General features: G+C 46.8%; 48 protein-coding genes. 27 read left to right on the top strand and 21 right to left on the bottom strand.

Annotated elements, in window-relative coordinates; all coding sequences use genetic code 11:
• Nucleotides 1-311 precede the first annotated feature (311 nt).
• Nucleotides 312-884 (bottom strand): peptidylprolyl isomerase, encoded by a 573-nt coding sequence (locus FTU86_RS11030; protein WP_016659793.1) that lies wholly within the window; start codon nt 882-884, stop codon nt 312-314.
• A gap of 97 nt (nt 885-981) precedes the next feature.
• Here FTU86_RS11030 and FTU86_RS11035 point away from each other — a divergent pair, with 97 nt between their 5' ends.
• Nucleotides 982-1,692: an acetoacetate decarboxylase family protein gene (locus FTU86_RS11035; RefSeq protein ID WP_168400221.1), complete on the top strand. Its 711-nt coding sequence runs from the start codon at nt 982-984 to the stop codon at nt 1,690-1,692.
• 10 nt (nt 1,693-1,702) lie between these two features.
• Here FTU86_RS11035 and FTU86_RS11040 read toward each other — a convergent pair whose 3' ends face one another.
• Complete coding sequence (locus tag FTU86_RS11040) at nt 1,703-2,779, bottom strand: alpha/beta hydrolase (protein WP_168395950.1); 1,077 nt, start codon at nt 2,777-2,779, stop codon at nt 1,703-1,705.
• 202 nt (nt 2,780-2,981) lie between these two features.
• Here FTU86_RS11040 and FTU86_RS11045 point away from each other — a divergent pair, with 202 nt between their 5' ends.
• Entirely contained in the window at nt 2,982-3,407 is a 426-nt protein-coding gene (locus tag FTU86_RS11045; RefSeq protein ID WP_180048510.1) for a hypothetical protein, read from the top strand.
• A 243-nt stretch (nt 3,408-3,650) separates the two neighbouring features.
• On the opposite strand, the gene FTU86_RS11050 is transcribed toward FTU86_RS11045, so the two are convergent.
• A complete protein-coding gene (locus FTU86_RS11050; RefSeq protein WP_087662369.1) occupies nt 3,651-3,902 on the bottom strand; it encodes a hypothetical protein in 252 nt (83 codons plus the stop codon).
• A gap of 830 nt (nt 3,903-4,732) precedes the next feature.
• Here FTU86_RS11050 and grpE point away from each other — a divergent pair.
• From grpE to FTU86_RS11070, 4 genes are all read left to right on the top strand, one after another.
• Entirely contained in the window at nt 4,733-5,281 is a 549-nt protein-coding gene (gene grpE / locus FTU86_RS11055; RefSeq protein ID WP_005181051.1) for a nucleotide exchange factor GrpE, read from the top strand.
• Nucleotides 5,282-5,400: 119 nt separating this feature from the next.
• Complete coding sequence (gene dnaK, locus FTU86_RS11060) at nt 5,401-7,341, top strand: molecular chaperone DnaK (RefSeq protein ID WP_005181052.1); 1,941 nt, start codon at nt 5,401-5,403, stop codon at nt 7,339-7,341.
• Between the two features lie 231 nt (nt 7,342-7,572).
• Complete coding sequence (locus FTU86_RS11065) at nt 7,573-8,484, top strand: matrixin family metalloprotease (RefSeq protein WP_180048513.1); 912 nt, start codon at nt 7,573-7,575, stop codon at nt 8,482-8,484.
• Nucleotides 8,485-8,604: 120 nt separating this feature from the next.
• Nucleotides 8,605-8,994, top strand: coding sequence for a hypothetical protein (locus tag FTU86_RS11070; protein ID WP_162182855.1), 390 nt, complete (start codon nt 8,605-8,607; stop codon nt 8,992-8,994).
• Between the two features lie 42 nt (nt 8,995-9,036).
• On the opposite strand, the gene FTU86_RS11075 is transcribed toward FTU86_RS11070, so the two are convergent.
• The 4 genes from FTU86_RS11075 to purE form a co-directional block, all read right to left on the bottom strand.
• Nucleotides 9,037-10,320 (bottom strand): lytic murein transglycosylase, encoded by a 1,284-nt coding sequence (locus tag FTU86_RS11075; RefSeq protein ID WP_168395948.1) that lies wholly within the window; start codon nt 10,318-10,320, stop codon nt 9,037-9,039.
• Nucleotides 10,321-10,778: 458 nt separating this feature from the next.
• Nucleotides 10,779-11,045 (bottom strand): hypothetical protein, encoded by a 267-nt coding sequence (locus FTU86_RS11080; RefSeq protein ID WP_168384701.1) that lies wholly within the window; start codon nt 11,043-11,045, stop codon nt 10,779-10,781.
• 14 nt (nt 11,046-11,059) lie between these two features.
• Entirely contained in the window at nt 11,060-12,181 is a 1,122-nt protein-coding gene (locus FTU86_RS11085) for a 5-(carboxyamino)imidazole ribonucleotide synthase (RefSeq protein WP_104484542.1), read from the bottom strand.
• Nucleotides 12,182-12,196: 15 nt separating this feature from the next.
• Complete coding sequence (gene purE, locus FTU86_RS11090; protein WP_005181065.1) at nt 12,197-12,709, bottom strand: 5-(carboxyamino)imidazole ribonucleotide mutase; 513 nt, start codon at nt 12,707-12,709, stop codon at nt 12,197-12,199.
• 288 nt (nt 12,710-12,997) lie between these two features.
• On the opposite strand from purE, the gene FTU86_RS11095 reads away from it, so the two are divergent.
• Nucleotides 12,998-14,278, top strand: coding sequence for a DUF2254 domain-containing protein (locus tag FTU86_RS11095; RefSeq protein WP_168395947.1), 1,281 nt, complete (start codon nt 12,998-13,000; stop codon nt 14,276-14,278).
• Nucleotides 14,279-14,280: 2 nt separating this feature from the next.
• On the opposite strand, the gene FTU86_RS11100 is transcribed toward FTU86_RS11095, so the two are convergent.
• Nucleotides 14,281-14,619, bottom strand: coding sequence for a DMT family protein (locus FTU86_RS11100; protein ID WP_005181069.1), 339 nt, complete (start codon nt 14,617-14,619; stop codon nt 14,281-14,283).
• A 254-nt stretch (nt 14,620-14,873) separates the two neighbouring features.
• Between FTU86_RS11100 and mpl the strand changes: the two genes are divergently transcribed.
• Nucleotides 14,874-16,241 (top strand): UDP-N-acetylmuramate:L-alanyl-gamma-D-glutamyl-meso-diaminopimelate ligase, encoded by a 1,368-nt coding sequence (mpl, locus tag FTU86_RS11105; RefSeq protein WP_168395946.1) that lies wholly within the window; start codon nt 14,874-14,876, stop codon nt 16,239-16,241.
• A gap of 249 nt (nt 16,242-16,490) precedes the next feature.
• Complete coding sequence (locus tag FTU86_RS11110; protein ID WP_005181074.1) at nt 16,491-17,576, top strand: zinc-dependent alcohol dehydrogenase family protein; 1,086 nt, start codon at nt 16,491-16,493, stop codon at nt 17,574-17,576.
• Between the two features lie 95 nt (nt 17,577-17,671).
• On the opposite strand, the gene FTU86_RS11115 is transcribed toward FTU86_RS11110, so the two are convergent.
• Both FTU86_RS11115 and FTU86_RS11120 read right to left on the bottom strand, forming a co-directional pair.
• Nucleotides 17,672-17,953 (bottom strand): GNAT family N-acetyltransferase, encoded by a 282-nt coding sequence (locus FTU86_RS11115; protein WP_016659776.1) that lies wholly within the window; start codon nt 17,951-17,953, stop codon nt 17,672-17,674.
• 38 nt (nt 17,954-17,991) lie between these two features.
• Nucleotides 17,992-18,324, bottom strand: coding sequence for a GNAT family N-acetyltransferase (locus tag FTU86_RS11120; protein ID WP_373684802.1), 333 nt, complete (start codon nt 18,322-18,324; stop codon nt 17,992-17,994).
• A 525-nt stretch (nt 18,325-18,849) separates the two neighbouring features.
• Between FTU86_RS11120 and FTU86_RS11125 the strand changes: the two genes are divergently transcribed.
• From FTU86_RS11125 to FTU86_RS11145, 5 genes are all read left to right on the top strand, one after another.
• A complete protein-coding gene (locus tag FTU86_RS11125) occupies nt 18,850-19,815 on the top strand; it encodes a TerC family protein (protein ID WP_180048509.1) in 966 nt (321 codons plus the stop codon).
• A 263-nt stretch (nt 19,816-20,078) separates the two neighbouring features.
• Nucleotides 20,079-21,395 carry a guanine deaminase gene (gene guaD / locus FTU86_RS11130; protein ID WP_180048508.1) on the top strand — a complete coding sequence of 439 codons (1,317 nt, stop codon included), beginning with the start codon at nt 20,079-20,081 and terminating at the stop codon, nt 21,393-21,395.
• Nucleotides 21,382-21,537, top strand: a complete 156-nt coding sequence (locus tag FTU86_RS11135) for a hypothetical protein (RefSeq protein ID WP_005181085.1) — start codon at nt 21,382-21,384, stop codon at nt 21,535-21,537. Before guaD ends, FTU86_RS11135 begins: the two co-directional genes overlap by 14 nt.
• 70 nt (nt 21,538-21,607) lie before the next feature.
• The gene (hpt, locus tag FTU86_RS11140) at nt 21,608-22,135 is read left to right on the top strand and encodes a hypoxanthine phosphoribosyltransferase (RefSeq protein ID WP_005181088.1); all 528 of its coding nucleotides are present in this window, start codon (nt 21,608-21,610) and stop codon (nt 22,133-22,135) included.
• 166 nt (nt 22,136-22,301) lie between these two features.
• Nucleotides 22,302-22,562, top strand: coding sequence for a GlsB/YeaQ/YmgE family stress response membrane protein (locus tag FTU86_RS11145; RefSeq protein ID WP_005181091.1), 261 nt, complete (start codon nt 22,302-22,304; stop codon nt 22,560-22,562).
• 72 nt (nt 22,563-22,634) lie between these two features.
• On the opposite strand, the gene FTU86_RS11150 is transcribed toward FTU86_RS11145, so the two are convergent.
• Both FTU86_RS11150 and dmeF read right to left on the bottom strand, forming a co-directional pair.
• Nucleotides 22,635-23,336, bottom strand: a complete 702-nt coding sequence (locus FTU86_RS11150; protein WP_177155158.1) for a DsbC family protein — start codon at nt 23,334-23,336, stop codon at nt 22,635-22,637.
• A gap of 90 nt (nt 23,337-23,426) precedes the next feature.
• A complete protein-coding gene (dmeF, locus tag FTU86_RS11155) occupies nt 23,427-24,446 on the bottom strand; it encodes a CDF family Co(II)/Ni(II) efflux transporter DmeF (protein ID WP_180048507.1) in 1,020 nt (339 codons plus the stop codon).
• Between the two features lie 54 nt (nt 24,447-24,500).
• Between dmeF and FTU86_RS11160 the strand changes: the two genes are divergently transcribed.
• Nucleotides 24,501-24,767 carry a metal/formaldehyde-sensitive transcriptional repressor gene (locus FTU86_RS11160; protein WP_005181098.1) on the top strand — a complete coding sequence of 89 codons (267 nt, stop codon included), beginning with the start codon at nt 24,501-24,503 and terminating at the stop codon, nt 24,765-24,767.
• Nucleotides 24,768-24,906: 139 nt separating this feature from the next.
• A complete protein-coding gene (locus tag FTU86_RS11165) occupies nt 24,907-26,049 on the top strand; it encodes an MFS transporter (RefSeq protein WP_005181100.1) in 1,143 nt (380 codons plus the stop codon).
• Nucleotides 26,050-26,166: 117 nt separating this feature from the next.
• Here the strand turns inward: FTU86_RS11165 and FTU86_RS11170 are convergent, their stop codons facing one another.
• The 6 genes from FTU86_RS11170 to rpmH form a co-directional block, all read right to left on the bottom strand.
• On the bottom strand, nt 26,167-26,502 hold the full coding sequence (locus FTU86_RS11170) for a DUF1622 domain-containing protein (RefSeq protein WP_005181102.1): 336 nt from the start codon (nt 26,500-26,502) through the stop codon (nt 26,167-26,169).
• A gap of 275 nt (nt 26,503-26,777) precedes the next feature.
• Nucleotides 26,778-28,133: a tRNA uridine-5-carboxymethylaminomethyl(34) synthesis GTPase MnmE gene (gene mnmE / locus FTU86_RS11175; RefSeq protein ID WP_180048511.1), complete on the bottom strand. Its 1,356-nt coding sequence runs from the start codon at nt 28,131-28,133 to the stop codon at nt 26,778-26,780.
• Nucleotides 28,134-28,228: 95 nt separating this feature from the next.
• Entirely contained in the window at nt 28,229-29,998 is a 1,770-nt protein-coding gene (gene yidC, locus FTU86_RS11180; protein WP_075168111.1) for a membrane protein insertase YidC, read from the bottom strand.
• A 5-nt stretch (nt 29,999-30,003) separates the two neighbouring features.
• A complete protein-coding gene (yidD, locus tag FTU86_RS11185) occupies nt 30,004-30,324 on the bottom strand; it encodes a membrane protein insertion efficiency factor YidD (RefSeq protein ID WP_045795963.1) in 321 nt (106 codons plus the stop codon).
• Between the two features lie 9 nt (nt 30,325-30,333).
• Complete coding sequence (gene rnpA, locus FTU86_RS11190; protein ID WP_005181120.1) at nt 30,334-30,726, bottom strand: ribonuclease P protein component; 393 nt, start codon at nt 30,724-30,726, stop codon at nt 30,334-30,336.
• A 28-nt stretch (nt 30,727-30,754) separates the two neighbouring features.
• Nucleotides 30,755-30,889, bottom strand: a complete 135-nt coding sequence (gene rpmH, locus FTU86_RS11195; RefSeq protein ID WP_000831329.1) for a 50S ribosomal protein L34 — start codon at nt 30,887-30,889, stop codon at nt 30,755-30,757.
• 661 nt (nt 30,890-31,550) lie between these two features.
• Between rpmH and dnaA the strand changes: the two genes are divergently transcribed.
• From dnaA to gyrB, 4 genes are all read left to right on the top strand, one after another.
• Nucleotides 31,551-32,930, top strand: a complete 1,380-nt coding sequence (gene dnaA / locus FTU86_RS11200) for a chromosomal replication initiator protein DnaA (RefSeq protein WP_104470782.1) — start codon at nt 31,551-31,553, stop codon at nt 32,928-32,930.
• Between the two features lie 110 nt (nt 32,931-33,040).
• On the top strand, nt 33,041-34,189 hold the full coding sequence (gene dnaN / locus FTU86_RS11205) for a DNA polymerase III subunit beta (RefSeq protein WP_016659767.1): 1,149 nt from the start codon (nt 33,041-33,043) through the stop codon (nt 34,187-34,189).
• 24 nt (nt 34,190-34,213) lie between these two features.
• A complete protein-coding gene (gene recF / locus FTU86_RS11210) occupies nt 34,214-35,296 on the top strand; it encodes a DNA replication/repair protein RecF (RefSeq protein WP_168397923.1) in 1,083 nt (360 codons plus the stop codon).
• A 42-nt stretch (nt 35,297-35,338) separates the two neighbouring features.
• Nucleotides 35,339-37,807, top strand: a complete 2,469-nt coding sequence (gyrB, locus tag FTU86_RS11215; protein WP_160242676.1) for a DNA topoisomerase (ATP-hydrolyzing) subunit B — start codon at nt 35,339-35,341, stop codon at nt 37,805-37,807.
• A gap of 52 nt (nt 37,808-37,859) precedes the next feature.
• Here gyrB and FTU86_RS11220 read toward each other — a convergent pair whose 3' ends face one another.
• Together FTU86_RS11220 and FTU86_RS11225 are read right to left on the bottom strand one after the other, a co-directional pair.
• On the bottom strand, nt 37,860-39,023 hold the full coding sequence (locus tag FTU86_RS11220; RefSeq protein WP_005181133.1) for a zinc-dependent alcohol dehydrogenase: 1,164 nt from the start codon (nt 39,021-39,023) through the stop codon (nt 37,860-37,862).
• A 310-nt stretch (nt 39,024-39,333) separates the two neighbouring features.
• Nucleotides 39,334-41,271, bottom strand: a complete 1,938-nt coding sequence (locus FTU86_RS11225; protein ID WP_180048506.1) for an ATP-binding cassette domain-containing protein — start codon at nt 41,269-41,271, stop codon at nt 39,334-39,336.
• Between the two features lie 232 nt (nt 41,272-41,503).
• On the opposite strand from FTU86_RS11225, the gene FTU86_RS11230 reads away from it, so the two are divergent.
• The 4 genes from FTU86_RS11230 to erpA all read left to right on the top strand — a co-directional run bounded on the left by FTU86_RS11230 (nt 41,504) and on the right by erpA (nt 45,550).
• Complete coding sequence (locus FTU86_RS11230) at nt 41,504-42,511, top strand: putative solute-binding protein (protein WP_034598267.1); 1,008 nt, start codon at nt 41,504-41,506, stop codon at nt 42,509-42,511.
• Between the two features lie 257 nt (nt 42,512-42,768).
• The gene (locus tag FTU86_RS11235) at nt 42,769-43,779 is read left to right on the top strand and encodes a putative solute-binding protein (RefSeq protein WP_016659761.1); all 1,011 of its coding nucleotides are present in this window, start codon (nt 42,769-42,771) and stop codon (nt 43,777-43,779) included.
• A 344-nt stretch (nt 43,780-44,123) separates the two neighbouring features.
• Entirely contained in the window at nt 44,124-45,092 is a 969-nt protein-coding gene (locus tag FTU86_RS11240; RefSeq protein ID WP_171065126.1) for a putative solute-binding protein, read from the top strand.
• Between the two features lie 122 nt (nt 45,093-45,214).
• Nucleotides 45,215-45,550, top strand: coding sequence for an iron-sulfur cluster insertion protein ErpA (gene erpA / locus FTU86_RS11245; protein WP_005181144.1), 336 nt, complete (start codon nt 45,215-45,217; stop codon nt 45,548-45,550).
• A 73-nt stretch (nt 45,551-45,623) separates the two neighbouring features.
• Here erpA and FTU86_RS11250 read toward each other — a convergent pair whose 3' ends face one another.
• Nucleotides 45,624-46,751 carry an anhydro-N-acetylmuramic acid kinase gene (locus FTU86_RS11250; RefSeq protein ID WP_005181147.1) on the bottom strand — a complete coding sequence of 376 codons (1,128 nt, stop codon included), beginning with the start codon at nt 46,749-46,751 and terminating at the stop codon, nt 45,624-45,626.
• A 63-nt stretch (nt 46,752-46,814) separates the two neighbouring features.
• Between FTU86_RS11250 and tyrS the strand changes: the two genes are divergently transcribed.
• The 3 genes from tyrS (at nt 46,815) to FTU86_RS11265 (ending at nt 50,819) form a co-directional block, all read left to right on the top strand.
• The gene (gene tyrS / locus FTU86_RS11255) at nt 46,815-48,047 is read left to right on the top strand and encodes a tyrosine--tRNA ligase (protein ID WP_005181149.1); all 1,233 of its coding nucleotides are present in this window, start codon (nt 46,815-46,817) and stop codon (nt 48,045-48,047) included.
• A gap of 487 nt (nt 48,048-48,534) precedes the next feature.
• A complete protein-coding gene (locus tag FTU86_RS11260) occupies nt 48,535-48,807 on the top strand; it encodes a hypothetical protein (protein ID WP_005181154.1) in 273 nt (90 codons plus the stop codon).
• Between the two features lie 107 nt (nt 48,808-48,914).
• Nucleotides 48,915-50,819, top strand: a complete 1,905-nt coding sequence (locus FTU86_RS11265; protein WP_180048505.1) for a bifunctional UDP-sugar hydrolase/5'-nucleotidase — start codon at nt 48,915-48,917, stop codon at nt 50,817-50,819.
• The last annotated feature ends 358 nt before the right edge of the window (nt 50,820-51,177 follow it).

The following is a 51,177-nucleotide window of genomic DNA, read 5'->3' on the forward strand; positions in this document are numbered from 1 at the left end:
AACCAGTAAAAATCCACACAAGTTGTTCTTCATAATCTCTTAATGATCTTTCCAACACCTCGTCAGTGCCAGAAGCTGGACTTAATAAACTTAACAACTCAGCACTTCGTGCTTCGTTCGTTTCCGTGTATCTCGTCGGTATGGGGTGCATTATAGGACAATTTCTTACACACGCAAGTGCTTTTAGCATCTTGTTTTATCGAGTGTTTCTTTTTTACGCACCAATATGGAGCATTTTTACCCTATCTTTGAAATAAACTTCTAATTTTAAAGCAGAAATATTTAATTTATATTTCTGCTTTTTATTTTCGTTAATTTTTTGCCGTTGCCGGTTTTATCTTCACACTCAGGATTTTCACCGGTTGAGCCGGAACATTCTGGTGCACACCAACATTGCGGGTCGGTACTTTGGCAATTTTATCGACCACATCCATCCCCTTGGTAACACGGCCAAACACAGCATAGCCAGCATTACGTGGACTTTTATTCAGGAAGTCGTTATCGACCAGATTAATAAAAAACTGGCTTTTGGCTGAATCAGGATGATTGGTTCGTGCCATCGCCAAAGTACCACGCTGATTGCTCAGGCCATTATAGGATTCATTTCTGACCGGTGGACGGGTATTTGGACGTTCCACCATGGCTGCATCCATACCGCCGCCCTGAATCATAAAGCCCGGAATGACGCGATGGAAAATGGTACCGGTATAAAAACTGCTACTGACATATTTTTCAAAATTGGCTGCTGACAACGGCGCTTTGTCGTTAAACAGTTCAATTTCAATATTGCCCATGGAAGTTTTCATTTCAATCATTGAATTGGCAGCCCATGCAGAGGCACTAAGGGCAAGGCTGGCGGCCATAAGAACGCTACGTTTTAACATTTCTTTACGAATCCGTGGTTTGATGTTTTGCTTCACTTATATTAATTGTTCAGTATGAAGAAAACATTAGCTGTTCCTTTCAAATCCTGAGAATAAGATGAATAACAATATCCAGAACCAGATTTTTGCGCATCCGCCTTGGCGCTTACACGGCGATGCTTTTATTTTGAATTATTGGCTGAATCCTTTTTTCCTGAAAACAGCCAAACGTTTTCGGCTGGCTCCGTCTCCTTTAGGACGCATGGTCAATGTAATGCTGATCCGTTATCAGGATTCGCCAGTGGGTCCGTATGATGAACTGTTAATTATGGATCATCCTTTATTGTATAAGCATCGCTTGTCGACCATTCCCAAGATTTATGTCTCGACCCAGGCTTCTTTAGTGCATGGCCAGCAGTTATGGGGCATTCCGAAAGAGCTGGCCGAATTTGAATGGCTGGAAAAAGAAGGTCGCACCTATTGTATTGTGCGCCATCAGCAGCAAGAGATGTCAATTTGTCTGGAGCGGCCGAAAAACAGCACCTCGTTTTATATCAATAGTCACCATATTCCGGCTTCATTTTTATCCATTCAGCAGGTCTGGCAAGGCCAGCGCTACCAGTTTAGTCCGAAATTTCGCGGCCGTTTATCTAAACTCAAAACGGTGGAATGGCAAAATACCCAGGATATTTTTCCTGATTTTTCCCAGGCCCGACTATTACAAAGTTTTTATGTGCCGGAGTTTGATCTGTTATTCCCCGAAGCGCAGATTAAAACCAAAACCGCTGTTCCACGTGAAACCAGAAAAAATCTGAGTCGGCCTTTTTAAGTCACTCCTTTTAAAAGAAGCGTGGTCGATCCCAGAATTTTCTGAAATTCTTGCCCAGCTCGAGCGTGAGTTTTTTGGCACGCCGCGAAACCGGGGTTAAATTAATAAAGCCATGGGTCTGGTCAGTATATTCCTTATATTGAACTTTGACCCCTTGCTGACGCAGCTTGTGCGCATAAATTTCCGCTTCATCGTGCAGCACGTCATGCCCGGCCGTCACAATAAAGGTCGGCGGTAGTTTTCTTAAATTGCCGTAAGTCGGTGAAATCAGGGCATCATCCAGTGCCATATTGTGCTGTAAGGCATAATACTCGGTGACGAAATCAATATCCTGCTCAGTCAGCACCAGACCGTCTTTATAGGCAAAGAACGACGGATGACGGCTTTTAAAATCCACCACTGGATAAATCAGTAACTGGGCATGCGGTGCATAGGCGGTATTTTTACTACGCTGTGACACCACGGTAGCAATATTGGCACCAGCACTGTCACCCGCCACGGCAATACGGTTTTTCAGAATATTAAATTGACGGCGATGCTGATACACCCAAGCCAAAGCATCTTCACAGCACTGAATCAGCTGTGTCGGTGAAACCTCGGGGGTCAGTGGATAATCGACACTGACCACCTGCGCCTGAGCGGCATGCGCTAATAGCCGGCAAACTTCATCATGGGTATCGAGATTGCCCACCACAAAACCACCACCATGATAAAACACAATCAACGGCAGTTTTTTATGCGGTGCAGGATGATAATAACGGGCTGAAATGATGCCACTTTGCAGGCTTAAACGTAAATCTTCGACCCGTTTGACATAGGTCGGCTGTTTACGGATCGCCTTCATCTGAGTATCAAAAGCCTGACGCGATTGCGCCGGATTTTCGCCAATAAAACCGATACGCCCCTGCTTGATTTGGGCCGCCATCATGCATTTAATGAGGGGATCAAGTTGCGGATACTGATAAGGATAGCCCAAGGCGCGCGCCAGTGATTCCTGCGCCACACACGGTAAATGATCGAGTGTTCGCACCACCGTACCCTGACTGTTATCAATGATTTTTTGCAGTTTCTGTTGATACGCACTCATCTATCATCTTCCTTTTTTATTCATTCTTCACATTTTCTACATGATCAGTAGTTTAGTGACTATTTCGTTATAGAAGTCCAGTCATCGACCTACATATTCAGAATTTATATACGCTAATCTTATTTCTATAAGGTGTCATTGACAATTTTGATGATACAGAGGGATTGATTTTGCTAATCCGGATAGAAAAAGGACGCTCACCATGTCTAGAAAACTCGTCTTGGTTTCCTGTGCGACCGTATTTTTAGCGGTCGGTTGTGTCGCGTTCCCTGAAGATGGCCACTACAATGGCCGCTATGATCACCGTTATGACCGGGATTACGACCGTAACTATGATTATCGCCGCATGACAGAACGTCAGCGTTGGGAATATGAACAACGTCAAAAACGCTTACAGCAACAACGCCAACGCGAAGCGCAGTGGGATCGACAAAAACGTGAACTGGAACGTAAACGTGCCGAACAAAGCCGTCAGCAGTTACAACGGGAACGCGAACGACGCGCCGAACTGAACCGTAAACGCCAGCAAGTCGAACGCAAACAGCAAGAGCAGCGTAAAAAACGGGTCGAAGAACAGCGTAAACGGATGGAAGAATATCGCAAACGGCAACGTGACCGTCGTGATTAATCCTGTATTTGACAGCGTACGATGCACAGTTTAAAAACCCGAAAACTGGCTTTCGGGTTTTTATTTTTGCCAGGTGCTTTGATTGAAAGCGCTGTAACAGAAAAATAACGACCTTCAATAATAATAGTGAAAATAGCATGACCTTCCCTGGCCTATTAGTTTGATCTCCCTGTTGAGAAGTTAAATTTTCCTCCCTGATTTAAATTGATAGTCCTGTTTCATTTGAAATAGACAGCGTTGAATTTAGGGCTGTGGCTGTGCCTCAACCGCCGGTGCTTCCGGCCCTGCTGGTGCAGCAGCGGCCGGGGCAGTGACTTCTGCGGCTACGCCCACTTCAGCCCCCGCTTCTACCGGCATGGTAGTCACCTGTACCGTTTCAGGTTGCTCCGGATTTTGTGCCACTTCTGGTGCCTGTGCCGTTTCATGACTGCTACAACCTACCACCGCCAGTCCAGCAAACAAGGCCACAGCCAATACACCCATTTTTTTCATCATTCGATCCTCATTCATTGAAAAATACAAAGTCCAACTTTGCGCTGGCTATACTTTCAAAATTTCAGCACTGGCTGGGCAGATAAAAAGTTAAATTTTTATATCCACCGGTACGAGTTATGCAGTTTTTTATAAACATGAAGATGCAGCTATTTTTACAGCCAATGGAAGGAATCAGCAGGATTAATCTGCTGTTTTTGTTATAGATTACAGCAATAAAAAAGAACGAAAGTGCAGAATTATTTTAGAGGAAGAAAACAGCGTGCTCTACACAACATACGGCTAGTTTTGCGAAAAGATAACAGTGTAAATGCGGCACTTTTAAATCTTGAGGGCAAAAAAAAGGCTTATCCAGAGGGCGGATAAGCCAGAAAACACATTTCAAGAAAATATCAAAAGAAACTACAGCGATAGAATCTGGGTGCAATCATACAAAGTTGACCTTGCCCTGTAAAATAGTATTTTTCACTCATTCTGATCGTTTTTATGTATAAATAATAATCAACTTAAAAATTTTGTATAGAAAACTCAACAGCATCTACAGAATTTATCCGGACTTAAAATTAAAATCATTTTCCCATAAATTGGGGTTTCAGCCTCGTAGTATCTTCCTGCACCCTCCCTGCTAAAAAGATCAAAAATTAAAAGAATGTATGTTTTTTCAGCAAATTTCTGCAGATTTAATGACTGGCACCGCTTGAATTTTTATCCCCTGCCCCGACTTCTTTAATAATTACGAAATTCATCACTCATGGCAGTTCAGAATGAACCAGTCAATACTGATGCCAGAAGGACTGTACATGTTTAAGAACCCATTTAAACGGAGTAAATCAATGGCAACCGAGCACAACCAAGACGCTCAAGATCTGCAACAAGAGCAAGTAGAACAAGATACTACCCAAACTCAAGCTGAAACCGAGCAGGCAGACGTTTCCGTTGAGTCTTTACAAGAACAGATTGCGCAGCTCGAAGGCGATTTAAAACTTGAAAAAGCGCGTACCGCCAATGCAGTGTATGAAGCGCAAAAGAGTGTCGAGCGTATTCAGCGTGAATCTGAAAAGCATAAAGAAGCAGTGCTGGAGAAATTTGCCAAAGAACTGCTCGATAGCGTAGATAACCTGGAACGTGCTATTGCCGCAGCTGGCGAAGAAAAAACCCCGCTGTCTGAAGGGGTGGAACTGACGCTGAAATCACTGCTGACGACTTTAGAGAAATTCGGCATTGTGGCGGTAGATACCGCGAACGGTTTCAATGCAGATTTACATCAGGCGGTGGGCATTGATCCAACAGCCAAAGCCAACGAAATTGGCAACGTACTGCAAAAAGGTTATAGCTTAAATGGCCGTTTATTGCGTCCTGCAATGGTTATGGTCGGCGCTTAAGCCTCATAAATTCGGGAGTTGGTGAAATTTTTTCATATTTTTAACTTGAAAAAAATTGAACGGCTCTCATATCGGATAACAAGTGTAAAGCACAATAAAATTTTTGAGGAAACATCCAAATGGCTAAAATCATTGGTATTGACTTAGGTACAACCAACTCATGTGTTGCAGTACTTGAAGGCGATAAAGTTAAAGTAATTGAAAACGCTGAAGGCGCGCGTACAACTCCATCTATTATTGCGTATAAAGATGGCGAAATCCTGGTCGGTCAGTCTGCGAAACGTCAAGCAGTAACTAACCCGAAAAACACATTGTTCGCAATCAAACGTCTGATCGGTCGTCGTTATGAAGACCAAGCGGTACAAAAAGATATCGGTCTGGTGCCATACAAAATCATCAAAGCAGACAATGGTGATGCTTGGGTTGAAGTTAACGACAAAAAATTAGCACCACAGCAAATCTCTGCAGAAGTTCTGAAAAAAATGAAGAAAACTGCGGAAGATTACCTCGGTGAAACTGTTACTGAAGCAGTTGTAACCGTTCCTGCATACTTCAACGATGCACAGCGTCAAGCGACTAAAGATGCCGGTAAAATTGCTGGTTTAGACGTTAAACGTATCATCAACGAACCTACTGCTGCGGCGTTAGCGTTCGGTATGGACAAGAAAGAAGGCGACCGTAAAGTTGCAGTCTATGACTTGGGTGGTGGTACTTTCGACGTATCCATCATTGAAATTGCGGATCTTGATGGCGACCAGCAAATCGAAGTATTGTCGACTAACGGTGATACCTTCTTAGGTGGTGAAGACTTCGATAACGCATTGATCGATTACCTGGTTGAAGAGTTCAAGAAAGAACAAAATGTCAACCTGAAAAATGATCCACTGGCGTTACAACGTTTGAAAGAAGCGGCTGAAAAAGCAAAAATCGAGCTTTCTTCTTCGAATGCAACTGAAATCAACCTGCCATACATCACGGCTGATGCGACTGGTCCTAAACACTTGGTGATCAACGTAACACGTGCGAAATTAGAAGGTTTGGTTGCAGACCTAGTTGCACGTACCATCGAACCTTGCCGTATTGCACTGAAAGATGCGGGTCTTTCGACTTCTGACATCTCTGACGTGATTTTGGTGGGTGGTCAGTCTCGTATGCCACTTGTACAACAAAAAGTACAAGAGTTCTTCGGTAAAGAGCCACGTAAAGACGTGAACCCTGACGAAGCTGTGGCAATGGGTGCTGCAATCCAAGGTGCTGTACTTTCGGGTGACAAGAACGACGTTCTTTTACTTGACGTAACACCGCTGACACTGGGTATTGAAACCATGGGCGGTGTGTTAACGCCAATCATCGAGAAAAACACCACGATTCCTGCGAAAAAATCGCAAGTGTTCTCTACCGCTGCGGACAACCAGCCTGCAGTAGACATTTCGGTTTACCAGGGTGAACGTAAAATGGCTCAACAAAACAAATTGTTGGGTAACTTCCAGTTGGGCGATATCCCACCTGCGCCACGTGGTGTGCCACAAATTGAAGTATCGTTCGACATCAACGCGGATGGTATCTTGAAAGTGTCTGCGAAAGACAAGAGCACGGGTAAAGAGCAATCGATCCAGATTAAAGCAAACTCAGGTTTGTCTGATGCTGAAATCGAAGCGATGATCAAAGACGCTGAAGCGAATGCTGAAGAAGACCGTAAGTTTGAAGAACTGGCAAAAGCACGTAACGAAGCCGATGCCCTGGTTTCTTCTGCTCAAAAAGCAGTAAAAGATCTTGGCGAACAAGTGACTGCTGATGAGAAAACTGCGGTAGAAACAGCAGTTTCAGAACTTGAAGCAGCAACCAAAGAAAATGATGTTGACGCGATCAAGGCGAAAACTGAAGCGCTGCAAAACATCATCATGCCAATTACACAGCGTGCGTATGAAGCAGCTCAAGGCCAAGGCGGTGCGCAAGGTTTTGACCCGAATGCCTTCGGTGGCGATGCAGGTCAACAGCAAAAAGCAGACGATGGCGTTGTCGATGCTGAGTTCACTGAAGTGAAAGATGACAAAAAATAATTTGTCACTTTAAACAAAAAGACCGCGCGTAAGCGCGGTTTTTTATATCTGTTTGAAAGCAAAAAGACTTGTTTCATCTCTGCAGCTTTTTTAAGGTAGTTAGGCACCCCCATCTGGCCTACTCTGCTTTTGATCCTTTTCTCCTGCTATATAAAGGAAAGAAAATCGGTCAATCACAGATGCGGATGTGCAGTTAATTATCCCCTCTCTACAGGAAGCCCAATCTGCGTGATGCGTCTCTTAATCCTGATTGTGTTACTGCTGTTTGCCGCCATGCTGTGGTATCAGAACCAGCAGCATCCGCAGTTGCAGCACAACAGCCTGCTGACCCGGATTCAGGCACCTTTGGATACCCGGCTGCGTTACCGGATTGCCGAAGTGGACCCGCGCTTTGGTTTAAGCCATGCCGAAGTAGTGCAACTGGCACAACAGGCCACACAAATCTGGACAGAGGGTACTGGTCAGGACTATTTTGTCTATGATCCACAAGCGCGACTGGCAATCCGCCTGATTTATGATGAACGCCAACATGAATCGGAACAGCGTCGCCTGCAGATGGGCCAGATTGAGCAACAGCAGCAGCACTGGGAACGCCAGCAGGCCCAAGTGCAGGCAGTCAAACAGCAGATTCAGCAACTGAACCAGCAGCTGGCTTTTAAAAATGCCCAGTTACAGCAACAGCTGAATGCCTATAACCAGCAGGTGCAGCAGCTGAACCAGCAAGGCGGTGCATCAGCCATACAGCGCAGCTCTTTAAACCTGCAGCGTCAGCAACTCGAACAGCAAACCGCCAGTTTACAGGCTGAAATTCAACAGTTTAATGTGCGTATTGCAGGCTTGAACCAACAGATCGATGCCCTCAACCAGCTGAATCAGTCAATTGATGCTTCGGTGCAGCAATTTAACCAGCGCTTTCAGCCGCGTTTATTTGATAAAGGCAGTTTTGATGGCAAAACTATTCTCATCTATGAGTTTCAGTCAGTCGCCGACCTGCGTTTAACCTTGGCACATGAATTCGGTCACGCCTTGGGATTGGGGCATACCCATGATCCACATGCCCTGATGCATCCTCTCATGCAAGAGCAAAATCTGGCTCATTTTCAACTAACTGCCGCCGATTTGGCGCTTTTGCAGCAGCGTTAAATACATTTGATGCTTTTCATTACAAGTTAATCTAGAAAACCGGGGCTTTATCGCCAACAGCACTGCCCTCTCTGGCTATTTCATGTTATTGTGAAAGCCGCAATTTCAACAGGAATGTTTGTGGAGATTAATGTGAGTTACTACCATATTTTGATTGAAGTAAATGACCACATCAGCACGATTGAACAAACGCGTGATATTGAACTGTTTGATATCGTCGATATTCAACCGTATCTCTACTCTATTCTATTGCCGTATTTTAATGAGCAGATGATTGAACTCGAAGAAGAAAATGTCGAGTTTGAAGATATCCTGCATTTAGAAATCAAACAGACCCTGTTGCCGGTTAATCACCTGATTGAAGAAGAACAAAAACTGCTGCCAAGCGACACCGATGTCACCATTACGGCCTATGAGGTGTTTAACAACCGTGATTTGAGTCAGGATGTAACCACGGTCATTTTTGATATTTTAGAAGCCGTGAAGATTGATACTTCAGATATTGAATAAACATCAGGGCGCCATAAGGCGCCCTTTTTATTGCATATTTATTTATTGCAGCATCATCAGTTTGGCATTTTCATTACGAAAAGCGCGTAACACCTGCTGTCCGGCACGCCCGGTGGGACTTAAGCCCAGGCGGATCTGTTCCTGACGAATCGCCTGACGGGTTTTATCACCAATCAGGCCATCTACCGCACCAATATCATGACCGCGATTTAATAAAAACTGCTGGATTTCACGACGTTCTGCGCGTGAAGTGCCCGGATCATCGGTAGGCCATGCCGTCACAAACGGGCCTTTGCCCTGTAAACGGTCGGATAAATGCGCAATGGCCAAGGCATAACTTTCCGCGGCGTTATAACTGTAAATGGCATCAAAGTTTTTAAACACCAGGAAAGCCGGGCCATTGCCGCCTGCCGGTGTCAGCAAACCGGCCTGACTGCTGCCTGAAAGATTGCCCTGAATCAAGGCACTGCCATCGGCTCGTACTAGCCCACGATTGACCCAGCTGCTTAAGGATTTTTTATTGCGGCGCCCTTCTCCACTGACCGACATGCCTGCGGGCAATTTCACTTCAAAGCCCCACGGTTGTCCGCTTTGCCAGCCACGTTTTTTCAGGAAATTGGCGGTTGATGCCAAGGCATCAGTGGTGCTTGAGACCAGATCACGGCGGCCATCACCATCAAAATCCACTGCCAGTTCTTCATAGGTCGATGGCATAAACTGGGTATGACCAAATGCCCCGGCCCATGAGCCTCTGAGCTGATCTTCACGCACATCACCGCGTTGTAAAATACGCATCGCGGCAAAGAATTCGCCGCGGAAATAACTCTGACGACGGCCTTCGCAGCTTAAAGTACCTAAAGCCTGCAATAACGGATAACGGCCAGAAATATCACCAAAATTACTTTCTACGCCCCACACCGCGACCACGGTTTCTGGCGGTACCCCATAAGCTGCTGCAATCCGGTTCAGCACCTCACGGTGCTCGGCCAGTTTTTGCTGGCCCAGTTGTACGCGTTCTTCATCGACCAGACCGGAAAGATAATCCCAGATTGGCGTCGAAAATTCCGGCTGATAATTCAGGCGTTCAATCACGGAATAATCTGGCGTTAAATTTTGGGTATAGCGGTCATAAGTACTGCCACTGACGCCCTTGGCCATGGCCTGACCGCGTAAATTGGCCAGACAGGCCTGGAAATTATTTTGAGGCTGGATGGTGCTTGGCACCGGCGCCGTGGTGGTGACCGGCTGACCGTTAATAATCAGTTCTGCATGTAGCTGAGATGCAGCCAATGCCAAAGATCCGAAAACAAAAGCAAAGCGATGCATACTATCCCTTATGTCATTTGAATTTAAAACTGGTTTTACCATAACAGCTGAGCCATAAAATGACAGGGTAAAAACGTAAATTTAAATTTATTTTGCTTCATTTTAAATTCATATTTCAGTTTTGAATTTAAAAAATTTTATCCACAGATCTAATCTTGAGTATTTTTAAATTCAAATCTAGGTTTTCTTATTTTTTAAATTTAAATTCATTCTTTTAAATTCATTTTTTCAGACTTCAACCAGTAAAGTTATCCACACCTGCAAAACAGCGCTGGTTTTAAATTTAAATCATCATTTTTAAATTTATTTCAGAAAAACTTATCCACAAAACCCATCCACCGGACCGTAAATCTGTACTTTTTAAATTTAAATTGCAGTTTTTGAATTTATTTCGCAGGTTTTAAATTCAAATTTTTAAATTTAAAACTACAACCGGATTTGAATTCATATTTTTGAATTTAAAGTTCAGCGGATATTTTAAATTCAAACTGCATGTTCAGATTTAAATTCAAAATAAAATCTGCGTTTGAATTCATTTTTAATTTTTCAGATGCTCTGTATTTATGTTTGTTTTTTAGCCATTTATAGTTATAAAAGATCTGGACTGAAGCAATCAAGCCTGTTGTTGAACCAGCCGACCAATGGCGGCTGGCGAAAAAAGAGCGCAATCTTGCCCGAATTTCTGGCATAAAAAAAGCGGCCCGCTGAGGGACCGCTGTTTTCATAAACGAATCTGCAGTTAAATGCTCATATCTTCACTCAAGGCCAGCGGATTTGGCAGAATTTTCGCCAGCTGACGGCACAGTGACGTCAGTTCACGGCTGTCGTTTGGCATTAAGGTAATATGCCCAATTTTACGACCTTCGCGTTCGGTTTTATTGTACAAATGCAGATGTGCACCATTTAACGCCAACACATCTTCCGACTTTGGATGCTGACCAATAATATTCACCATCACTGTCGGGCGTACCACCTCAGTCGAACCGAGCGGCAAACCAGCCACTGCACGGACATGGTTTTCAAACTGTGAACAGACCGCACCTTCAATCGACCAGTGCCCTGAATTATGCACGCGTGGCGCCATTTCATTGGCATACAGGCCTTTTTCAGTCACAAACAGCTCCAGTGTCAACACACCAACATAGTTCAGATGATTCAGCAGGCGCGTGATGTAGTCTTGCGCCACCGGTTGCAAGTCAGTGCTGTTCGGTGCCGGTACAATCGAGTGCGATAAAATCCCGTGATGGTGATGGTTTTCAGCCAATGGCCAGGTTTTGACATCGCCATTTTGGCCACGTACCGCAATAATTGATACTTCACGCGAGAAGGTGACAAAACTTTCTGCAATCAGTGAGCCGGCAGGGCCAAGTTCTGCCCAGGCCTGATCAATCTGATCGGCGCTACGCAGCACAAACTGGCCTTTACCATCATAACCGCCAGTCGCGGTTTTCAGTACAATCGGCAGACCTAATTCAGCCACCGCCGCCTGTAAACTGTCCAGCGAATCAACCGCCTTATACGGCGCCACCGGAATCTGCAGCGCATCAAATAGGGCTTTTTCCTGCAAACGGTTTTGCGCAATCGCCAGCGCCTGACGCGGCGGATGCAACGCTTTACTTTGGGTCAAGACATCGACATCAGCCAGCGGGGTATTTTCAAATTCCAGGCTAAATACATCTGCACTCTGGATAAAATCCTGCAAACCGTGTTCAGCTGCGTTTGAATAGACCGTACCTAAAGCCGCAGAAGGGCAATCTGCACTGGCTTCAAAGAAAGTACATTGAATATTGAGTGGTAACGCGGCTTGCGCCATCATACGACCAAGCTGCCCACCACCAAAAATACCAATGGTTTTATTCATAAGGAATGTCCCGTATTACGCCTGACCCGGAATATTGTTGCTGGCCACTTTATCGGTTTGCGCTGCACGGAAATCAGCGACATTTTTCGCAATCTCTGGACGCGTTAAACCCAGAATCTGGGCAGCCATAATGGCAGCATTGGTGGCACCGGCCGGACCAATTGCCAAGGTACCCACCGCAATTCCGGCCGGCATTTGTACAATCGACAGCAGTGAATCGACACCATTTAAAATAGAAGATTTGACCGGCACACCCAGCACTGGAAGATCAGTCTTGGCTGCGCACATGCCCGGTAAATGGGCAGCGCCACCCGCACCGGCAATAATCACCTGAATACCACGATCACGCGCAGTTTCGGCATATTCGAATAAACGGTCTGGGGTACGGTGCGCAGAAACCACTTCCGCTTCAAATGGGACACCAAGCTGCTTGAGCATATTGGCAGTGTGTTCGAGAGTTGCCCAATCAGATTGAGAACCCATAATAATTCCAACGAGAGGAGCGTCTTGTGCTGCGGCCGCATTCATTGCTAATGTTCCAGAGACTAAGTGAAAAAAGATAAATCTCGACGAGAGCCAAGCTTTAATGAATAAGCTCCGTATTATAGACTGAAAAACCGGCTGGCTAAAGTTCGGCGCAAGAATAAAGATTAAAATTATCTGTTTGTAAAACTGAAGAAAATACAATGATGGCAATAGGCCAAAAATACAAAAAGAGGACATACAGCGGTGAAAAAAACGCTATAACTATCAAGATAAAGCTTTTTGTAATGAATAACTTAAGATTAGATTAAAGATATTTTCAGGGCAGTTTCCATGTGGTTCAAACTTAAAATCTGGCTACAAAACCCTTCAGAAAACTTATGGCTGATGCCGGCGCTGGGTGCCATCTTTGCGACATTTTTTTCATTATTTGCCATCGCCAGCCAGTATTTTATTCCGGCCAGTACGGTACCGAATATCAGCATCGACACCTTGGGCAGCTTGCTGGATATTATTGCATCCAGCATGCTGGCAGTGACGACCTTCTCATTGTCGATTATGGTGGCAGCTTTTGCTTCGGCTTCAAGCAGCGGCACACCACGTGCCTATAGCTTGATGATGAGCGATGACAACACCCGGCTGGCCATTTCCAGTTTTATTTCCGCTTTTATTTATGCAGTGATTGCCAAAATTGCCCTGGGGCTGGAGTACTACGGTCCATCCGGACGTTTTGTGCTATTTATCAGTACCATTCTGGTGCTGATGTACCTGATTTATACCCTGATTCACTGGGTACAAACCCTGTCCAAACTCGGCAATTTAACCACCACCATCGACAAGATTGAAACTGCAGCCAAAAAGGCCTTGGGCCAGTTCCGGCATCAACCGGATTTGGGGGCAACAGGGCATAAGCCTGCCTTTGCGCCCAGCTTTTGCGTCTATAGCAGCACAACCGGTTATTTTAACCATGTCGATCTGGCCGGACTGGAGCAGATTGCCGCGCAGCAGCAACTGCATTTACATCTGCCATCTATGCCGGGAAAATTTTTAGATCCGATGACTGCGCTGGTCGAAGTCTATAGCCCGCAGGCGCTGTCCGAAGAACAGCAACAGCAGATCCACAATCAGATTCTGCAGCATCTGATTATTGAAACCAATCGCAGTTTTCTACAGGATCCGCGTTTTTGTCTGCTGGTGATGAGTGAGGTCGGGCAAAAAGCCATGTCGAGTGCAATTAATGATGTCGGTTCTGGCATTAGCGCGCTGAATGCGCTGACCCGGATTCTGATTGACAGTCGCCCGGACCCGGAGGCGACGCGCTGTGATTATCCGCATCTCAGTATTGAGTGCTTTGATCTGCAAGACCTGATTTATGGCAGCTTTATGCCGCTGGCCCGCGATTGTGCCCAGAATCTGGAGTTAAATCAGCGCCTGCTGAAATGCCTGTCGATGATTGCGCAGAATGTGCCGGAACCGGAACTCAGACAGGCGGCCACGCAGATGGCGATGCAGGTGCTACAACGCTGTTTACATCACTTTGATTTCGCACCAGAACGGGCGCTGATTCAAGCAGATTTCGCCGCACTTTTTCCACATCTGCCACAACCGGAATAACTTTAGCTACTGCGAAAAACGAAGTAAACACAACCGAGTAGGCACAGACCAGCCCAGAGATAATCCAGTTTAAACGGCTGCTTGAACAGATACAGCATAAACGGCACAAAGACCAGCAGGGTCACCACTTCCTGGGTAATTTTCATTTGCCCAAGTGACCAGCCATGCTGGGCCAGTAAGCGCGTGGCCGGAATCATAAAGGCGTATTCGAGCAGGGCAATCATCCAGCCAAACAAAATGGCCTGCCACAGCGGCGCGCCATGCAAAAATTTCAGATGTCCATACCAGGCCAAAGTCATAAAACAGTTGGAAATAATTAACAGCAGTAAAGGGAAGGACATAGGCGGCAGCATCCAGAAAACGTCAGCCTATTGTACGGTTTCAGGCCCAAAAAGCAGTGTGGCTATGCGGATTTTTTTCACGGTCAGCATCCACCTGGAAAATGCCTGATTTTTTCGGATTCCAGTCAACGAATCCCTACAAGAATGACTATCTTTTCCGAAACAGCCTTGCTATCGTTGCTGACAATTCAATACATCATGACCAGGCCATCAACAAGAATGGTACGGTCCTACACGCAGTGGAGTAACAGCGGATGCATCTGCATATTTTGGGTATTTGTGGCACTTTTATGGGCTCTCTGGCCTTGTTGGCGCGTGACCTGGGTCATACCGTGACCGGTTCCGACCAAAATGTTTATCCGCCGATGTCGACCCAACTGGAAAATGCAGGCATTACCTTAATGCAGGGCTATGACCACAGCCATTTACAGCCGCATCCGGACTTGGTGATTGTCGGTAATGCCATGAAACGTGGTATTGATGCGGTGGAATATATGCTCAATGCCGGTCTACCATATGTTTCAGGTCCACAATTCCTGGCCGATCATGTGCTGCAAGGCAAGCATGTTCTGGGCGTGGCCGGCACCCATGGTAAAACCACCACCACCACCATGCTGGCCTGGGTGCTGGATCAGGCCGGTCTGGAACCGGGCTTTTTGATTGGCGGCGTTCCGCTTGGCTTTAAAGAAAGCGCGCGTTTAGGTGGTGGCAAATACTTCTGTGTCGAAGCCGATGAATACGATTCTGCTTTCTTCGACAAGCGCTCCAAGTTCGTGCATTACCATCCGAAAACTGCCATTTTAAATAACCTTGAATTTGACCATGCCGATATCTTTGATGATCTGGCGGCGATTCAAAAACAGTTCCATCATCTGGTGCGTACCATTCCAAGTGAAGGCTGCATTATTGCACCGGTTACCGAAACCCATATTGATGAAGTGCTGGAAATGGGCTGCTGGACACCGGTGGTCCGCACCTCACTGACTGCACATGCCCAGGCCGCGCTATCTGCCGAGCAGTTACAGGCCGATGGCTCACATTTTAAAGTGCTGCAAGATGGTGTGGTTCAGGGCGAAGTCTGCTGGAACATGACCGGCCAGCATTCAGTGGCCAATGCCCTGGCAACCATTGCCGCGGCGGCGCATGTTGGTGTATCGATTGAAACGGCCTGTGCGGCCTTGTCCAATTTCGGCGGGGTAAAACGCCGTATGGAACTGCTCGATACCGTACGCGGCATTGAGGTCTATGATGACTTTGCCCATCATCCGACGGCAATTGACACCACCCTGGAAGGCGCGCGCAAACGTTTAGGTGAACGTAAACTGTGGGCGATTATTGAGCCTCGTTCCAATACCATGCGTATGGGCAGCCATAAAGATGGACTGGCACATTCAGCGCGTCTGGCCGATGAAGTAATCTGGTATCAACCGGAAGGACTGGACTGGGATTTACAACCGGTGGTGGCTGCGGCACCAAACAAGGCCAAAATTGCCCGGACGCTGGATGACATTATTCATACCGTCAGCCAGGAAGCAGGCGAGGGCGATGCGGTGGTGATCATGTCTAATGGCGGTTTTGGTGGTCTGCACCAGAAATTATTAAGCGCATTAAAATCGGCTTAAGCACGTTTATTGACCTGAAACATCATTCAACGGGGCTGTAGTTAGAATACTGCAGCCCTGTTTTATTGTCATACAATTCAATAGATTAAAATAAATATACAAATATATGAATAAAAACGGTTTTTTAGAGATGAACTTGTCATCAACTCCTGTTAAGTTAGAACGATCACATCCTGTGCTATAACGGTTCCTGATGAGGTGAAAAGGCGCAGGCTGTCCCACAATAAGCACAACAAGAGGATGACCACCATGTCCCAGACAATGCAAGCCATGGTTTATCATGGCGCCAATGATATCCGTTTTGAACAGCGTCCACGTCCCCAGATTCTGCAACCCACCGATGCCATCATCCGCGTGACCAAGTCAACGATTTGCGGTACCGACCTTGGTATCTGGAAAGGCAAAAACCCGGAAATTGAAAGCACCGCAATCGAAAAAACCGGCCAGTTTGATGGCCGTATTCTCGGCCATGAAGGCATCGGGATTGTTGAAGAGGTCGGTACGGCAGTCAAAAATTTCAAACCGGGCGACCGGGTGATTATTTCCTGCGTCAGCCGCTGCGGTACCTGTGAAAACTGCCAGAAACAGCTCTATGCGCACTGTCGCAATGAAGGCGGCTGGATCATGGGTTATATGATTGACGGCACCCATGCCGAATATGTACGCACCCCATTTGCTGATACCTCGCTGTATCCGCTGCCAGAAGGACTGAATGAAGAGGTCGCGGTATTTTTATCAGATGTGTTGCCGACTTCGCATGAAATTGGCGTGCAATATGGCAATGTCAAACCCGGCGATACCATTGCCATTATTGGTACCGGCCCGATTGGGATGGGCTGTCTGCTGACTGCACAATTCTATTCACCGGCGCAAATTATTGCGGTAGATATGGATGATAACCGGCTGGCCATGGCCAAGGAACTTGGCGCGACCCACACCATTAACTCGGCCAAAGAAGATGCCATTCAGCGTATTCTGGAAATTACCGATGGCCGCGGGGTCGATTGCGCCATGGAAGCCGTGGGGGTAGAAGCCACCTGGAATATTTGCCAGCATATCGTCAAAGAGGGCGGTCATCTGGCCAACGTCGGGGTACACGGTAAATCGGTGAATTTTGAGTTAAATAAACTGTGGATTAAAAACCTGACCATTACCACCGGTCTGGTCAATGCCAATACCACCGGCATGCTGCTCAAAAGCTGCTGTGCCGGCAAACTGCCGATGGAACGTCTGGCCACCCATCATTTTACATTTGACCAGTTTGAAAAGGCTTATGAGGTATTTAAACACGCTTCAGATGAAAAAGCCCTGAAAGTGATCATTGATTACAGCTAAGGTCTTTATCGGCAATCAAAAACCACGAGTCCATGCTCGTGGTTTTTATATTTCAGCTGGCATTACAAAGTCAGCTGCAGGTTCAAGTGCCAGATTTAAGCGGCGACATCAGCCAGGCTGGGCTCACGTCGAAACATGACTTCAACATAAGAACAGACCGGTACAATCTTGAGCTGTTTTTCCCGGGCAAACTCGACCAGTACATCCAGTAATTGACGAGCAATGCCTTGGCCACGCAATGAATCATCTACCCAGGTATGGTCGGCGACAATTTTATGCGTGTCTTGCCATTGATAGGTGATTTCAGCAATCCGCTGTCCATCCCGTTCAATAAAAAATGCGCCGCCACGTTTTGCCTCTTGATGTTGAATATCCATTGCTGTCCTGCCTTAAAGTTTATGTGTCACCTGATGAATTAGGGTTGAAGTACATCCTGAATAGATGGGTCTTTTTCAAAAGCCGCTTTGGCATAAGGGCAGAGTGGTACAATCTTGATCTGCTGTTCGCGGGCATAATTGACCGCAGCTTCAACTAAGTGACGTCCCACGCCCTGACCACGTAACTGTTCACTGACCGTGGTATGGTCAATAATAATTTTATCTTCGCCGGCGCGTGAATAGGTCATCTCTGCCAGACGCTCGCCATTGGCTTCAACAAAAAAAAACCCTTTGCTGTCATTGTTTTCGTGTTGCACCATCATTTTTATCATATCCTCCCATTTGGAATAGTCAGTATCCGCTTTATTCACAGAAAAAGACAGAAAAGAAAAGTGTGACTCACATTTTTTATGATCTGTGAAACATGACTAGGTTTTTAGCTAAAATATGGATACAATTAATTACATGATTAACACACTTCAATATTTTTAACTATGGATCTTTTTTTCATCATTATTTTGTTGTTGGTGGGTTTAGCCATTTATCTCGGAATTTCAATCTATAAGGAAAAATCTCGCGATCCGTTTAAATAAGCCTAATTGCACTTTACTTAAAAATATGCAATTCTCTGTCGACTTTGGGGCATTCCCCCAACACAGAATTGTTGAACAAGGGGAGTAGCCTCCTCCAAGCGTTAAAACCCAGATGAAACTCACTGGTTTTAACGTGTCAGACTATCGTCATTACACTTTGCAAAAAGTCGGTATCTGAGCATTGAATCTGCATCAGGCAGGGCAATGTAGGCAAGACCTTGATCACGTTGTTATGGATGTTTTTATTTCATCTGGCAACGGGTCAAGGTTTTTTTATGGCCAATTGTCGGATGTGGAGATTGTATGGAATCTATCGGCAATATCTGGCTGTATCTGGCCTTTTTTGCGATTGTTATGGCCATGCTCGCCATCGACTTTCTGGGCTTTAAACAAAAAGAAGGCCAGACCGTTCAGGTGCGTACCGCCGCTTACTGGAGTATCGCCTGGGTCAGCGTGGCCATGCTGTTTGGTGGTGGCCTATGGCTGTATCTGAAACAGACCGCCGGACTGGATGTCGCCAATACCAAGGTGATGGAATATCTGGCCGGTTATTTACTGGAAAAATCACTGGCCATTGATAACGTCTTTGTCTGGCTGATGATTTTTGCTGCCTTTGCCATTCCCCCAGCGTTACAACGTAAAATCCTGCTGTATGGCGTTTTGGGCGCTATTGTGCTGCGTACCATCTTTATTTTTATTGGCGCCTGGTTTGTGCAGGAATTCTCCTGGATTCTGTATCTGTTCGGTGCCTTCCTGGTCTATACCGGCTTTAAATTCCTGCGTGGACAGGACGATGAAGACAGCAATATCGAAGATATGGCGATCCTGAAATGGTTACGCAAACATATGCGGATTACCCCGCAGCTGGAAGGCAGCCGCTTCTTTGTACGTAAAGAGGGCTTACTCTGGGCCACGCCACTCTTTCTAGTGCTGATTCTGGTTGAAGCCTCCGATGTGATTTTTGCGGTGGATTCAATTCCTGCGATTTTTGCTGTGACCAGTGATCCCTTTATTGTCTTGACCGCCAACCTGATGGCGATTTTAGGCTTACGCGCCATGTTCTTCCTGCTGGCCGGTGCAGCCACCAAAATGCATTATCTGCCGTATGGGCTGGGAATTATTCTGGTGTTCATTGGCTTCAAGATGCTGATGCTGGATGTGTTCCATATGCCAATCTGGATTTCCCTAAGCTTTATTGTGATTGTGCTGGCAATTACTGCCTGGCTGTCGATTCGCCACAGTCGCAAGCATCATGAAACCACGCTCTAAAGTGGCCTGATTGATCAAAAAGCCCGTTGCATACGGGCTTTTTTTATTTTCCATATTCAGGGCTTACTCTTGAATATCAGTGTATAAGCACTCGATTTAACTGAATATTTTAGAGTTGACCCAGTGGACATCTTGTATTTCACCCAAACTGGCAACAGTTTTGCATGACACCCAATGTCTGTGACTGAATGTTGGATTTTCCATACAGGGCAGCGCTTTTCAGCTACAATCAACCGAAAAAATTAAACAAGTGCAGGTTTTTCATGTCTTCTGTCATTGCAACGACGGCAATTCGCGGCCGCTTCCTCGATATTCAGAATACAGTTGCCCAAGCGCGTGATATTCACGACCAAGTGCGCTATGTAGAAGATGGTTTATTAATTACCCAACACGGGAAAATTCACTGGTTTGGTCCCTGGGAAGAGGGGCAGGTGCATATTCCGGCCGGTGTTTCAGTGCAGCATTATCCCGATCAGCTGATTATACCCGGCTTCATTGATACCCATATTCATTTCCCGCAAACCGAAATGGTTGGCGCCTATGGCACCCAGCTGCTGGAATGGCTGAATACCTATACCTTTCCAACCGAAATGCAGTTTGCTGATAAAAGCTATGCTGACAAGATTGCTGCATTTTTTGTGCAGGAACTGCTAAAAAATGGCACCACCACGGCACTGGTGTTCTGTACCGTGCATCCTGAATCTGTCGATGCCCTTTTTGAAGCCGCAGAACAGCACCAGATGCGCCTGATTGCTGGTAAAGTGCTGATGGACCGTCATGCACCCGAGGAACTCTGTGACACGCCAGAACGCGCCTATCAGGAATCTAAAGCACTGATTGAAAAGTGGCATGGAAAAGGCCGTAATTTATATGCGATTACCCCGCGTTTTGCACCGACCTCAACGCCGGCACAACTGGAAAAAGCGCAGCAGCTGAAAGCTGAATATCCGGATGTGTATTTACATACCCATTTAAGTGAAAACAAAAATGAAATTGCCTGGGTCAAAAGCCTGTTCCCGGAGCAAAAAGGCTATTTAGATGTCTATCATCATTATGGGTTGACCGGTTCACGTTCGGTATTTGCACATTGTGTGCATCTGGAAGAGCAGGAATGGGACTGTATGCACCAGACCGATTCCGCGATTGCCTTTTGTCCGACCTCCAACCTGTTCCTGGGCAGTGGCCTGTTCCCGATCCATCAGACCTGGCAGAAACAGATCAAAATGGGCCTGGGTACCGACATCGGGGCAGGGACCTCGTTTAGCCAGCTGCGCACCATTAGCGAAGCCTATAAAGTCCAGCAGCTACTTGAGCAAAACCTGTCGGCCTATGAAGCGCTGTATCATGCCACTTTAGGCGGTGCCAAAGCACTGGATCTGGATGACAAGCTCGGCAATTTCAATATCGGTAAAGAAGCGGACTTTATTGTGCTGGATTTAAACGCCACCGCCTTGCAGACCCTGCGCCAGCAGCACAGCAAAGGCCTGGAAGACAGCCTGTTTGCGCTCATGACCATGGGCGATGAACGTAATATTCAGGCCACCTATATTTATGGACAATGTGCCTATGTCCGCGACTAAACCTATACGCCGGGCGCAACCGAAATGGCGGGTGGCGCTCACGCTGATTGGTCTGGCCTTATTGCTGAAAAGAGACCACCCGGTCAAAAATGCTGTTTTTTTAGACAGCAAAGAGGATGCATCTGACCGCAAGATGTATTAAAATTAAGGCATATTTTGGGGTGTTGCAGGTCAACACCTTTTTTATTTTTTGCTCTTTTAGGGATCTACCCATGACCGTTGATATGAAAGTATTGATTTCTGCTGAAGAAATTCATGCGAAAGTTCAAGAACTTGGTAAACAGATTAATGCGCATTATGCCAATAGCGACAAGGAGCTGGTGTTAATCGGTTTACTGCGCGGTTCTGTGCTGTTTATGGCCGATTTATGCCGGACCATTGAAAAACCGCATGAACTGGACTTTATGACCGTTTCAAGTTATGGCGGCAGTACTGTGTCTTCGCGTGATGTAAAAATCCTGAAAGACCTCGACGGCGAAATTCGTGGCAAAGATGTGCTGGTGGTAGAAGATATTATCGACTCTGGCAATACCCTGAGCAAAGTACTGGAAATTCTACAAACCCGTGAACCAAATTCGATTGAGCTGTGTACCTTGGTCAGCAAACCGTCACGCCGTGAAATTGAACTGGAAGTTAAATTCCTGGGCTTTGAAGTAGAAGACAAATTTATTGTCGGTTATGGCCTCGACTATGACCAGAAATATCGCCATATCCCGTTTATTGGTGAAATCGGTCTGTAAGCAACCGCAAAAGAAAGTGGCGTTCAGCCACTTTTTTTACGACAAAGCGGACAAAAAAGCTACAATCTGTAGCAGGACTCTACTGTTTGTCCTCTCAAAAATCCTGAAAAATAAATCAAATAGCAACAACTCAACTTGATAAACCATAACAAGAAGGAGACAGGAGATGTGGACACTTATTGTGGCTATCGTGATTGGTTTTATTGCAGGTCTTATTGCCCGTGCCATCCATCCAGGTGATGATAAAGCAGGCTTTATTATGACCACCTTACTCGGGATCGCCGGTTCACTGTTGGCCACTTACGGCGGTCGCTTCCTCGGTCTGTATGATGAAAACTCAGCTGCCGGCTTTATTGCCTCGGTGATTGGTGCGCTGATTATTCTGTTTATCTATAACATGATTTCCAAACGCTCACATCGCGTTTAAATCAATAAAAAAGCACCGTTCATTCGCCGGTGCTTTTTTATGGTCTAAAATCTGACTTTTAACAATCTGAGCTTAGAGTCCAAATTCCTTGAAAATCTGCTCGATCTGCGCAGCAGGGTAGGCGCCCATCACCTTAAAACCATTCGAGAAAATAATGGCCGGTGTGCCGTTTAATCTCAGGCTTTGCGCCAGTTTCAGATTACGCTGAATCGGATTGGCACAGGACTGGCTCGTGCGCGGGCTAAGACCTTTGGCAATCAGGTCTTCCCAGGCCTGGGCCGGATTGGCTTCACAATACACCTGCTGCGAAGGGCGTACCGATTGTGCCTTTAACGGTAAAATAAAGGTGTAAATGGTGACATCATTGAGTTTTTTCAGCTCTACTTCCAGCTGTTTGCAATACGGGCAATTTGGGTCAGAAAAGATGGCCAGCTGACGTTTACCCGTCCCTCGAACCGTTTTTAAAGCATCTTGTAGCGGCAGTTTTTTCCAGTCGATGCTGTTTTGTTGTACCAGCAGCGCTTTGGTCAAATTCTGCTGGTCGCTTAAACGGATCATGGAACCGGCCAGAATATGCTTGGCATCTTCATTCAGATAGACCACCTGACCCTGCATTGAACCGCTATAAATCCCGCGCATTTCAGTGGCCTGAATATTCTGGATATCCAGGTTTGGATGCTGCTGCTTTAAATTGGCTTTGACGGTGTCGACATTGGCCAGTGCCAGCGTTGAGCTCATCGCGAGCGCGGCCAGCAAGAATGCATGTTTAAACATAGTGAAATCTTGTCTTTATCAATCCTTGCCCGATTCTAATCTTAAATCGGGACAAAGATTCCACTTTTATCAGAGAAATTTACCGAATCACTACAGCATCGACAACGACGTTTCACGTGGAACATAAACCGGTTGAATCGAGTTAATTTCAATTGAGACATGCACAATTTCCTCATGCACTGACAGGGCCGTGCGGATTTGATCGGCATTTAATTCATCTTCAGTTTCTACGGCCAGAATACAGGAAAACTTGTCACGACCGACTTTCCAGACATGCAGATCGGTGATATTGACCATTCCTGGCAGCTCGGCAATCACCTCGCGAATTTCTTCCACCACCGGATGATCCATTTCGGCATCCAGCAAGGTGCGTCCAGTTTCCTGAATCAGGCCCCAGGCCCAGCGCGCCACCAGAATCGAACCCACAATACCCAGTACCGCATCAAGAAAATCCCAGCCCCAGAACTTGCCGGCAATTAAGGCCACAATGGCAAAAATGGAGGTCACAGCATCGGCCACCACATGCATAAACGCAGCTTTCTGGTTTAAATCATGTGCTCCAGCTGTATGTGCATGCGCATGTCCATGCCCCGACTCATGGTGATGGTGATGGTGATGGTGATGGTGATGGTGATGGTGATGGTGATGGTGATGGTGACCATCATCATGCAGTAACCAGGCACAAATCAAGTTGACCAATAGGCCTAAAATCGCAATGGGAATGGCTTCGTTATAATGAATATTAACCGGGAAAAATAAGCGTTCTACCGAATGAAACGCCATAAAACCGGCCACTACCAGCAATAAAATCGCACTACTATAACCGGCCAGAATCTCAATTTTCCAGGTACCAAAGCTAAAACGGGCATCCTGGGCATAATGACGCGCCGCCCGATAAGCCACATAGGCCAGCCCCAAAGCCAGCATATGCGAGCTCATATGCCAGCCATCGGCCAGAAGTGCCATCGAGTTAAAAATCCAGCCGCCAATAATCTCTAAAAGCATCATGACACCGGTTAATATCGCAGCATATAATATACGCTTCTGGGCCAGTGGATTGCCTTCATCAAACTGATGGTGATGGGTACGGTGAGAAACATGATTTTGCATGGGGAGAATCGTCCAATATACTCCCCTATAGTATATTTGAAATTAAGGTGAAGTGTGGGCCATTTACATACAGATAAAAAAGTTTTAAATCGCATCAAGCGTTTACAAGGTCAGATCAGTGCGGTGGAACAGTCCATCCATGATCCGGAAAAAAGCTGTATCGAAGTATTACAGCAGGTGGCTGCGATTAAAGGCGCGGTTAACGGGCTGATGAATGAGCTGATTGAATCGCATTTGCGCCATCATGTCATTGGCGATGAGGTCGAGGTCAATGAAGTCGAACTGGATGAATTTTTAAAATTGTTAAAACGCTATACCTAAGCCCATCTTTCGATTGACCCACAAAATTCCTGCCTTTACACTGAAACGATCTTTTCTCATATCATGATACCTGAGCCAAAAAGCTGAGGTATTTTTTTATTCTCTCATGTCAAACGCTCAATCGTGGCAGCCGTTTTTAATGGTCAGCCTGGCGCTGTGTATTGGTACCGTTGGAACCGCACTGGCCAGCCCTTTATATCCCCTATATCAGGAGCTGTGGCAGCTGCTGCCGAGTCATATTACCTATCTGTTTGTAGCCTATATGTTCGGTTGTCTGGCCACTTTACTGTTTCTGGGGCGAACCAGTAACCGCTTTGGTTTTGTTCGCAGCTTGCAGGTCGGTATTGCCCTGGTCACGATTGGACTGATACTGTCAGCCTGGGCGCCGACAGCACTGTATTTGGGCCTCGGCCGCTTTATTATTGGGATTGCTTCGGGACTGATTACCACCTCTGCCATGCTGGGGCTGATGAATGTAGTGCCCGATAGCCATAAACTGCTGGCGCCACAGCTCAGCTCGATTATTACCGCAATTGGCTTTGGTTTAGGGCCATTTCTGGGCGGTGTGATTGCCCAGTTTGCCGAGCAACCGCTGGTCACGCCTTATCTTCCGGTGATTGTCAGTGCCATTTTCTGTGGGCTGGGCCTGTTCAAGCTAAAACAGCCTGCCTTTGAACAGCAGCCCTTTTCGGTTTATCCCAAATTGCAAACCCCGGATGCGCCGTATCAGGCTGCTTTTTTTCTGGTCAGTTTCGCTGCGTTTTGTGCCTTTGCCGGCTTTAGTCTGTTTGCTTCGCTGTCGCCGTCGTTTGTGCAGGATATTTTGCCCTGGCATGGGCCACTGGTCAGTGGTGTAGCAATTTCCGCGATTTTAATTATTTCAGCCATCGTCCAGTTTTTTGCCCGTAGCGTGCTGCCTGCCACGGCCTTGCGCTGGGGGCTCTATGCGCTGCTCGGCAGTCTGCTTCTGCTGGGGTTATGTATGTCGCTGCAATGGAGCCCGCTGTTCTTTGTCAGTGATGTGCTGGTCGGAATTGGGCATGGCTTGAGCTTATTGGGCGCCTTTGGCCTGATTCACCAGATGAGTCAGCCGCACAACCGCGCTGCAATTATGTCCAGTTATCTGTTTATTGCCTATCTGGGCACCATTGTACCGATTATTGCGGTGGGCTATTTATCAGACCATTTTGGCTTAAGTGTGGGTATTATCAGCTTCTGCATGCTGATTGGGCTGCTTTGCCTCAGCCTGATCTGGCAGCAGCGTAAAGTGCTAACCTTTTAAATTAATGCTGTTGAGTCGGGGATGATCAGGCACCCTCGGCCTGATCCTGGGTGCGGACAGACTGCGCTGCCAATCAGATGCTGACCATATCAACATCCACCAGATGATTGAATAGTTTTATTTCTCTGTACCGGGTTGATGTTCCAGCTCTTTCATTAAAAAGTAGTTTAAAAAGGTCCGAATGACCGCAATAATCGCCAGTTTGATCAGGCTGTCCATATCCGGATCGACCGTGGTGGCCAGAATATCCGCGGCCAGCTGAAACTCCAGCGCAGTGGCCAGCCAATTGCCAAAACAATAGCGCGCACTGCGGCCGGATTTTAGCTGAACCAGCACCATTAAGGTTTTGACCAGACCAATCACCACACAGACCACCGAGATAAACTCGAGCAACAGCTGCAGCACACTCACTAAAGCAACCAGTGACTCACGTAAATCAACCACCTCCAGCATGCCACACCTCCGGCAGTGTTTTTGTTGAACTGCATTCAGGATTTTATTGGAACAACTTGTAGGTTATTCACTCATCATAGCCTGAATATCGGGCAATAGAAGGGCGGATGGTGGGATATAGGCTAGCCCATACAATGTGACAGGCTGTTCCCTTAGAACATACAAAACTATTTAGGCTGAAATGACGAGATTGCCTGATAAAAAGCAATAAAAAAGCACCAGGTGGCTAACACCTGATGCTTTTAAATGCATAGCAAGCTCAGAGCGTGCTGCGCTTATTTTCCAATACAGAAAGAACCGAAAATTTTGCCCAGCAGATCATCGGCACTAAAATCTCCGGTAATTTCACCTAAAGTATTTTGCGCCAGACGCAGGGATTCAGCCACCAGCTCACCGGCATGATAATCCACCAGCTGCTCGCGCGCTTCGGCCAGATAGTACTGGGTGCGCTTCATTGCGTCTAAATGGCGAGTTCGGGCAATGAAGGTATCTTCTTCCGGCTGGAAGCCCGCATGCGCTGTAATCGCATCTATGAGCGATTGAACACCGGTTTCCTGCTTGGCCGACACGGTAATATGACGAAAACCCTGATAATCACCCATTTCTGCTGCTGCACCAGTCAAATCTGCTTTATTAGCAATCAGCATCAGACGTTTGGGTTCCAGATGATCGGCAAAATATTCCTGGGCCAATTGCAGCGGATCTTCACCCTGGCTCAGGTCATACACCAGCAGCAATAAATCAGCCTGTTCAATTTCTTTAATCGCGCGGCGGATGCCTTCTTTTTCCACCACATCACCGGTTTCCCGTAAACCGGCGGTATCGGTCAGGGTAATCGGCAAGCCATTTAAGGTGATTTTTTCATGCAGCACATCACGCGTGGTACCGGCAATATCGGTCACAATCGCCCGTTCAATCCCGGCTAAAGCATTCAGTAAAGATGATTTTCCGGCATTCGGTTTACCGGCAATCACCACCTGCAAGCCTTCACGCAATAATTGTCCCTGACGCGCCGATTGCTGTACCGCGGTGACTGAGCTGGCGACATCATCCAGCAGGGCCAGAATTTTGCCGTCGGCCAGAAAATCAATTTCTTCTTCCGGAAAATCAATTGCTGCTTCCACATGCAAACGCAGATGAATCAGTTTTTCTAAAACCGTATTGACCTTGGTTGAAAATGCACCTTGTAAAGAACGTACCGCAGAACGTGCTGCAGCCTGCGAGGTCGCGTCAATCAGGTCGGCAATCGCTTCGGCCTGTACCAGATCAAGCTTACCATTTTCAAAGGCGCGCATGGAAAATTCACCCGCTTTGGCTGCGGTCGCGCCGAGTTCCAGTAAACGTGCCAGCAGGGCATTTTGAATGACCGGGCCACCATGACCTTGCAGTTCCACCACATCTTCACCGGTAAAGGAGTTTGGATTGGGGAAACAAATCACCAAACCTTCATCCATCACCTCACCGCTAGCCTCATAAAACTGACGGAAGCCGGCAAAACGGGCTTTCGGCAGCTGCTTTTGGGTTAAGGCTTCAGCAATAGCATAGGATTTGGGACCAGACAGGCGAATTACCCCCACACCGCCACGCCCGGGTGGAGTGGCAATCGCAGCAATTGTTGTGGTTTGGGTCAGCATAAATTCACCTGTCGCAATGCTTAAAGTCGGGCCAAAAAAAATCCGCCTAAGAGTATCATCTTAAGCGGATTTATTCAGCTCGTCAGTACAACTTAGTTGACTGGGGTCGCTTCATCACGTTTGGCACGGTCTTTCTCAACAGATTTGTTGATCAGGCCTTGCTGCAAGATGGTGATCAGGTTGTTGACAATCCAGTACAACACCAGACCCGCCGGGAAGAACAGCAGGAATACGGTAAAGATGACCGGCATAATGCGGAAGACTTTAGCCTGCATAGGATCGGTCGGCTGCGGGTTCAGCATTTGCTGAATATACATGGTCGCACCCATGATCAGCGGCAAGATAAACCAAGGGTCCATTGCCGATAAATCCTGAATCCAGAGTAACCATGGCGCATGACGCAGCTCTACAGATTCCATCAGTACCCAGTACAGGGCCAGGAAGATTGGCATTTGCAGTAACAGCGGTAAACAGCCGGCCAACGGATTAACCTGTTCACGTTTGTACAGCGCCATCATCTCTTGCGAGAAGCGCATCCGGTCTTCACCGAACTCTTCTTTCATGCGCTGCATTTCAGGTGCAATCACACGCATTTTCGCCATAGAACGGTAGCTCTTCGACGATAATGGCCACAGAATCAGCTTCACCAGAATGGTCAACAGAATAATTGCCCAGCCCCAGTTCCCCACTAAGCCGTGGAAGAATTCCAAGCCTACAAACAGCAGTTTGGCAATTGGCCATAACCAGCCATAATCCACAGTCTGATTCAGACCAGTGGCCAGATCTTTCAGCTCTGACTGGATTTTTGGACCGCTATAGAAGGTCGCATCGACTTCTGCCACTGTACCTGCCGGTACATTAATGGTTGGCGAAGTAAAGCCGATAATATTCATATTATCGCCTGATTTACGCGATTCCAGCTTGGCGCTATACGGTTGGCCATCGGCCTGGGTCAGTTTCAGGTTACCCGGCACCCATGCACTCACGAAGTAGTGCTGTACCACCGCAACCCAGCCGCCAGTCGCTTCAACATTCAGTTTTTCTTCAGTGAAGTTGTCGAATTTCAGCTTGTTGTAGTGTTCATCCGGTGTCCCCCAGGCGCCGCCCAGGAAGGTACCCAAAGTGAAAATGCCCTGGTCCGATTTACCCGGATCATCCGAGTTATCGCGTTTGATCTGACCAAACATTTGACCTTGCCAGTTCTGGCCACTGCGGTTTACCACTTTGTGGTTGACCACAATCGGATATTCGCCTTGCTTGAAGCTGAAGGTCTTGATAATTTCTACACCGTCAGCAGTTTTGTACACCATTGGTACATTTAACACTTTCACCGCTTCACCGTCCTGATTCTGAACGGCTTTGGCATCTTCCAGGCTATAGCTTAATTTTTCAACTTCATAGTTTGGACGACCATTACGGCTGCTGTCTGGTCCATTCAGACCAATCAGGCCTGACTGAGCGACATAGGTACGTTTGTCATCGCTTTCAAGCATTACAAACGGTGCATCACTGTCTTTATTTTTGTCATGATTGAGTAATTCAACACGAACAATATCACCACCTTTTGGATTGATCCAAAGATGATAAAGGTCAGTTTGTACTGAAATAAGCTGCTGACTTACAGGTGCAGTGGCATCTGTGGTTTGAGTCTGCTGCGCTGAAATATTTGCCTGCGGTACATCAGAAGCTGCTGTAGCGGTTTGGCCATTTGGCAAATCTGCAGACACTTCATGTGAAACCACCGCAGCCTGTTGCTGTGGTTGGGTTTCAGCATTTCCATAATCTTTTTGCCAAGCCAAAATGAGCAAATAAGCGACAACAAACATGGCCCCGAGAATTGCAATCCTGGCCCATTGTTGCATATCTATTACCCCAAGTGGTTAGAGTGATTTTGGTTCAATAAACGTTCACGAAAGGGTACAGCAATGTGACCCGTTTGAGAATCTATTTGCTGAAATGAAATAAAACGAATTGCTTTGGCCGGTACAGGGTCATAGCCCGAACCACCCCACGGATGACAACGACAGATACGTCTAGTCGCCAGCCACACACCACGTCCGGCCCCATGGATCTGGACTGCTTCCAGGGCATATTGAGAACAGGTTGGAATATAGCGACAACGTGGTCCAAGAAGCGGACTAATCGCAATCTGATAGAAACGAATCAACCAATGCAGTAAACGTACCATTGGTCATCTCTACTGATGTGGGGAGGGAGCTATTTTAGAATGCTTTTTGGCAAGGCGGTGCAATTTCTGCCAAGCAAATTGTAATTGCTGATGTAACTCTGCATTTGGCACTGTTTCAATCCCCATTTTGGGCATCACCACAATATCCAGTACAGCCAATTGCTGTTGATGCAGGCGAAAACTTTCGCGAGCAAGTCGTTTTACTCGATTTCTTTCGTGTGCACGACGCACTTTTTTCTTGGCAACAACAATACCCAAACGGCTGTTCAGCAGTTCGGACGGTTTTGCCAGAAATAAGAAATGGGGTTGATGCACTTTAAAAAGCGCACCATCAAACACATCTTTATAATCGGCAGCACAGCGTATACGAAGCTCTGTGCTGAAGCCATAAAGTGATGTCATAACACCCAAGTCGATGCAGCGTGACTGATTAAACAGTTAAGCTGTGACGACCTTTTGCACGACGGCGAGCTAATACTTGACGACCAGCTTTAGTAGCCATACGAGCACGGAAACCATGAACGCGTTTACGCTTTAATTCAGATGGTTGGAATGTACGTTTCATGTCGAAACTCCAAAAATGATCTTTCTATAAAGGTCCGCGATTTTAGTGCTCATTGCTTGAGCTGTCAATCAAAAACACGGTTTTCCTTTAAAATAAGCCTAATTTTTATAAAAGGCCTTAAGTTTATCCAGGAATAGGTAATTGTACATATTCTGGCTTATTCACAAGCTATCCTATTGTTAAAAAATACAAAATAAGTTATAAACAATATTATTCACATAATTATCCACAAGACCATGTGAATAAATTTATTCTCTGCAGGTTTAAATTCGAATTTAAATTTATTTTCAGTTTATCCACATCCGAGCACGCTCTAATATATAAATTCAAATTTATAAATTTAAATTTATTCTTATTAGGGTGGCTTTTTTATGTGGAAAAGCAATTTTTAAATTTAAAAAACATAGACTTTGCATGTGGATAACTGTGTTTTTATATTTTTAATACATTGTGGATAACTTTATGCTATATTTTATCCACAGCTTGCGGATAAACTTATCCACACCAGCTTTTAAATTTAAATTTAGATCTTGATGTTTGTTTTTTGGCTAAATTCGCTCAATTTCTCATGACAGATGTGGATAACTTGGTTAGAATGGCGACCCGCTTGCAGCGGACGAATGCGTTTTAAATTTAAAATGGAATAAATAGGGGTTTTCACATGCTTTGGACGGACTGCTTAAATCGCTTGCGACAAGAGCTCTCTGGGAATGTCTTTACGATGTGGATTCGCCCATTAGTTGCAGAAGAATCAGAAGATACTTTACGTTTATATGCACCGAACCCGTATTGGACCCGCTATATTCAGGAACATCATCTTGAGCTGATCACGATTCTGGCCGAACAACTGTCTGAAGGACGGGTACGTAAAGTTGAAATCCTGGTCGATTCCCGTCCGGGCGCCATTTTATCGGCCAGTGAACAGCCGGCGACCACCACTGCTGCTTTAGAATCAACACCGGCACCGGTCAGCCGTCCAAAAAAGGACAAAGAAGAGAGTGGCAGCAAAAACAGCCGCAAGCGTCAGTTAAATCCTTTATTTACCTTTTCTTTATTTGTCGAAGGTCGTTCTAACCAGATGGCGGCAGAAACCTGCCGTAAAGTATTGACCCATCTGGGCGCCTCACAACATAACCCGCTATTTTTATATGGCCCGACCGGTCTGGGTAAAACCCACTTGATGCAAGCGGTGGGGAATGCCTTGTTGCAGGCCAAGCCGAATGCCCGGGTCATGTATATGACTGCTGAAAGCTTTGTACATGACTTTGTTAGCTCGCTACAGCAGGGCAAGGTTGAAGAATTCAAGAAAAATTGCCGTTCACTCGATCTGCTCTTGGTGGATGACATTCATTTGCTGGCCGGTAAAGAAGCCAGTCTGGTGGAGTTTTTCTATACCTTTAATGCCTTATTGGATGAATCCAAGCAGATTATTCTGACGTCGGACCGTTATCCAAAAGAACTGACCGAACTGGACCCACGTCTGGTATCGCGTTTTTCCTGGGGCCTGTCGGTGGGGGTAGAACCGCCCGATATTGAAACCCGGATTGAAATTCTATTAAAGAAAGCCGAAAGCAGTGGCGTCGATTTACCGCGCAACTGTGCCTTGTTTATTGCCCAGCAGGTGGTCGCCAACGTGCGTGAACTGGAAGGCGCCTTAAATAAGGTGGTCGCGATTTCCCGTTTTAAAGGCACCGCGATTGATCTGGATGTGGTGCGTGAATCTCTAAAAGATGTGCTGGCGATTCGTGCGCGTACCATCAGTACCGAAAATATTCAGCGTGTGGTCAGTGAATATTTCCGTATTCCACTCAAAGAGCTGGTCGGGCCAAAACGTACCCGGATTTATGCCCGTCCGCGGCAGCTGGCAATGGGGCTGGCCCGTGAACTGACCGGTGACAGTTTCCCTGAAATTGGCATGGCTTTTGGTGGTCGTGACCACAGTACCGTGATGCATGCCTGCGAGAAAGTACAAAGCCTGCGCGAAGAAGATCCAATCTTCAACGAGGACTATAAAAACCTGCAACGCCTGTTGCAAAGTTAGGCCGGTTTGGTCAAATTCTGTTCTTGCAATGCGGCATATTCTGCCGCATAGTACACTGCTAAAAAATTAATTTTTATCTTCATCATCTTCAGTTGTTAGAGGAATGTACCGTGCGTTTAAAAATCGCCAAAGAAAGCTTACTCAATGTTCTATCACATGTTGTAGGAGCGGTTGAACGTCGCCATACGTTAAACATTTTATCTAACGTGAAAGTTCAGGTGACCGAACAGGCACTGACCATTACCGGTTCCGATCTGGAAGTTGAGCTGGTGGCCAGTACGGTTCTGGCTGAAGGTGCATGTTTACAGGCGGGTGAGACCACAGTGCCGGCACGTAAACTGATGGATATCTGTAAATCTTTGCCGACTGCGGCTTTAATTGACCTGCAGATTACTGAAGATCAGCGCTGTATTTTAAAATCAGGCAACAGCCGTTTCGTGTTGGGCACTTTACCAGCCGAAGATTATCCGTTATTGGCCACTGAAAATACTCAAGGCACACAGGTAGCGGTGACTCAGCGTGAATTAAAACGTTTATTTGAAAAAACCGCCTTTGCCATGGCGGTGCAGGATGTACGTTTCTATTTGACCGGCACCTTGCTGGAAATTGATGAAAACCAGCTGCGCGCTGTGACTACCGATGGCCACCGTTTGGCATTATGTGAAACCGGTGCCTCCTCAAATGCGACGCAGCCAATTCAGGCAATTGTGCCACGTAAAGCCGTGGGTGAATTACAGCGTTTGCTCAGTATTGAAGATGAGCAGCTGTCTTTGTTAATTGGTCGTGAACTGTTAAATGTAACCATTTCCGTGCCAAGCCGTGACAAAGAGCAGGGTGATATTACCGTACGTTTCACCACCAAGTTAATTGATGGTAAATTCCCGGATTACCGCCGTGTGATTCCACGTGGTGGCGATAAAGTGGTGATGATTGCACATGATGTCTTCAAGCAGTCGTTACAGCGTGTGGCGATTTTAAGTAATGAAAAATTACGCGGCGTATTCCTGAACTTTAATGCAGATTCACTGCAATTACGTGCCAACAACCCGGAGCAGGATGAAGCGATTGAAGACCTGGCCGTGCAATACAACAATGCACCGCTGGAAATGTCGTTCAATGCTCAATATCTGCTGGATGTATTAGGTGCACTGGATGGTGATGATGTGGCGATGACCATGACCGAAGCCAACCAGTCGGTACTGGTGCAAGACCCAGCGCAGCAAGATCAAACCTATGTTGTGATGCCGATGCGTGTCTAAGCTTGTATGTGATCTGACACGATTATGCATATTACGCGTTTAAATATAGAACGTGTTCGAAACTTAAAAGCGGTTGCACTCGTCGGGTTGCAGCCGTTTAATGTCTTTTATGGTGCCAATGGCTCCGGTAAAACCTCGATTCTGGAAGCCATTCATTTACTAGCCACCGGTCGTTCCTTCCGTACCCATATCCCCAAAAACTATATTCAGCATGATGCCCAAGATGCGATTGTATTTGCCCAGTCGCCCACCGAAAAAATCGGCATGCAAAAACTGCTGTCTGGGGAACAACTGATTAAGGTCAATGGTGATCATATTGCCACCCAGGGGCAGCTGGCCAAACTGCTGCCGCTACAACTGATTGATCCGCAAAGTACTGATATTATCGACCACGGCGCCAAACCGCGCCGCCAGCTGCTGGACTGGATGATGTTCCACGTGGAACCAGAATTTTATCATGCCTGGCAATACTATTCGCGGGCCTTAAAACAGCGTAACAGCTTACTAAAAAACCGGCGTCATTTAAGCCTGGCAGAACTAGAACCGTGGAACCAGATGCTGAGCCAGTATGGTGAAATGCTGCATCTGCAACGCTACAGTATTATCGAGCAGTGGCAGCACTATTTTCAGCAGGATTTACAGCAGTTGTTGCCCGATTTAAATATTCGCTTGGAATACCATCCGGGATTTCATCCGGAACCGGGTTTAATGAGCGATTTGGTCAATCATCATCAGAAAGATGTGGAGCGCCGTTATACCGAATATGGACCGCATCGCGCAGATTTACGTTTAAAAACAGCGACGGGCGATGCCGATGTAGTGCTGTCACGCGGACAAAAAAAGTTATTGATCATGGCTTTAAAACTGTCACAGATTGCAATGCTGCATGCGTGCAATAAGGAAACTGTGGTATTATTAGATGATCTGACAGCAGAATTAGATTTAACCGCACAACGACGTTTAATTGAGCGATTGAGCCAACTTGGTAGTCAAGTTTTTATTACCACCTTAGACCATGAATCAGTGCAGAATCACTTACATGATTTGTCTATTTCCTATCAATTATTCAATGTTGAAAACGGTACTGTTCAAGTTGTTGTGCAATAGTTTTTTATCTTTGGATAGACCAGTTTTTACTAGGGAGAAACCATGAGTTCAGAAGATCAATCTGCCACTCAAACAGAACAAACCAATGAAAAGGCTTATGATTCCTCTAGTATCAAAGTATTACGTGGCCTAGATGCTGTTCGTAAACGCCCGGGCATGTATATCGGTGATACAGATGATGGTACCGGTTTGCACCACATGGTGTTCGAGGTGGTCGATAACGCGATTGACGAAGCGCTTGCCGGCCATTGTGACGAGATTCTAGTCACTATTCATGAAGATGAATCGGTATCTGTGGCCGATAACGGTCGCGGCATTCCAACCGACATTCACCCGGAAGAAGGCGTATCGGCTGCCGAGGTGATTCTGACCATCCTGCACGCCGGCGGTAAGTTCGACGACAACAGTTATAAAGTGTCGGGCGGTCTGCACGGGGTCGGGGTATCGGTGGTAAACGCCCTGTCGAGCAAACTAGAACTGACCATTAAACGTGCCGGTCAGATTCATCAGCAGGAATACCGTCATGGTGATCCGCAATATCCATTAACTGTGGTTGGTGAAACAGAAGAGACCGGAACCATGGTTCGTTTCTGGCCAAGTGCTGAAACCTTTAGCCAAACCATTTTTAATGTGGATATTTTGGCACGCCGATTGCGTGAATTGTCTTTCTTAAACGCGGGCGTGCGTATTGTATTGCGTGATGAACGTGTCAATTTAGAACATATTTTTGACTATGAAGGTGGTTTGTCTGAATTTGTGAAATATATCAATGCAGGCAAAACCCATCTGAATGAAATTTTCCATTTCACGACACAGGCTGAAAACGGAATTACCGTAGAAGTTGCTTTGCAGTGGAATGATTCCTATCAGGAAAACGTACGTTGCTTTACCAATAACATTCCACAAAAAGACGGTGGAACGCACTTGGCAGGCTTCCGTGCTGCGCTAACCCGTGGGTTAAACAACTACATGGAAAGCGAAAATATCCTGAAAAAAGAAAAAGTCGTGGTGTCGGGTGATGATGCACGTGAAGGTTTAACCGCGATTGTGTCGGTCAAAGTGCCAGATCCAAAATTCTCATCACAGACCAAAGAAAAATTGGTATCGAGTGAAGTGAAGCCTGCTGTTGAGCAGGCCATGAATAAATCTTTCTCTGAATATTTATTGGAAAATCCACAAGCGGCAAAATCCATTGCGGGTAAAATTATTGATGCAGCGCGTGCCCGTGATGCAGCGCGTAAAGCACGTGAAATGACCCGTCGTAAGAGCGCGCTGGATATTGCCGGTTTACCGGGTAAACTGGCCGATTGTCAGGAAAAAGATCCAGCTTTATCTGAACTGTATCTGGTCGAGGGTGACTCTGCGGGTGGTTCAGCCAAGCAAGGCCGTAACCGTAAAATGCAGGCGATTTTACCGCTAAAAGGTAAAATCCTGAACGTGGAACGTGCCCGTTTTGACAAGATGATTTCATCGGCAGAAGTCGGCACCTTGATTACTGCACTGGGCTGCGGCATTGGCCGTGAAGAATATAACCCGGACAAGCTGCGTTATCACAAAATCATTATCATGACCGATGCCGACGTCGATGGTTCGCACATCCGTACCTTGCTGCTGACGTTCTTCTTTCGTCAAATGCCGGAGCTGGTGGAACGTGGTCATATCTATATTGCCCAGCCACCGCTGTACAAGCTGAAAAAAGGTAAGCAGGAACAGTACATTAAAGACAATGAAGCACTGGAAACCTATCTGATTTCCAATGCCATTGATGAACTGGCCCTGCATGTCAGCGCAGATGCACCGGCGATTCGTGGTGAAGCACTGGCTTCGGTGATTGCCGATTATCAGACCTCGCAAAAGAGCCTGAGCCGTTTAACCTTGCGTTATCCAGCCAGCCTGTTAGATGGTTTGCTGGCGCAAGAGGCGTTCAAGCTGGATCAGGCGCATGATCTGGATTATGTACAGACTTGGGGTGAGCAGTTATGTGCCTATATCGCGGCCACTCAAAGCAGTTTACGTCCTGAACTCAGCATCGAAACCTTTGATAAAGAAGATGCGGAAGGACAGAAGTCTGCGATTTACTGGCCACGTATTACTATTTATGTACATAACCTGCCACATGCCTATTTGCTGGATGCCGGTTTACTCGGCTCAGGTGAGTACGCACGTTTGCTGAAGAACTCGAAGAGCTGGTTTAGCCTGATTGAAGAAGGCGCGTACTTGCAAAAAGGCGAGCGCAAGATTCAGGTCAACAGCTTCCATCAGGTCTGGCAGCATATTCTGCAGGACTCACGTCGCGGCATGATGATCCAGCGCTATAAAGGTCTGGGTGAGATGAACGCTGAGCAGCTCTGGGAAACCACCATGGACCCGGAAAACCGTCATATGCTGCAGGTGACCATTGAAGATGCGATTGAAGCAGACCGGATGTTCTCATGTTTAATGGGTGATGATGTGGAACCACGTCGTGCCTTTATTGAAGAGAATGCCCTGAATGCCGATATTGATGCCTAAGGGCATGATTTAAAAAAAGCGCCTGCGGGCGCTTTTTTGTTGGCGCGATGGATTAGGGCGTGAGAATGATTTTGCGGCAATCCTGTTCGCGTTGATCAAAAATACGATAGCCCTCGGCAGCATCGGCCAGTTTCATACGGTGGGTAATAATCACTTCGGGGGACAGGTCGCCATTTTCAATCCGTTCCAGTAATTCGGGCAGGTACCGATGCACATGGGTCTGGCCCATCTTGAAGGTCAGGCCTTTATCAAAGGCATCACCGAACAGGAAACCGTGAATTGGACCGGCATAGACGCCCGGCACACTGACCACGCCGCCACGGCGCACTGCGGCAATACACTGGCGCAGGGCAAAGCCGCTGGAGCCTTCCAGTTTCAGGTTGGTCATCACGGTTTCAATCATGCTGCCTTTGGCTTCAAAACCAATTGCATCAATGACCGCATCGACACCCCGATGGCCGGGAGTATTGTCAATAATAAACTCGGCCGCATCCATTTCATCAAAATTGACTGGAATCGCGCCATAGGTTTCATGGGCAAACTGCAGCCGGTAATGGTGATGATCGACCATAAAAATCTGTTCAGCGCCAAGCATCCGTGCACAGGCCGCTGACAGTAATCCGACCGGGCCGGCACCATAAATCGCCACACTGGAGCCTTTGCCAATTTGTGCATTGGTCACCGCCTGCCATGCGGTTGGCAGAATATCGGTCAGGAATAGCACTTTTTCATCCGGCAGTGAACCGGGAACTTTAAAAGGACCGATATTGCCTTTGGGGATTCGCACATAATCGGCCTGTCCACCCGGCACCCCGCCATAAAGATGACTGTAGCCAAACAGTGCTGCACCCGGTGGAATCTGTTTTTTATTCAGAATGGCGCCGCGGCCCGTATTGGTATTTTCACAGGAAGCGGTCAGCTCATGTTCACAGAAAAAGCAGTGACCGCAGGCAATTACAAAGGGAATAATTACCCGGTCGCCTTTTTTTACCGCTGTGACTTCGGGGCCGACTTCTTCGACCACGCCCATAAATTCATGGCCAAAAATATCGCCGTGTTCTGTGGCCGGAATTTTACCGCGATATAAATGCAGATCTGAGCCACAAATGGCAGTGGCGGTGACGCGAAGGATGACATCATCCGGTTCCTGAATAATTGGGTCAGGCACCGATTCAACTCTTACATCTCGGGTTCCATGATAGGTTAAGGCACGCATAGAATTTCCTCTCTTGGCTAGCAGAAGGCCAGACCCGCGCATTGAGCCGGCCACATTTCTTCATGATGAGATGCGCGGCTGTAAATTTATGTATAAAAAAACCGGCCAAGCTGTGTGCAAGAGGGCTTTATATTGCAGTTCAGTAAGTGCAATCAGAGCTAAAACGGAGAGGAAAACAGCTATTGGTGAGCATCCTCCTTGATCTTTTTAAAGAAAACAGACGGGCTAAAAAGAGGAGTGATCATAAAGTGGAAATAAAAAAGATAGCCACTGGGGCTATCTTGAGGGGAAGGTTTCGGAAGAAACGGGATTAACTGTTCTGGAATGATTGTTCCAGGGTTTCCAGTTCCATCATCAGTTCCAGCATGGTTTCTTCGGCCTGTTCCAGCGTGGCTTTTAAGCTGGTCTGTTCATTCATCAGCTTGAGCAGATCTTCTTTACGCGAAGCTTCATACAGGCTGCTGTCAGCCAGCTGTTCTTCAATACTGGCCAGACGGGGCTGGATTTTTTCAATCTGGCTTTCACATTGTTCAATTTTTTTCCGCAGCGGACGGGTTTCTTCACGGCGCTGCGCCGCCAGTTTGCGCTGTGCTTCTTTATCAACTTTGGCCGGTGCGGCAGTCTTGTTGGTACTTGCGCTGGCCTGTGCCAATGCGGTTTGGGCATTGATCTGCTGCTGACGGGCCTCACGTAACCATTTGGCATAATCCTGCAGATCACCGGCAAATTCAGTACAGCGTCCGGCATGCACCAACAGCAGGTCATCACAGACACTGGCGATTAGCTGACGTTCGTGCGATACCAGTACCACTGCGCCTTCAAAGTCCTGTAAGGCCATGCTCAGGGCATGACGCATGTCTAAATCCAGATGGTTGGTCGGTTCATCCAGAATCAGTACATTCGGGCGCTGCCAGACAATCAGGGCCAAGGCCAGACGGGCGCGTTCACCGCCGGAGAAGCTTTCGCACGGCGTATCCATACGTTCGCCGCTAAAACCAAAACTGCCGAGGAACGAACGTAGGGTGGCTTCACTGATCTGTTTGTCGGCCAGACGTGACAATTGCAGCATCGGGCTGGCTTGTGCATCCAGTGCATCCATCTGATGCTGGGCAAAGTAACCAATATTCAGCAGTTCAGAGGCTTTGCGCTGGCCATTTAAAAGCGCTAAATCACCAACCAGTGATTTAATTAGAGTAGATTTACCGGCGCCGTTCATGCCCAGCAGGCCAATACGCGAGCTTGGGGTAATCTGCAGACTGATTTTGCTGGCAATACTTTTGCCCGGATAGCCAATTTCTGCCTGATCCAGAGTCAGTAAGGGTGAACTCATTTTGGTGGGTTCACGGAAACTGAAAGTAAACGGGGTATCGACATGCGCCGGCGCCAGCAACTGCATTTTTTCCAGCTGTTTAATCCGGCTTTGCGCCTGACGCGCCTTGGTAGCTTTGGCTTTAAAACGGTCAATAAATTTTTGCAGATGTGCGCGGGCTTCAACCTGCTTTTCAAAGGCCTGTTGCTGCTGGGCCAGACGTTCGCTGCGGGTCACTTCAAAGGTCGAGTAATTGCCGGTATATAAGGTCAGTTCCTGATTTTCGATATGCAGGATATGATCGGTCACTGCATCGAGAAAATCGCGGTCATGTGAAATCAGGATTAAAGTGCCTTCATAGGCATTGAGCCAGTCTTCAAGCCATAAAATGGCATCCAGATCCAAGTGGTTGGTTGGCTCATCCAGAAGTAGTAAGTCGGAGCGGCTCATCAGGGTGCGTGCCAGATTTAAACGCATGCGCCATCCACCGGAGAAACTGGAGACATCCAGACGTAGCTGATGTTCCATAAAACCGAGACCGGCCATTAACTGGGCGGCTTTAGATGGGGCAGAATAGCCATGAATTTCATCAAAACGGCCATGTAATTGTGCCAGTTCGCTGTTACTGAGCTGTTCAGGTTGTGCCAGCTGTTTCTGAATCTGCCAGTATTCTTCATCGCCCGATAACACAAAATCCAGCGCCGGCATATCTAGGGCTTTGACTTCCTGGGCCATGTGCGCAACGGTCCAGCCCGATGGACGGGTCAGGCTGCCTTCATCTGCCCCCAGTTCTCCCAATAAGGCGGCAAATAAGGTCGATTTGCCGGCGCCATTGACTCCGGTGAGGCCAACTTTCCAACCCGGATGGATCTGCATGGACGCTTTTTGAAATAAGACACGACCACCACGGCGTAAAGAGACTTGGTCAAATTGAATCATTGGACTCACTAAACTCAGGAACAGAATGCGCCTATTCTAAAGGATGCGCTCTGGAAAACAAAAAGCTGGCGCAGTTTATTTCAGGTGCTACAGCAACACATCGAAAAAAATAATGAAAAAGCGGGCGCCGTGTCATCTATCGGAAAGCGGCTATGCAGGGTTTTTTTATAAAACCAAGCCCGATATATTAAAATTTCTGATAAAAAACAAAAACAAATGTACGGTGACAAAAATGAAAAACGGAGTTTTGTTGTTGTCGACACTGGCCTTGTGTGGCGTCAGTGGCCTGGCTCAGGCCAATCCGCAGGTCTGTGTTTTTGATCTGTTGGGACGGGCCGGAGAATCCTATAAATTGCTGGAAGAATGGGCCTTGGCCAGCAAGCGCTGGGGCAGCAATGTCAGTCTGAAAGCCTATCAGGATGAAGCCCAGGTCGAGCGCGATTTTAAGGCGGGCAAGTGTGATGGTGCCTATATGACCTCAATGCGGGCGCGGCAATACAATAAATTTGCCGGTTCGATTGATGCACTGGGCGGTGTGCCAAGTAATAGCATTGCCCAGAAAGCCATTAGTTATGTGCTGGACCGGCGCAATAACCGCCGTCTGGTGACCCGGATTGGCCAGGAAACCTTTGAAGTGGCTGGCATCGGCCAGATTGGCTCGGCCTATATTTTTGTTAAAGATCGGGCCATGAACTCGGTTGAGCACATCAAAAACCGGAAATTTGCGATTCTGCATTATGATCCGGCACAAAAAATGATGGTGGAGCGGGTCGGTGGTATTGCAGTCGATTCCGATATTTCCAATTTTGTACGCAAGTTTAATCAGGGCGAGGTTGATATTGTGGCCGCACCGGCCTATGCCTTTAAACCGCTGGAAATTGAAAAAGGTTTGGGCACACGCGGTGCCATGATTGATTTTCCGGTGGTCAATGTCACGGCGGACCTGATTATCCGGCCAGAAAAATTCGCAGATGGTTTTGCAGTGCAGTCCCGGCGCTGGTTTGTCCAGCAGATTCCGAAAAACTTTGCCATGGTGAAACGTCTGGAAGCGGAAATTCCAAATAAATACCGCACCCGACTCAGCAAGGAAGATCAGGACAAATACCAGAAACTGCTACGTGATGGCCGCATCGAACTGACTGAAAAAGGCATTTATGATGGCTCGATGATGCGGGTCCTGAAACGGGCACGTTGTACGGTAGAACGCACCAATTTTGAATGTTCACTTGGCGGTGAATAGAGAAAATGGTTATAAGTTTGTAAAAAAGTGGCCACGATGTGTAAATTTTCGCCGCGCTATCTGAAATTTTTAAGCCATTGAAAATGCTGCTGATCTCTGCAATTTGTGGGTTTGAGATCAGCAGCTGTATAAATTGAATTGGTCACGATTTAAAAATATTTGGAGTAAAAGCTCTATTTTTTTAAAAACAAGTTGCTTAATATTCAGCAAGTGTATGGACACTCTTGATGAAAGACGATTCTGTAAGGACAAATACAATGAAAAAAACAATTCTCGCGCTTTCTGCGCTGGCTACTTTGGGTATGGCCAGCAATGCTCAGGCAGCCAAAGTCGATGTATGTATCTTCGATTTACTCGGCAAATCTGGTGAATCTTATCAAATGGCCCAGGAATGGGCGCTGGCTGCAAAAGGCTGGGGCGCAGACATTAACCTGATTCCCCGTCAGGATGAAGCCGTGGCCGATAATGACTTTAAAGCCGGCAAATGTGATGCGGTTTTCCTGACTGCGATGCGTGCCCGTCAGTACAATAAATTTGCCGGTTCAATTGATGCGCTGGGCGGTGTGCCCAGCAATGCCATTGCCCAACGTGCGATTACCTTTGCCCTGGACAAACGTAATGCCGGCAAAATGGTCACCAATCTGGGGGGGAAAAAATATGAGGTGGCGGGAATTGCACCTTTAGGTTCGGCCTTTATTTTTGTCCGTGACAAGAATATTGATTCGATTGAAAAAGCTGCCGGCAAGAAATTTGCGGTACTGGGCTATGACGATGCACAAAAAATTATGGTGCAACGTGTCGGTGCTCAAGCGGTAATCTCCGATGTGTCTAACTTTGTGGCGAAATTTAATAATGGCCAGGTCGATATGGTTGGTGCGCCAGCCTATGCCTATAAGCCGCTGGAAATCTATAAAGGCTTGGGCAGCAAAGGCGCCATGTTTAATTTCCCGGTGCTGCATGTGACGGCTGATTTAGTGATTAGTCCGGAGAAATTCCCGGCCGGTTTTGGCCAGAAATCGCGTGACTGGTTCTCGAAAAACCTGCCAAAAAGTTTGGGTATGATTAAACGTCTGGAAGCAGGCATCCCGGCCAAATACAAAATGAACCTGAGCGCGGAAGAGAAAACCAAATACCAGAAGCTGTTACGTGAGGGGCGGATGGATATGACCAAGCGCGGTATTTATGATGCGTCGATGATGAGCGTACTCAAACGTGCCCGCTGCTCTGTCGATAAAGCCAACTTCGAGTGTTCACTGGGCGGTGAATAAGCTTCATTTTTAAGGAAAAACAACCCGGCATCTGTGCCGGGTTGTTGCATCTGGAACCTTGTCACTTGGGCCATTGCAGTTCAGGTCAAATCACGTAAGCTAATCAAAAATAATAGTTTCATCTTTGCTCAAGCCTAAAAAATAGAGATGAGTTGTTTCATCCAAGGCATACAGACAGGAGGAGCAGGAGAGGGTGATCTCCAAAGGTAAAAAGAACAAGGATGGATAGGCAAAAACAGCTTTTTAAAATATTAAACACTTCAGTACAACTGAAAACAACAAGAACAGCGATAAAGGAAAGATCAATGAAATATTATGCTCAAGGCATCGCACTGGCTGCAGTGATGGGACTCGGTGCGACTGCAGCACAGGCCAAGCAGACAGTGTGTGTCTTTGATTTGGTGGGAAAAAGTGGTGATGTGTATGCGCTGATGCTGGACTATCAGCTGGCGGCCAAAGCCTGGGGCGCCGATATTGAACTGCGCGTCGGGCAGAATGAAGCGGTAATTGCCGAAGATTTTAAAGCCGGTAAATGTGACGGGATTAGTGTCACCGGTATGCGCGGGCGTCAATTTAACAGCTTTACCGGTTCTCTGGATGCGATTGGTGCAATTCCCGATTTAAATCTGGCGGTCAAAGTCATGCAGGGACTGGCCAGTCCGAAATTTTCCCGCTTTATGACTCAAGGCCAGTATGAAGTGGCTGGTGTAGTGCCTGTCGGTGATGCCTTTTTAATGGTCAATGACCGCAGTATTAATACTGTGGCCAAAGCTGCCGGTAAAAAAATTGCGGTCCTGGATTATGACCAGGCACAAAAAATTATGGTGCAGCAGATTGGCGCGCAGGCAGTCAGTTCAGATGTCACCAACTTCGGCAGTAAATTCAATAACGGTCAGGTCGATATTATTGGTGCGCCGGCCGCCGTGTTTAAGCCACTGGAGCTGCATAAGGGCTTGGGCAGTAAAGGCGCGATTGTGAATTATCCGATTTTACAGGTGACTGGCAATATTATTATTCGCCCGAACAAGTTCCCGGCCGGTTTTGGCCAGAAATCACGGGAATGGGTCAAAGGTCAATTACCGCGTGCCTTTAACATCTTGGGTAAAATGAAAGCCGATATTCCGCAAAAATACTGGATGAATATTCCGGCAGCCGACAAACCGGGCTATCAGAAGATGATGCGTGAGGCGCGGATTGACCTGACCAAACGTGGCATTTATGACAAACGCATGATGAAGCTGCTGTGGCAATTCCGCTGTAAGCAGGATCCGAAAAACTTCGAATGCGGCCTGCAGGATGAGAATTACAAATAATCCTGATAAAATTAGTCTGAATTGACTTTGAATTGAACATGACTGACCATATATTGGGTATGTTATACTTGATATGTGGTCTTTTCTGTTAAAAGACATTTGAATCGAACGAGGAATCCGACATGAATGCCCAAGCCCTTGTGCTGACTGACAATGCTGCGAACAAAGTACGCCAATTGCGTGACAGTGAAGGCAACCAAGATTTAATGTTACGCGTTTATGTGACCGGTGGTGGTTGTTCGGGCTTCTCTTACGGCTTTAACTTTGCTGAAAGCATGAATGAAGATGATGCTGAATTCGTGAATGGTGACGTAAAAATGCTGGTCGATTCACTTAGCTATCAATATCTGGTCGGTTCAGTGGTGGACTATTTAGAAGGTCTGGAAGGTTCACGTTTTGTGGTTCAAAATCCGAATGCCACGACTACGTGTGGCTGTGGTTCTTCTTTCTCGATTTAAGCAGAATTTTAAAATACTCAGCCCTCTATTTTGAGGGCTTTTTTAATATCTTTTTTAATACAAAGAGATTGGCCTAGACTGCGGTCAATGTTCCTAAAATCCGGTAGCCTTTGGCCCCGGTCACAGCCGGGAAATTGCCACTTTGCTGGTTGAGAAAACGCATCGCCAGCCAGGCAAAAGCAGTGGCTTCCACCCAGGTCGGGTTAATGCCTAAATCCGCCGTGGTCTGTACACTCCACTCATGTTTGCGTAAGCGCCAGCGCAGCTGTTCCAGTAAATAGGAATTATAGGCACCGCCACCACAGACATAGACTTCACCGGTGTCCATGCCGGAGCGGTAAATGGCTTTTTTAATCGCGCGGGTGGTCAGTTTTAACAAGGTGGCCTGTACATTTTCCGGGGTATCTTCCAGTTCCTGATAGGCCAGGTCATTGCGCCAGTCGGCAATCTGCTCATCCAGCCATTCCAGGTTGAAATCTTCACGGCCGGTACTTTTTGGCGGCTCTTTGGAAAAATATTCATGTGCCTGCAGCCGGTCCAGCAGGCTGCGAATTGGTTGGCCATAAGCCGCCCAATTGCCGTTTTCATCATAAGGCTGGCCGGTGTAGCGTTCACACCAGGCATCCATCAGGATATTGGCCGGGCCGGTATCAAAACCATAGACTTTTTCCGGCTGTCCGGCAGGCAACATGCTGACATTGGCAATCCCGCCCAAATTCAGAATCACCCGGTGGATGCTGTCATGCTGGAACACATCCTGATGAAAAGCTGGTACCAAAGGGGCACCTTGTCCACCGGCAGCCATATCACGCCGGCGGAAATCCGAGACCACCGGCAGCTGGGTTATTTCAGTAATAATATTCGGGTCACCAATTTGCAGGGTAAAGCCATGTTCAGGCCGGTGGCGGATGGTCTGGCCATGTGAACCAATGGCACGAATCTGGCTGCGATCAAGCTGGTGTTCTTCAATCAGGCGGTTAATGCCATGTCCAATCATTTGCGCCAGCGCCACATCGGCCTTGCCCATCCGGTCAATTTCATTGTCATCCGGCAGGGTCAGGGCCATCAGTTCATCGCGTAAATCGGGATCGAAGCTCAGGGTCAGGGTGGCATGAAGCTGTAAAGGATCAAAAGAAGCAGCAACAATATCGACACCATCCATACTTGTGCCGGTCATTACCCCAATATAGATCGCTGTCATGGTTATTCTTAAGCCTGCAATGTGCTGAAAAAGTGTTAGTATATCGCACAAATTGAATAACTGATGTGTTTGGGTTTTGTGATGTCAAATTTCTTGCCAGCTGAAGAACAACTTGCCCTCATCCAACGAGGTACGCATGAAATTATTTCTGAAGAAGATCTTCTAAAGAAATTAAAAGAGAACCGTCCTTTAAAAATTAAAGCGGGCTTTGACCCGACTGCACCTGACCTGCATTTGGGTCATACGGTTTTAATTAACAAGCTGAAAGTGTTCCAGGATTTGGGGCACGAGGTCTTCTTCCTGATTGGTGACTATACTGCCATGATTGGTGACCCGACCGGTAAGAGCGCGACCCGTCCGCCGTTGTCACGCGAGCAGGTACTGGAAAATGCCAAAACCTATCAGGAACAGGTGTTCAAGATTCTCGATCCAAACAAAACCAAAGTGGTGTTTAACTCGGAATGGTTTGCCAGCAAAACTGCGGCCGATTTAATTCAATTGGCCTCACAGCAAACCGTGGCGCGTATGCTGGAGCGTGATGACTTCACCAAGCGTTATAACAACCAGCAACCAATTGCGATTCACGAATTCCTGTATCCGCTGGTACAAGGCTATGACTCGGTGGCTTTAGAAGCTGACGTAGAGTTGGGTGGCACCGACCAGACCTTTAACCTGCTAATGGGCCGTACCTTACAGGGCCGTTATAACCAGGAAGCACAGGTGTGTATTACCGTGCCAATTCTGGAAGGTTTAGATGGCGTCAACAAGATGTCGAAATCATTGGGCAACTATATTGGTGTATTTGATGCCCCAGGCGCGATGTACCAGAAAGTGCTGTCTATGCCGGACTCACTGATTGAGCGTTATTTTGACCTGCTCAGCTTCAAGTCTGTGGCAGAAATCCAGCAGTTACTGAAAGAAGTGGCTGAAGGCCGTAACCCGCAGGATGTGAAAAAGATTCTGGCGCTGGAACTGGTCGAGCGTTTCCACGGTGCAGAAGCTGCAGCCAATGCGCATAAAGGTGCCGGTAACCTGATTACCGAAGGTGAATTGCCAGAAGGTACACCAGAAGTGACCATTTCACGTGGCGAATATGGCGGCGAGATTTTCATTGCTTCTATTTTACGTGCAGCAGGTTTAACCAAAAACGCGGCACAAGCCAAAGATGCTGTCGGTCGTGGTGCAGTGAAAGTTGATTGGCAACCAGTCGATGCCTCATTCTCGGTAAAAGAAAACGTGACCTTGATTGTGCAGGCCAGTAAAAAGGCCATTGCCAAAGTCACCTTTACCGACTAAAAACGCAGTTAAGTATTTGAATTAAAAAGCAGGCTTCGGTCTGCTTTTTTTATGATATTGCTTATAAGATATTTAAATATTTAAATTTAAAAAAAACCTTATAAAAACAAGAATTAAATTTTTCCGATTGTCTTGATTTTGTCATATTTTATGTTTAAGATTTATCCGTCTAAATATGTGGTGTCTACATATCTAGAGGGTAAATTGCTATTTGATGACGTTTCATCCCCAAGAAGCGCGGAAATAGCCGAAAATAATAATGACAATAACATATGGATCCGTAAAAGATTCAACTCCGAGGGAGAGATTTTGGGAGAGATCTCTTTCTTTTTTTTATCCAAAATTTAGCCTTTGACCTGAAAAAAGCGGTTTTTTGAGCAGCTGGAGCACTATCTGCCCCATGGTTGCCCGCTGCAAAAATCCGGCGTATAAATAAATCCGGATCATCATTTCCATATAAAAAATAAACTCGAGCCAGAGGGAGCGCATGTATTCCTATAATACCGATACCCATGATCAGCAGCTGGATGCCATTTTACGTTTCCTGTTTGAATATCAGCCGCAAAGTGAAAAGCAGTTTGCCTATCAACCGGTCAAGACACTGTTTGAGCAATTAGAGCTGTCGGCCATGTATCAGCTATTTGCCCTGATTCACGAGCAACTGCCGCGCAAAGCCAGACTGCTGTTTGCTGCCGAAGATTATCGCGGTAAACAGGCACTGGTCTTAGAAGTCATGCAGCATATTCGCGAACGGGTTTAACTATTGTCATGAAATCTTGATCGTTTTTTCATCTGTCTTACATGTTCAGGCCACAGACTCAATCAGACAATTCCAATTAAAACACTGAGTCTCAGGGTAATTGCCAGATGAACGTATTGAATAAAAAAACCATATTATCAATAGCCTGTCTTTCTGTTTTCATGACAGCCTGCGGGGATAATGACCGTCAGACTACTACACCGACACCAGTAGTCGAGGGTAAAGCCGTTGAACTGAATATTCTGCATATCAATGACCATCACTCCCATTTAGATGAAGAGCACTGGAACTTTAGCTTGGCACAAGGGGCTGAGGAAGAAAATTATAGCGTCAGCCGGGGTGGTTTTGCCCGTGTCGCCGGGTTAATCAACCGTCTGACAGAGGAATATCCGAATGTGATTAAACTGCACAGTGGTGATGCGATTACCGGCGATCTGTATTTCAACCTTTCTGAAGGTAAGGCCGATGCAGATGCCATGAATACGGTCTGCTTTGACAGTTTTGTGCTGGGTAATCATGAATTTGATGCCAAAGATGCAGGCCTACAGAAATTTATTAACTATCTGGATGCCGGTAACTGTGCCACATCAACCCGTATTGTATCGGCCAATGTGAATTTCGGCCCATCTTCGCCGCTGTATCAGACCCAGCGCATTGAAAAGTCTTTTATATTTGAACGTGACGGTGAAAAGTTTGCCATTATTGGCCTGACCATTGCCGACAAAACCAAAAATGCCTCTCAGCCGAACAGTGACACTACGTTTGCTAATGAAATTGAAGCGGCTCAACAGGAAATTGATCGCCTGAAAGCTCAGGGTATTCACAAGATTATCCTGCAAACCCATACCGGTTTTGCCCTGGATCAGCAACTGGCTGCGGCTTTAACTGATGTTGATGTAATTGTTGGCGGTGATTCACATACCTTATTAGGTCCGGACAGTTTAGAGGCGGTCGGCCTGAGTCCGAGTGGTGCATATCCGACCCAAGCGCGAAATAAAGATGGTGATCTGGTCTGTATTGCCCAGGCCTGGCAGTACAGCTATGTAGTGGGTGATTTAAAGGTCAGGTTCAATCCGCAAGGTCAGGTGGAACAGTGTAGTGGTACACCGCACATTTTAGTGGGCGATGACTTTAAGCGTGAAAATACCGAGAGCAAACAGTTTGAAGCCTTAAATGCAACCGAACAGGCGGCGCTGCTGGAGCGTTTTAAAGCGGCGAATATTCCGATGCAGGTGGTCAGCCCATATACCGCGACCTTAAATGTGCTGCTGCCATATCAACAACAGAAACAGAATTTTGCCAGCACGGTGGTGGCTCAGGCAACCGATAACCTGTGTTTACGCCGTGTACCGGGGACGCAGCGCGATACCAGCCGTTCTAGTCTGGGCGATATCTGTAACCAGAATCCGCATGTCATTGCTCATGGCGGCGATATTCAGCAGATGATTGCCGAAGCCTTCTTGCAACAAGGTAAAGTGTACTTTGATGCCGATCTGTCATTCCAGAATGGTGGTGGGGTGCGTGTGGATGTCGCGGCAGGTCCAGTCACCGTAGAGAAAATCTATCAGGTACTGCCATTTAAAAATACACTGGTCCGTTTGGATATGACTGGTGCAGAAATTAAAGCCACGCTGGAAGATGCGATTAGCGGTGTGGTCGAGCAGAGAAATACTGGCAGTTATCCATATACTGGTGGTTTACGCTGGCAGGTAGATTTAACCCAGGCCAAAGGGCAGCGTATTAGCCAGCTGGAAGTGCGTAATACAAGCGGTAGTTATGAAGCACTGGTCTTGGATCGAACCTATAAAGTGGTGACTATCGACTTCCTGGCCAATGGACAGGACTACTATAGCAGCATGAAAGAGGTGACAGGCGAGCGCCGTATGGACGTGGGCCTTGATTATGCCGAAGCGTTTTTACAATATGTGGAGCGTTTACCGGGAACAACCGGACAAAAAGCGCTCGGTAAATTGCCAACAGCGGATTACAGCACGCAGAAATTTACTGAATAAGATAAAAAGAAAGACAGCAAAAAATCCCGTTCGCGGGATTTTTTCTTTTGAATTGTGCAAAAAATAAGTGAAAAACCGGTTTTTTTAGCTGTTTCGTAGAAAAAAGATACATACGTGAAAAATAAAGTGAATTGGGGCTTGCAATGATTCTGAAATCCTCTAGAATGCACCCCATACCGACGAGATACACGGTGATGAACGAGGCGGATCGCTGAGTTGTCGAGTGTTTTGAGTCCAGCTTCTGGCACTGACGAGGTGTTGGAAAGATCATTAAGAGATTATGAAGAACAACTTGTGTGGATTTTTACTGGTTGATTAATCGAATATATTTTCATTAATTGATTGGTTTAAATTACTC

Origin of the sequence: Acinetobacter sp. YH12155 (assembly GCF_013418255.1) — a bacterium.
Classification (GTDB): domain Bacteria; phylum Pseudomonadota; class Gammaproteobacteria; order Pseudomonadales; family Moraxellaceae; genus Acinetobacter; species Acinetobacter indicus.

Coding starts and splice junctions, on each gene's coding strand:
- FTU86_RS11030 (WP_016659793.1), bottom strand. CDS start 884: ATGTTAAAACGTAGCGTTCTTATGGCCGCCAGCCTTGCCCTTAGTGCC.
- FTU86_RS11035 (WP_168400221.1), top strand. CDS start 982: ATGAATAACAATATCCAGAACCAGATTTTTGCGCATCCGCCTTGGCGC.
- FTU86_RS11040 (WP_168395950.1), bottom strand. CDS start 2,779: ATGAGTGCGTATCAACAGAAACTGCAAAAAATCATTGATAACAGTCAG.
- FTU86_RS11045 (WP_180048510.1), top strand. CDS start 2,982: ATGTCTAGAAAACTCGTCTTGGTTTCCTGTGCGACCGTATTTTTAGCG.
- FTU86_RS11050 (WP_087662369.1), bottom strand. CDS start 3,902: ATGATGAAAAAAATGGGTGTATTGGCTGTGGCCTTGTTTGCTGGACTG.
- grpE (WP_005181051.1), top strand. CDS start 4,733: ATGGCAACCGAGCACAACCAAGACGCTCAAGATCTGCAACAAGAGCAA.
- dnaK (WP_005181052.1), top strand. CDS start 5,401: ATGGCTAAAATCATTGGTATTGACTTAGGTACAACCAACTCATGTGTT.
- FTU86_RS11065 (WP_180048513.1), top strand. CDS start 7,573: ATGCGTCTCTTAATCCTGATTGTGTTACTGCTGTTTGCCGCCATGCTG.
- FTU86_RS11075 (WP_168395948.1), bottom strand. CDS start 10,320: ATGCATCGCTTTGCTTTTGTTTTCGGATCTTTGGCATTGGCTGCATCT.
- FTU86_RS11080 (WP_168384701.1), bottom strand. CDS start 11,045: ATGAAAACAGCGGTCCCTCAGCGGGCCGCTTTTTTTATGCCAGAAATT.
- FTU86_RS11085 (WP_104484542.1), bottom strand. CDS start 12,181: ATGAATAAAACCATTGGTATTTTTGGTGGTGGGCAGCTTGGTCGTATG.
- purE (WP_005181065.1), bottom strand. CDS start 12,709: ATGAATGCGGCCGCAGCACAAGACGCTCCTCTCGTTGGAATTATTATG.
- FTU86_RS11095 (WP_168395947.1), top strand. CDS start 12,998: ATGTGGTTCAAACTTAAAATCTGGCTACAAAACCCTTCAGAAAACTTA.
- FTU86_RS11100 (WP_005181069.1), bottom strand. CDS start 14,619: ATGTCCTTCCCTTTACTGCTGTTAATTATTTCCAACTGTTTTATGACT.
- mpl (WP_168395946.1), top strand. CDS start 14,874: ATGCATCTGCATATTTTGGGTATTTGTGGCACTTTTATGGGCTCTCTG.
- FTU86_RS11110 (WP_005181074.1), top strand. CDS start 16,491: ATGTCCCAGACAATGCAAGCCATGGTTTATCATGGCGCCAATGATATC.
- FTU86_RS11115 (WP_016659776.1), bottom strand. CDS start 17,953: ATGGATATTCAACATCAAGAGGCAAAACGTGGCGGCGCATTTTTTATT.
- FTU86_RS11125 (WP_180048509.1), top strand. CDS start 18,850: ATGGAATCTATCGGCAATATCTGGCTGTATCTGGCCTTTTTTGCGATT.
- guaD (WP_180048508.1), top strand. CDS start 20,079: ATGTCTTCTGTCATTGCAACGACGGCAATTCGCGGCCGCTTCCTCGAT.
- FTU86_RS11135 (WP_005181085.1), top strand. CDS start 21,382: ATGTCCGCGACTAAACCTATACGCCGGGCGCAACCGAAATGGCGGGTG.
- hpt (WP_005181088.1), top strand. CDS start 21,608: ATGACCGTTGATATGAAAGTATTGATTTCTGCTGAAGAAATTCATGCG.
- FTU86_RS11145 (WP_005181091.1), top strand. CDS start 22,302: ATGTGGACACTTATTGTGGCTATCGTGATTGGTTTTATTGCAGGTCTT.
- FTU86_RS11150 (WP_177155158.1), bottom strand. CDS start 23,336: ATGTTTAAACATGCATTCTTGCTGGCCGCGCTCGCGATGAGCTCAACG.
- dmeF (WP_180048507.1), bottom strand. CDS start 24,446: ATGCAAAATCATGTTTCTCACCGTACCCATCACCATCAGTTTGATGAA.
- FTU86_RS11165 (WP_005181100.1), top strand. CDS start 24,907: ATGGTCAGCCTGGCGCTGTGTATTGGTACCGTTGGAACCGCACTGGCC.
- FTU86_RS11170 (WP_005181102.1), bottom strand. CDS start 26,502: ATGCTGGAGGTGGTTGATTTACGTGAGTCACTGGTTGCTTTAGTGAGT.
- yidC (WP_075168111.1), bottom strand. CDS start 29,998: ATGCAACAATGGGCCAGGATTGCAATTCTCGGGGCCATGTTTGTTGTC.
- yidD (WP_045795963.1), bottom strand. CDS start 30,324: ATGGTACGTTTACTGCATTGGTTGATTCGTTTCTATCAGATTGCGATT.
- rnpA (WP_005181120.1), bottom strand. CDS start 30,726: ATGACATCACTTTATGGCTTCAGCACAGAGCTTCGTATACGCTGTGCT.
- rpmH (WP_000831329.1), bottom strand. CDS start 30,889: ATGAAACGTACATTCCAACCATCTGAATTAAAGCGTAAACGCGTTCAT.
- dnaA (WP_104470782.1), top strand. CDS start 31,551: ATGCTTTGGACGGACTGCTTAAATCGCTTGCGACAAGAGCTCTCTGGG.
- recF (WP_168397923.1), top strand. CDS start 34,214: ATGCATATTACGCGTTTAAATATAGAACGTGTTCGAAACTTAAAAGCG.
- gyrB (WP_160242676.1), top strand. CDS start 35,339: ATGAGTTCAGAAGATCAATCTGCCACTCAAACAGAACAAACCAATGAA.
- FTU86_RS11220 (WP_005181133.1), bottom strand. CDS start 39,023: ATGCGTGCCTTAACCTATCATGGAACCCGAGATGTAAGAGTTGAATCG.
- FTU86_RS11225 (WP_180048506.1), bottom strand. CDS start 41,271: ATGATTCAATTTGACCAAGTCTCTTTACGCCGTGGTGGTCGTGTCTTA.
- FTU86_RS11230 (WP_034598267.1), top strand. CDS start 41,504: ATGAAAAACGGAGTTTTGTTGTTGTCGACACTGGCCTTGTGTGGCGTC.
- FTU86_RS11235 (WP_016659761.1), top strand. CDS start 42,769: ATGAAAAAAACAATTCTCGCGCTTTCTGCGCTGGCTACTTTGGGTATG.
- FTU86_RS11240 (WP_171065126.1), top strand. CDS start 44,124: ATGGGACTCGGTGCGACTGCAGCACAGGCCAAGCAGACAGTGTGTGTC.
- erpA (WP_005181144.1), top strand. CDS start 45,215: ATGAATGCCCAAGCCCTTGTGCTGACTGACAATGCTGCGAACAAAGTA.
- FTU86_RS11250 (WP_005181147.1), bottom strand. CDS start 46,751: ATGACAGCGATCTATATTGGGGTAATGACCGGCACAAGTATGGATGGT.
- tyrS (WP_005181149.1), top strand. CDS start 46,815: ATGTGTTTGGGTTTTGTGATGTCAAATTTCTTGCCAGCTGAAGAACAA.
- FTU86_RS11260 (WP_005181154.1), top strand. CDS start 48,535: ATGTATTCCTATAATACCGATACCCATGATCAGCAGCTGGATGCCATT.
- FTU86_RS11265 (WP_180048505.1), top strand. CDS start 48,915: ATGAACGTATTGAATAAAAAAACCATATTATCAATAGCCTGTCTTTCT.